50 protein-coding genes (1 of these 50 running past the window's edge) are annotated in these 57,671 nt (G+C 48.8%); 31 read left to right on the top strand and 19 right to left on the bottom strand.

The genetic code is table 11. The annotated features are described in order from the left end of the window. The 3 genes in view from BC349_RS07380 to BC349_RS07370 are tightly spaced (at most 42 nt apart) and all read right to left on the bottom strand, a layout consistent with a single transcriptional unit that may run on beyond the window. Nucleotides 1-1,069 carry the 5' portion of a hypothetical protein gene (locus BC349_RS07380; protein ID WP_246456849.1) on the bottom strand. 95 nt of this gene lie to the left of the window's left edge, so 1,069 of the gene's 1,164 nt are visible here — the first part of the coding sequence; its start codon is at nucleotides 1,067-1,069; the stop codon falls past the left edge of the window. 42 nt (nucleotides 1,070-1,111) lie between these two features. Further along, on the bottom strand, nucleotides 1,112-2,284 hold the full coding sequence (locus BC349_RS07375; protein WP_187256117.1) for a hypothetical protein: 1,173 nt from the start codon (nucleotides 2,282-2,284) through the stop codon (nucleotides 1,112-1,114). Continuing rightward, a complete protein-coding gene (locus BC349_RS07370; protein ID WP_187256116.1) occupies nucleotides 2,284-3,372 on the bottom strand; it encodes an AI-2E family transporter in 1,089 nt (362 codons plus the stop codon). The genes BC349_RS07375 and BC349_RS07370 overlap by 1 nt, the downstream gene beginning before the upstream one ends. Nucleotides 3,373-3,444: 72 nt before the next feature. On the opposite strand from BC349_RS07370, the gene BC349_RS07365 reads away from it, so the two are divergent. Genes BC349_RS07365 through BC349_RS07355 form a run of 3 tightly spaced genes read left to right on the top strand, consistent with a single transcriptional unit; the run spans nucleotide 3,445 to nucleotide 4,510 of the window. After that, on the top strand, nucleotides 3,445-3,693 hold the full coding sequence (locus BC349_RS07365) for a YtxH domain-containing protein (protein ID WP_187256115.1): 249 nt from the start codon (nucleotides 3,445-3,447) through the stop codon (nucleotides 3,691-3,693). 12 nt (nucleotides 3,694-3,705) lie between these two features. After that, on the top strand, nucleotides 3,706-4,137 hold the full coding sequence (locus BC349_RS07360; RefSeq protein ID WP_187256114.1) for a phage holin family protein: 432 nt from the start codon (nucleotides 3,706-3,708) through the stop codon (nucleotides 4,135-4,137). Next, nucleotides 4,106-4,510: a hypothetical protein gene (locus BC349_RS07355; protein WP_187256113.1), complete on the top strand. Its 405-nt coding sequence runs from the start codon at nucleotides 4,106-4,108 to the stop codon at nucleotides 4,508-4,510. Before BC349_RS07360 ends, BC349_RS07355 begins: the two co-directional genes overlap by 32 nt. Before the next feature lie 31 nt (nucleotides 4,511-4,541). Here the strand turns inward: BC349_RS07355 and BC349_RS07350 are convergent, their stop codons facing one another. Continuing rightward, on the bottom strand, nucleotides 4,542-6,146 hold the full coding sequence (locus BC349_RS07350) for a L,D-transpeptidase family protein (protein WP_187256112.1): 1,605 nt from the start codon (nucleotides 6,144-6,146) through the stop codon (nucleotides 4,542-4,544). 141 nt (nucleotides 6,147-6,287) lie between these two features. On the opposite strand from BC349_RS07350, the gene atpD reads away from it, so the two are divergent. From atpD to BC349_RS07335, 3 genes are all read left to right on the top strand, one after another. Then, nucleotides 6,288-7,787, top strand: a complete 1,500-nt coding sequence (gene atpD, locus BC349_RS07345; RefSeq protein WP_187256111.1) for a F0F1 ATP synthase subunit beta — start codon at nucleotides 6,288-6,290, stop codon at nucleotides 7,785-7,787. A gap of 24 nt (nucleotides 7,788-7,811) precedes the next feature. After that, nucleotides 7,812-8,075, top strand: a complete 264-nt coding sequence (gene atpC, locus BC349_RS07340; protein ID WP_187256110.1) for an ATP synthase F1 subunit epsilon — start codon at nucleotides 7,812-7,814, stop codon at nucleotides 8,073-8,075. Nucleotides 8,076-8,206: 131 nt separating this feature from the next. Next, the gene (locus BC349_RS07335) at nucleotides 8,207-10,153 is read left to right on the top strand and encodes a DUF4139 domain-containing protein (RefSeq protein ID WP_187256109.1); all 1,947 of its coding nucleotides are present in this window, start codon (nucleotides 8,207-8,209) and stop codon (nucleotides 10,151-10,153) included. A gap of 265 nt (nucleotides 10,154-10,418) precedes the next feature. Here the strand turns inward: BC349_RS07335 and BC349_RS07330 are convergent, their stop codons facing one another. Further along, nucleotides 10,419-10,976 (bottom strand): YqgE/AlgH family protein, encoded by a 558-nt coding sequence (locus tag BC349_RS07330; RefSeq protein ID WP_187256108.1) that lies wholly within the window; start codon nucleotides 10,974-10,976, stop codon nucleotides 10,419-10,421. Nucleotides 10,977-11,128: 152 nt separating this feature from the next. On the opposite strand from BC349_RS07330, the gene BC349_RS07325 reads away from it, so the two are divergent. Beyond that, the gene (locus BC349_RS07325; protein ID WP_187256107.1) at nucleotides 11,129-12,469 is read left to right on the top strand and encodes a sensor histidine kinase; all 1,341 of its coding nucleotides are present in this window, start codon (nucleotides 11,129-11,131) and stop codon (nucleotides 12,467-12,469) included. Next, nucleotides 12,459-13,469, top strand: coding sequence for an LLM class flavin-dependent oxidoreductase (locus tag BC349_RS07320; protein ID WP_187256106.1), 1,011 nt, complete (start codon nucleotides 12,459-12,461; stop codon nucleotides 13,467-13,469). Before BC349_RS07325 ends, BC349_RS07320 begins: the two co-directional genes overlap by 11 nt. On the opposite strand, the gene BC349_RS07315 is transcribed toward BC349_RS07320, so the two are convergent. Then, the gene (locus BC349_RS07315; RefSeq protein ID WP_187256105.1) at nucleotides 13,421-14,674 is read right to left on the bottom strand and encodes an S-adenosylmethionine:tRNA ribosyltransferase-isomerase; all 1,254 of its coding nucleotides are present in this window, start codon (nucleotides 14,672-14,674) and stop codon (nucleotides 13,421-13,423) included. The genes BC349_RS07320 and BC349_RS07315 overlap by 49 nt on opposite strands. Before the next feature lie 271 nt (nucleotides 14,675-14,945). Here BC349_RS07315 and mraZ point away from each other — a divergent pair, with 271 nt between their 5' ends. The 14 genes from mraZ (at nucleotide 14,946) to BC349_RS07245 (ending at nucleotide 32,315) form a co-directional block, all read left to right on the top strand. Continuing rightward, nucleotides 14,946-15,407: a division/cell wall cluster transcriptional repressor MraZ gene (gene mraZ, locus BC349_RS07310; protein WP_187256104.1), complete on the top strand. Its 462-nt coding sequence runs from the start codon at nucleotides 14,946-14,948 to the stop codon at nucleotides 15,405-15,407. Nucleotides 15,408-15,409: 2 nt separating this feature from the next. Next, the gene (gene rsmH / locus BC349_RS07305; protein ID WP_187256103.1) at nucleotides 15,410-16,357 is read left to right on the top strand and encodes a 16S rRNA (cytosine(1402)-N(4))-methyltransferase RsmH; all 948 of its coding nucleotides are present in this window, start codon (nucleotides 15,410-15,412) and stop codon (nucleotides 16,355-16,357) included. A 51-nt stretch (nucleotides 16,358-16,408) separates the two neighbouring features. Then, nucleotides 16,409-16,729, top strand: a complete 321-nt coding sequence (locus tag BC349_RS07300) for an FtsL-like putative cell division protein (protein WP_187256102.1) — start codon at nucleotides 16,409-16,411, stop codon at nucleotides 16,727-16,729. A gap of 25 nt (nucleotides 16,730-16,754) precedes the next feature. After that, a complete protein-coding gene (locus BC349_RS07295) occupies nucleotides 16,755-18,860 on the top strand; it encodes a penicillin-binding protein (protein ID WP_187256101.1) in 2,106 nt (701 codons plus the stop codon). Next, nucleotides 18,860-20,326 carry a UDP-N-acetylmuramoyl-L-alanyl-D-glutamate--2,6-diaminopimelate ligase gene (locus BC349_RS07290; RefSeq protein WP_187256100.1) on the top strand — a complete coding sequence of 489 codons (1,467 nt, stop codon included), beginning with the start codon at nucleotides 18,860-18,862 and terminating at the stop codon, nucleotides 20,324-20,326. The genes BC349_RS07295 and BC349_RS07290 overlap by 1 nt, the downstream gene beginning before the upstream one ends. 126 nt (nucleotides 20,327-20,452) lie before the next feature. After that, the gene (gene mraY / locus BC349_RS07285) at nucleotides 20,453-21,727 is read left to right on the top strand and encodes a phospho-N-acetylmuramoyl-pentapeptide-transferase (RefSeq protein WP_187256099.1); all 1,275 of its coding nucleotides are present in this window, start codon (nucleotides 20,453-20,455) and stop codon (nucleotides 21,725-21,727) included. Between the two features lie 102 nt (nucleotides 21,728-21,829). Continuing rightward, nucleotides 21,830-23,170 carry a UDP-N-acetylmuramoyl-L-alanine--D-glutamate ligase gene (gene murD / locus BC349_RS07280; protein ID WP_187256098.1) on the top strand — a complete coding sequence of 447 codons (1,341 nt, stop codon included), beginning with the start codon at nucleotides 21,830-21,832 and terminating at the stop codon, nucleotides 23,168-23,170. A 32-nt stretch (nucleotides 23,171-23,202) separates the two neighbouring features. Then, entirely contained in the window at nucleotides 23,203-24,432 is a 1,230-nt protein-coding gene (locus BC349_RS07275; protein WP_187256097.1) for an FtsW/RodA/SpoVE family cell cycle protein, read from the top strand. Next, nucleotides 24,425-25,504, top strand: a complete 1,080-nt coding sequence (murG, locus tag BC349_RS07270; RefSeq protein WP_187256096.1) for an undecaprenyldiphospho-muramoylpentapeptide beta-N-acetylglucosaminyltransferase — start codon at nucleotides 24,425-24,427, stop codon at nucleotides 25,502-25,504. The genes BC349_RS07275 and murG overlap by 8 nt, the downstream gene beginning before the upstream one ends. A gap of 9 nt (nucleotides 25,505-25,513) precedes the next feature. Then, a complete protein-coding gene (murC, locus tag BC349_RS07265) occupies nucleotides 25,514-26,899 on the top strand; it encodes a UDP-N-acetylmuramate--L-alanine ligase (protein WP_187256095.1) in 1,386 nt (461 codons plus the stop codon). Between the two features lie 2 nt (nucleotides 26,900-26,901). After that, nucleotides 26,902-27,858 carry a cell division protein FtsQ/DivIB gene (locus tag BC349_RS07260; RefSeq protein WP_187256094.1) on the top strand — a complete coding sequence of 319 codons (957 nt, stop codon included), beginning with the start codon at nucleotides 26,902-26,904 and terminating at the stop codon, nucleotides 27,856-27,858. Nucleotides 27,859-27,867: 9 nt separating this feature from the next. After that, complete coding sequence (gene ftsA, locus BC349_RS07255) at nucleotides 27,868-29,250, top strand: cell division protein FtsA (protein ID WP_187256093.1); 1,383 nt, start codon at nucleotides 27,868-27,870, stop codon at nucleotides 29,248-29,250. A gap of 68 nt (nucleotides 29,251-29,318) precedes the next feature. Continuing rightward, complete coding sequence (ftsZ, locus tag BC349_RS07250; RefSeq protein WP_187256092.1) at nucleotides 29,319-31,277, top strand: cell division protein FtsZ; 1,959 nt, start codon at nucleotides 29,319-29,321, stop codon at nucleotides 31,275-31,277. A 114-nt stretch (nucleotides 31,278-31,391) separates the two neighbouring features. Continuing rightward, nucleotides 31,392-32,315: a TIGR01777 family oxidoreductase gene (locus BC349_RS07245; protein ID WP_187256091.1), complete on the top strand. Its 924-nt coding sequence runs from the start codon at nucleotides 31,392-31,394 to the stop codon at nucleotides 32,313-32,315. A 2-nt stretch (nucleotides 32,316-32,317) separates the two neighbouring features. Here the strand turns inward: BC349_RS07245 and BC349_RS07240 are convergent, their stop codons facing one another. The 4 genes from BC349_RS07240 to BC349_RS07225 all read right to left on the bottom strand — a co-directional run bounded on the left by BC349_RS07240 (nucleotide 32,318) and on the right by BC349_RS07225 (nucleotide 37,161). Further along, nucleotides 32,318-32,791: an RDD family protein gene (locus BC349_RS07240; protein WP_187256090.1), complete on the bottom strand. Its 474-nt coding sequence runs from the start codon at nucleotides 32,789-32,791 to the stop codon at nucleotides 32,318-32,320. Between the two features lie 41 nt (nucleotides 32,792-32,832). Beyond that, the gene (locus BC349_RS07235; RefSeq protein WP_187256089.1) at nucleotides 32,833-33,666 is read right to left on the bottom strand and encodes an ABC transporter permease; all 834 of its coding nucleotides are present in this window, start codon (nucleotides 33,664-33,666) and stop codon (nucleotides 32,833-32,835) included. A 5-nt stretch (nucleotides 33,667-33,671) separates the two neighbouring features. Continuing rightward, nucleotides 33,672-34,565, bottom strand: a complete 894-nt coding sequence (locus BC349_RS07230) for an ABC transporter ATP-binding protein (protein ID WP_187256088.1) — start codon at nucleotides 34,563-34,565, stop codon at nucleotides 33,672-33,674. A gap of 217 nt (nucleotides 34,566-34,782) precedes the next feature. Then, nucleotides 34,783-37,161 carry a 3-hydroxyacyl-CoA dehydrogenase/enoyl-CoA hydratase family protein gene (locus BC349_RS07225; RefSeq protein ID WP_187256087.1) on the bottom strand — a complete coding sequence of 793 codons (2,379 nt, stop codon included), beginning with the start codon at nucleotides 37,159-37,161 and terminating at the stop codon, nucleotides 34,783-34,785. Nucleotides 37,162-37,309: 148 nt separating this feature from the next. Here BC349_RS07225 and BC349_RS07220 point away from each other — a divergent pair, with 148 nt between their 5' ends. Next, complete coding sequence (locus BC349_RS07220) at nucleotides 37,310-38,647, top strand: glycerate kinase type-2 family protein (protein WP_187256086.1); 1,338 nt, start codon at nucleotides 37,310-37,312, stop codon at nucleotides 38,645-38,647. Here BC349_RS07220 and BC349_RS07215 read toward each other — a convergent pair. The 3 genes from BC349_RS07215 to metG all read right to left on the bottom strand — a co-directional run bounded on the left by BC349_RS07215 (nucleotide 38,632) and on the right by metG (nucleotide 45,899). Next, nucleotides 38,632-39,906 (bottom strand): GntP family permease, encoded by a 1,275-nt coding sequence (locus BC349_RS07215; protein ID WP_187256085.1) that lies wholly within the window; start codon nucleotides 39,904-39,906, stop codon nucleotides 38,632-38,634. The genes BC349_RS07220 and BC349_RS07215 overlap by 16 nt on opposite strands. Then, nucleotides 39,903-43,655: an AsmA family protein gene (locus tag BC349_RS07210; protein WP_187256084.1), complete on the bottom strand. Its 3,753-nt coding sequence runs from the start codon at nucleotides 43,653-43,655 to the stop codon at nucleotides 39,903-39,905. The genes BC349_RS07215 and BC349_RS07210 overlap by 4 nt, the downstream gene beginning before the upstream one ends. A gap of 81 nt (nucleotides 43,656-43,736) precedes the next feature. After that, entirely contained in the window at nucleotides 43,737-45,899 is a 2,163-nt protein-coding gene (gene metG / locus BC349_RS07205) for a methionine--tRNA ligase (RefSeq protein ID WP_187256083.1), read from the bottom strand. 147 nt (nucleotides 45,900-46,046) lie between these two features. On the opposite strand from metG, the gene BC349_RS07200 reads away from it, so the two are divergent. From BC349_RS07200 to map, 5 genes are all read left to right on the top strand, one after another. Beyond that, nucleotides 46,047-46,820, top strand: coding sequence for an NUDIX hydrolase (locus BC349_RS07200; protein ID WP_187256082.1), 774 nt, complete (start codon nucleotides 46,047-46,049; stop codon nucleotides 46,818-46,820). A 21-nt stretch (nucleotides 46,821-46,841) separates the two neighbouring features. After that, the gene (locus BC349_RS07195) at nucleotides 46,842-47,885 is read left to right on the top strand and encodes a S66 peptidase family protein (RefSeq protein ID WP_187256081.1); all 1,044 of its coding nucleotides are present in this window, start codon (nucleotides 46,842-46,844) and stop codon (nucleotides 47,883-47,885) included. 21 nt (nucleotides 47,886-47,906) lie between these two features. Continuing rightward, nucleotides 47,907-48,098, top strand: a complete 192-nt coding sequence (locus BC349_RS07190; RefSeq protein ID WP_187256080.1) for a hypothetical protein — start codon at nucleotides 47,907-47,909, stop codon at nucleotides 48,096-48,098. Nucleotides 48,099-48,168: 70 nt separating this feature from the next. Next, a complete protein-coding gene (locus BC349_RS07185) occupies nucleotides 48,169-49,071 on the top strand; it encodes a DUF2167 domain-containing protein (RefSeq protein WP_187256079.1) in 903 nt (300 codons plus the stop codon). 22 nt (nucleotides 49,072-49,093) lie between these two features. Further along, nucleotides 49,094-49,858: a type I methionyl aminopeptidase gene (map, locus tag BC349_RS07180; RefSeq protein WP_187256078.1), complete on the top strand. Its 765-nt coding sequence runs from the start codon at nucleotides 49,094-49,096 to the stop codon at nucleotides 49,856-49,858. 2 nt (nucleotides 49,859-49,860) lie between these two features. Here map and BC349_RS07175 read toward each other — a convergent pair whose 3' ends face one another. From BC349_RS07175 to BC349_RS07160, 4 genes are read right to left on the bottom strand one after another with little or no spacing between them, the layout of a single operon-like run. After that, entirely contained in the window at nucleotides 49,861-50,331 is a 471-nt protein-coding gene (locus BC349_RS07175; protein ID WP_187256077.1) for a Spy/CpxP family protein refolding chaperone, read from the bottom strand. Continuing rightward, a complete protein-coding gene (locus BC349_RS07170; protein ID WP_187256076.1) occupies nucleotides 50,328-50,660 on the bottom strand; it encodes a hypothetical protein in 333 nt (110 codons plus the stop codon). The genes BC349_RS07175 and BC349_RS07170 overlap by 4 nt, the downstream gene beginning before the upstream one ends. Continuing rightward, complete coding sequence (locus BC349_RS07165) at nucleotides 50,657-51,235, bottom strand: sigma-70 family RNA polymerase sigma factor (protein WP_187256075.1); 579 nt, start codon at nucleotides 51,233-51,235, stop codon at nucleotides 50,657-50,659. Before BC349_RS07165 ends, BC349_RS07170 begins: the two co-directional genes overlap by 4 nt. Nucleotides 51,236-51,290: 55 nt before the next feature. Next, a complete protein-coding gene (locus BC349_RS07160; RefSeq protein WP_187256074.1) occupies nucleotides 51,291-54,179 on the bottom strand; it encodes a TonB-dependent receptor in 2,889 nt (962 codons plus the stop codon). Between the two features lie 134 nt (nucleotides 54,180-54,313). Here BC349_RS07160 and BC349_RS07155 point away from each other — a divergent pair, with 134 nt between their 5' ends. After that, entirely contained in the window at nucleotides 54,314-55,588 is a 1,275-nt protein-coding gene (locus BC349_RS07155) for a hypothetical protein (protein WP_187256073.1), read from the top strand. 84 nt (nucleotides 55,589-55,672) lie between these two features. Further along, nucleotides 55,673-55,984 (top strand): hypothetical protein, encoded by a 312-nt coding sequence (locus BC349_RS07150; RefSeq protein WP_187256072.1) that lies wholly within the window; start codon nucleotides 55,673-55,675, stop codon nucleotides 55,982-55,984. 620 nt (nucleotides 55,985-56,604) lie between these two features. On the opposite strand, the gene BC349_RS07145 is transcribed toward BC349_RS07150, so the two are convergent. Together BC349_RS07145 and BC349_RS07140 are read right to left on the bottom strand one after the other, a co-directional pair. Continuing rightward, the gene (locus BC349_RS07145; protein WP_187256005.1) at nucleotides 56,605-56,997 is read right to left on the bottom strand and encodes a type II toxin-antitoxin system VapC family toxin; all 393 of its coding nucleotides are present in this window, start codon (nucleotides 56,995-56,997) and stop codon (nucleotides 56,605-56,607) included. A gap of 27 nt (nucleotides 56,998-57,024) precedes the next feature. Beyond that, a complete protein-coding gene (locus BC349_RS07140) occupies nucleotides 57,025-57,231 on the bottom strand; it encodes a hypothetical protein (protein WP_187256004.1) in 207 nt (68 codons plus the stop codon). Nucleotides 57,232-57,412: 181 nt separating this feature from the next. On the opposite strand from BC349_RS07140, the gene BC349_RS07135 reads away from it, so the two are divergent. Further along, nucleotides 57,413-57,671 (top strand): hypothetical protein (locus BC349_RS07135; RefSeq protein WP_187256003.1); only part of this gene is annotated, 259 nt, incomplete at its 3' end.

The raw sequence follows: 57,671 nt of genomic DNA, 5'->3' as shown, positions 1-57,671 counted from the left end.
CCACAGCAATCATTTTGGGATTGAAATCACCGATCCACTGCATCTCATATTCTTCATAATGCAGTTTGTGCTGGATTACCCTGGCTGATTCCACGATCAGGTAGCTGTCCACCCCCTTGCCCTGCCATTCGGGTACCACTCCGAAAACCAGGCCCACAAATCGTTTATTGGTTTTGGTTGCCTTGACCCACAGAAACAGTAATTTCTGCAACCACCCGAATTTACCGTTGAGGTATTTGAACCACTGGTTCAGGTCGGGCAGGTTGATGAATATAGCGATGGGTTCTTCGTTGTAATAGGCGAACCAGACAATCCGCTCATCCATCACCGGCTTCATCTGGGTGAAAATGCGTTTGCACTGACCCAGGCTCAGTTCCTTATTGCCGGCATGCCCGGCCCAGGCTTTGTTGTAAACGGTATGGAAATCCCGGGCGAATTTATCCAGCTGGTTTTTCCGGATATGCCGGGCAGTAAAAGCCGGATCCGCTGATACCGCCTTGTGCCGTTCAAAAAACTTTGGCTGCAGCGTTTCATTGGGGTGCATCCCGAAGCAGATCTGGTTGAAAAATAACCGGAAACCATAGTTTACAAAAAGTTCCCTGTAATAGGGCAGGTTATAATTCATGCAATACAGGGGCGATTGAAACCCTTCCGTTACAAGTCCCCACCACTTGTCACGTTCCCCGAAATTGATGGGGCCATCCATGGCTTCCATACCCTGTTCGCTTAGCCATTGCCGTGAAGTATCGAAAAGCAGGTTGGCCGCGGCCTGGTCGTTGATGCATTCAAAAAAACCGATTCCGCCCACCGGCAGGTCATCCCCCTTGTTCCGGTACTTTTCGTTCACAAATGCGGCAATCCTTCCGATGGCCTGGCGCTTGTCGTTGAAGAGTATCCAGCGGATAGCTTTTCCATGGCGGAATGCCTTGTTTTTTTCAGGATTAAACACATCTTCAATATCCTTGTCAAGGGGACGGATCCATTCAGGATTGTTTTTATAAATGTCAACCGGCGTTGTAAGGAAAATGGCTGCCTGTGCCGGAGTCTGTACTGCTTCAATTGTCATCATCGGAATAACAGGGGATCTGTGGTGTTGAAATAGGTTGGAGGTTTAATCTATAAACGGGTGTCGTTTAAATGGTTTGCTTTGGTCAAACTGGTACCTCCAGGTCGCCAGGCGCCTGCTTTCCGTAGCGCCGAGATTGCGGGAGATGTTCAGCATTTTCTTGTTGAAATCCCCCTGCCACATCAGTTCCAGCTCCTTATAAATGCCTCTTTTTTTGATCACTTTTTCCGCTTCCACGATCATGAAATAATCGATTCCGGTTCCCTGGAATTCGGGAACGATGCCGTAAATAATGCCTATGAACCGATTGCATACACCACGGCGGAGAAGCCAGAGGAACCGGAGCTTTTCCATCCATCCGAAACGGCCTTTAAAATACCGGAAGATCTGGTTGAGGTCGGGAATATTGATCCACATGGCAACAGGTTCGTTGTTGTGATAGGTGATCCACGCGAGTGATTCATCCAGTACCGGTTTCATGCTGCGGAAAAGTTTGATGGCCTGCTGCCCGCTCATCTCCTTATTGCCTTCATGTTTGGCCCAGGCCTTGTTATAAACCGTACAGAAATCAATGGCGTATTTATCGAGGTCTTTATTTCTTACCATGCGCGCCTCAAAGGAAGGGTTACCCGCGAACTTCCTGTGGGCTTCGTAAAATTTCGGTTGCAGCTGGTTGGCGTCACCCGCCACATCCATCCGCCAGCATATCTGGTAATAGAATACATCGAACCCATAATTTCTGAAGAGTTCTTTATAGTAAGGCGGATTGTAATTCATGCCATAGGGCGGCGGCTGGAAACCTTCCACCAGCAGTCCCCACCATTTATCGCGCTCCCCGAAATTGATGGGCCCGTCCATTGCCACCATGCCTTTTTCGGCCAGCCAGTTGCGGGCGGTATCGAAAAGCAGGTTGGCGGCTTCCTGCTGATTGATGCAGTCGAAAAAGCCGATCCCGCCGACAGGGCCTTCGTCTCCCTTCGACCTGTATTTTTTATGGGTGAAAGCAGCGATGCGGCCAATAAACCGGCCACTGTTATCCTGCAGTAGCCAGCGCCGGCATTCGCCGAAGCGGAATGATTTGTTTTTTTCGCGATCGAAGACTTCGTTGATATCCTTTTCGAGCGGCCTGATAAAATCTGGGTTGCCCTGGTTCATTTCCACCTGTACCCGGAGGAAATGCCGGGCGTCTTGCTCATTGGCTACCGGAATTACCTGCATTATGCCTTGTTTTGTTCCTGTCCTAAAAACGGCAAGTTAAACCGAACCGGTCTATTTTTCTTTCTTTTTACCACGGGAGAGGTGGTTTGGAACTCCCAATAGTAGATTTTTAATAATATGATGAACCAGGATATCAGCAGCGGACCAAATATCAGTCCCGGCAACTGGAAAAACTTCAATCCCATAATCACACCCAGTACGGTTACCACAGGATGGGTGTCGGCCATTCTTTTGGCCAGCAGGAAGCGAACCACGTTATCGGCGGAACCCAGTATGATGGCACCCCAGCCAACCAGGAATACTCCCTGCCAGAGATGACTGGTAGCCATCAGGTAGATGGAAGCCGGCAACCACACCAAGGCGCAACCGACGATGGGAATGATGGAGGCGAAACCGGTAATGATGGCCCAGAAACCGGCTTCCGGAAGGTTTACTACTTTATAGGCAGCATAGGCCGTGAGCCCCTGCACGATTGCAATCAGGGGAACACCCACTGCATTGCTGAAGGTCTGTGCGACCAGTTCCCTGCCGAAGAGTTCGATCCTGGCCCTTGGAAAGGGAAGATAGAACACCGTAGCGGCTTCCATCCGGTTAACATTCATCAGCATGAAATAGAGGAAAAAATACATCATGGTGATGGTGCTGAATAAATTCAGGCTGTTGTTTAGCACCAGGGTCATTATATTGGTGGCCTGCTCCTGGATCTTTTCCATATTGCCGGGCGAGAGTACGCGAAAGCTGAACCTGGTGCTGATTTGCTGGTCGAAGCTTTGAAGTGTGTTCAGCACCAGCTCGGGCCTTTCCACAAAGCCGCCTATTTTATTGTAGACCATGGTGATGAAAAGTGTCGAGGGCGCCAGTATAATCAGGAAACTCAGGGCAATGATGAATACGGCTGCCACCGACTTCCCCCAGTTTTTCTTTTTGATCAGGAATTCCATCAGGGGCTTGCTGATCACATAGAACATGATGGCTGCAAGGAATGCCGTGAAAAATTCAATCAGGCTGTACAGTAGAAAGAGGGCGAACAGCACGATGATACCCAGAAAGAAGTATTTGTTGATTTTGTGGTCGCTTTTTATTTCCATGGTTCAGGTTACTTATTTCCGGTGGGATGGTGTAATTTTATTAAACAAGTTACTCTCTAAAAAAATCATGCCATGAACGATCAGTCAAAATTTTTAGCCGGTCTTTTACTGGGGGCCGCTGCCGGTGCAGCCATTGCCTACCTGATGACCACTGATAAAGGAAAGGAAATGATGGAAGATTTTAAAACGGCTGCATCAGAAGCAGGAGATGACCTGAAGGATACGGTGAAGAAGTTTGAAACCGAAATCGAGTCGGCAGTGGAGAAAGGGAAAAAATGGGCGAGTGATTTCCAGGACAAGGCAACTGATTTAACCACCTGATAAATGATCGGTATGAGCGAGCAAAGCTATGCCAGGACCAGACAAGAGGAAGGCACGGAGAAAGAACAGGAACCTGGATATTTTGAGAAAACAGAACATTTGCTGCAGCAGTATGTGAACAACCGGATCACCCTGCTGAAACTGAAGGGCGCGGAAAAAGGGTCAAGGCTCATGTCCCTGGCCGTGATGTTTGTGCTGGTGCTGTTGCTGGTGTTCTTTGTATTGGTGTTCATCAGCATTATGGGCGGATATTATTTTGCAGAACTTACCGGAAGCCTTTTTAAAGGCTTTGGAATAATTACCGGCATATACCTTGTTTTGCTCATTTTGGTGCTGGTGTTTCGCAAACGCTACCTCGAGCCGTTTGTAGCCAATAAAGTCATTAGTATATTTTTTGAAAAAACTGCAGCAGATGAAGAACCGGAAATCGGCCAACAAGACTGATCTCTCCTTTATCCGGAATACGGAGGATCTGCGGGCTGAAGCCCGTCGGCTAAAACTTGAAATCCGATTGCAGGAGATTGAACTCCGGCGGTCATTAAAGTCATTGCCGGGAGAAGCCGTTAAAGCGGGTGTCGGAAAAATATTGCCTTCCAGGCTAACCGGCTCCCTGGCAGGCCCACTGGCTGGTGTAGCCATTACTGCGGGTTCGGCTATACTTGGGGGTTATCTCACCAAAAAAGCAGGTGCAGTCCTTGCCGGCAAGGCTGGTGCTTCGCTTGCAAAGACCGGTATCCTGGCTGCTGTTCCGGCTTTGTTGCAATTATTTTTAAAAAAGAGAAAAGCGGGCAGTTCCGATAAACCGGACAAGTCCTGATGTCCTTCCGGGGGCAGTGTCCAGGTTGCCTTCAGGGAGTAGCTGACCTGAACATTTTTGCTGCCATCTTTTTATCGTGCCCATACAGGTCATCCCGGAAATTCAGGTTCCCCTGCTGGTCCACCCAGGCAGTGAAATAACCAATGAATACAGGGATGTCCTTCTTCACATTTACAAACCTTTCCTTTCCGGCATACATCGCCGCGATGATATTGTCGGTGGTCCAGGAATTTTCTCCACTCAGAATCCATTCCGCCAGTTTCAGCGGTTCTTCCACCCTGATGCAGCCATGGCTGAATGCCCTTTTACTTTCATTGAACAGGCTTTTCGAAGGGGTGTCATGCAGGTAAATGTTATAGTTGTTCGGAAACAGGAATTTGACCAGTCCAAGTGAATTCTTGGGTCCGGGCCTCTGGCGTACCTGGCCGTTACCGAACCATTCCATGTCGTGGCGTTCCAGGTAATTCGGATTGCGCCTGATGGCGGGCAGGATCTCTTTTTTCAGGATTCCGGGTGGCACATTCCAGTAGGGACTGAACACTACATATTTCAGTTTGCCGGTAAAGATCACGGTATTGTTCTGGGAGGTTCCCACGACCACATTCATGCTGAAGGCCTGTTTGCCATTTTCTATTACATGCAGCCTGAATTCCGGGATGTTGACCAGCAGGAAATTACCTGAAGGTTCAGCCGGAACCCAGCGGATCCTTTCCATGTTTACCAGGATCTGGTGAATGCGCTGGCGGATGGGAGTACTCATTTCCCGCAGGGTGGCGCCTCCGATCACGCCATCCTCTTTTAGTCCATACCGAAACTGGAAATGTTTGACCGCGGCTTCCAGTTCCGGTGTAAACAGGTTGGAACTGTCGGCTAGGGGCAGGTCACCGGTCAGGGCCAGGCGTTTTTTGACCTGAAGGATCACCATTCCGGTATCGCCGGTTACCAGTTTTTTCTTTTTGGCGACCAGCGGGTCCCAGGCTCCCTGGCGTTCGATCTCGTAATAGCGCTTTAACTGCTCCCGCAATAGTCCGTATTGCTTATTTACCGGTTCATACCGGTCAATATCCTTTCCCTTAACCCTTACCAGGGTGTCGAGCATGCTGAGCAGGTCCACCCTTTTACGGGGTATGAACCATTCCAGGTCGCGGGCATTCAGACGCCGGTCGCCCATATAAGCTTTGTTGGCATACCGGAAGAATTGCCCGGTCAGGCCCCATTCCACCAGCAGGCGGGCGGAGTCGGGAATGGCTTTCGGGCCATAGGAATTCACTGAATCGGCCCAGCGTTGCAGGTAGGGGTTGAAAATACTGCTGTCGCCGCTGTAGGCAAGGTAGTTTTGCTGGAGGTTCCAGAAATGTCCGGCCTGTTCTGCTATGCCGGTAGAATCGAACCAGGCATACTGGTAGTTTCTCTGGTTATAGAAATTGCGGAAAAGGGCTTTGGCGGTATCGGGCATGGAACGTCCGGCCAGCCAGGTTTCCAGGGAAGTACTGTCGAAAAACAGGGTGGAAAAGGAATTGGTGTCGGAAATAGCCGTATCCCGGGCTATCTTTGCCATCTTGTGGCCGTTGGAACTGGACTGTTTACAGGCAGCGAAAGCAAGGCAAAGGGCAAGGAAAAAGGACAATGGTTTCATGTAAAATGATTCGGTTGTCAAAAATATCAAATCTGTGCGGCAAGATTCCATTCAAAATCCTTTTGGAATTGATGGATATTAGCAGGCAACCCTTACCTTTGCGGCAAAATTCGAAAACCTCACCTAAAAAGGTCTTCATATATGTCAACGAAAGGAAAGATCAAACAAATTATCGGCGCCGTACTGGACGTGCAGTTCGATGGCAAACTGCCTGAAATTCTCAACGCCCTTGAAATCAGGCGCCCCAATGGCGATTCCCTGGTTCTGGAGGTACAACAACACCTGGGTGAAGACAGTGTCCGCTGTATCGCCATGGATGGTACTGAAGGCCTGGTTCGCGGAATGGAAGTAGTTGACACCGGTAAGCCCATCGCCATGCCGATCGGAGATGGCATCTATGGCCGTCTGTTCAACGTAACCGGAGACCCGATCGACGGATTGCCTGCTATCGATAAGAGCAATGGCCGTCCCATCCACAATAAACCACCATTATTTGAAAACCTGAGTACTTCAACTGAAATCCTTTTCACCGGTATCAAGGTTATTGACCTGATCGAACCTTATGCAAAAGGTGGAAAGATCGGTCTGTTCGGTGGTGCGGGTGTTGGTAAAACCGTATTGATCCAGGAGCTGATCAACAATATCGCCAAAGGCCACGGTGGTCTGTCGGTATTCGCCGGTGTGGGTGAGCGTACCCGTGAAGGAAATGACCTGATGCGTGAAATGATCGAAGCAGGTATCATGAAATATGGCGATGCCTTCAAACACAGCATGGAAGAAGGCGGATGGGACCTTGAAAAAGTGAACATGGAAGACCTGAAGGATTCCAAAGCAACTTTTGTATTCGGACAGATGAACGAACCCCCCGGAGCCCGTGCCCGTGTGGCCCTGAGTGGTCTGACCATTGCGGAATATTTCCGCGACGGCGACGGTACCGGAAAAGGTAAGGACATCCTGTTCTTCGTGGATAATATCTTCCGTTTCACCCAGGCTGGTTCCGAAGTATCGGCCCTGCTGGGACGAATGCCCTCAGCGGTGGGTTACCAGCCTACCCTGGCAACAGAAATGGGTCTGATGCAGGAAAGGATCACGTCTACCAAAAACGGTTCCATTACTTCCGTACAGGCGGTATATGTACCGGCGGATGACCTGACCGACCCCGCACCGGCTACCACCTTCGCCCACCTTGATGCCACTACGGTATTGAGCCGTAAAATCGCTGACCTTGGTATCTACCCCGCGGTGGATCCACTGGATTCAACCTCCAGGATCCTGACCCCGCAGGTAGTTGGTGACGCGCATTACGATACTGCCAACCGCGTAAAACTGATCCTCCAGCGTTATAAGGAACTGCAGGATATCATCGCGATCCTCGGTATGGACGAATTGAGTGATGAAGACAAGATGACCGTACAGCGCGCCCGTAAAGTGCAGCGTTTCCTGAGCCAGCCTTTCTTTGTGGCTGAACAGTTCACCGGCCTGAAAGGTGTGTTTGTAAGCATTGAAGATACCATCCGCGGATTCAACATGATCATGGACGGCGAAGTGGATGACTATCCTGAAGCGGCATTCAACCTGGTAGGAACCATTGAAGACGCAATCGAAAAGGGTAAGAAACTGCTGGCACAGGCGCAGGGATAATATTTGTCATTTCAAAACGATTTCATGAATCTCGAAATACTGACTCCCGAACGTAAGCTTTACAGCGGTGATGTATATGGTGTACAATTGCCAGGTGTGGATGGCCTGTTTGAAGTGCTGGAAAAACACGCCCCGATGGTAAGCGCCCTGAAGGCCGGCCGGCTGAAAGTGCTGAAAGGAAAAAACCAGAACGAATCAGACCTTTATAATATCCAGGGCGGATTTGTAGAAGTGTTCCACAATAAAGTAACCGTTTTGGTGGAAGGTGCTGTCCCTGTGAACGATTAAAACTCCAGTCTTTGAAAATAACTATCCCGCAGTTTGTAAGTCTGCGGGATTTTTTTTGCCCTGACCGTAAGATTTCGGGTATCCATTGCAGCTATATGCCGTATTTTTCTCTCTAAAGAAAAATGGCTCCCATGAAAAAATGGATGATAACCCATGCCCGGGTTCAGGTTGTGTTTGTTGCCGGTATATTGATGATGTTGGCCTGGCGTCCGGTAATGGCGCAGACACCGCCATCAGCCCGGGTTTCAGCCACCCAGGCGAAAAGAGTTCAGGTGGAAACAAAAATCTCCTCAGTAACCGTATTTATGAGTGGTGCGGAACTGAAGCGGACCGGAAATGCATCGATCCCGGCAGGCCGATCGGAACTGGTAATGGCGGGCGTTTCAACGGATATTGAACAGCAGAGCGTACAGGTGGGCCTGGAAGGAGACCTGACCATTTTGTCGGTGGGCGTACGCAAGAATTTTCTGAACGAGGAGGAGGTGAAAGAAGACATCAAAGCCCTTAATAAACAAATGGAAGGGATAGACGAAAAGCTTGGCCGCCAGAAGAAAAGCCTCGAAATATACAGACAGGAAGAAGCCATGCTGGTGCGCAACCAGGAACTTAAAACCGGTAATCTTGCCCTCAAACCAGCCGACCTGAAAGCGGCGCTGGACTTCCAGAAATCCAGGCTGGAAGAGACTTATGCGCGACAACTGGAAATTGAAAAATCGATGAAGGAACTGGAACTGGAGAAGACAAAGATCCGGCTGCACCTGGGCGAACTGAACGACCGGAAGAACCTGTCCGTGAATGAGATCTATGCACTTGTTGAGGCAGATAAACCGGTTCAGTCGCGCGTGGAAGCCAGCTACCTGGTAAACAAGGCGGGCTGGTTCCCCACCTATAATGTAAGTGTGAAGGATATCTCGTCGCCGATGCAGATGCAGTTCAATGCCAATGTTTTTCAGTCTTCGGGTGAGGTCTGGAAGGAGGTGAAGATATCCCTGTCATCCGGCAACCCCCGCGAAAACAATGCAAGGCCGGAACTGGAACCCTGGTACCTGCGGTATGTGGACCGGAGCATATCTTACTCGCAGCTGCCCAGCTTCACCGGTGGAAATATGATTATGGGCAGGGTGGTGGATGAGAAAGGCGTACCTGTATCCAACGCCAGTATCCAGGTCAAAGGCACTTCCCAGGGTGTGGTAACTGACGCGAACGGTGTGTACCGGCTGAATAACGCGGCTCCGGGAGCAGTACTTGTTGCTTCTTTTATAGGGTACCAGTCTAAAGAGTTTGCTGCATTGAAAGGCTTTACCACCGTTGAACTGTTGGAATCCTCCGGGAATCTGCAGGAAGTGGTGGTTGCCGGATATGGCCTGAGTGGAAGGGTGGCAGGTGTTGCCGTGGAGGACGACCGGAAACAGCGAAAAGTGACATTGAATACAACCACCAAGCCCATAGGTGTTTCTACCGTTTACCAGCCGATCAGTACCCGCTATGATATTAAGGAAATATATACCATCAGCAACGACGGCAAAGTGAATATGATCGATATCAAACGGATAAGCATAAACGCAGATTATGAATATTATACAGCACCGAAACTGGATCCTTCCGCATATCTGACAGCCAGGATTTTAGACTGGCAATCGCTGGACCTGCTGGCAGGTGAAGTGAATCTTTTTTTTGAAGGAACCTTTCTTGGTAAGTCATTTATTGACCCGGCAACAGCTGGTGACACCATGAGTCTTTCACTCGGAAAAGATAAGGGCGTGGTGGTGAAACGTACGATGGTAAAGGATTTCAGCTCACGCCGGTTCATTGGTGCCAATAAGACGGAGACCCGTGATTTTGAAATCTCCATCCGCAATAACAAAACGCAGGCGGTGAAAATCATTGTGGAAGACCAGTTCCCGATTTCTACCATGAAGGAGATCGAGGTGGATCGCAGGGAACATGACGGGGGAAGGCTGAATGAAGAAACACAGGTAGTAACCTGGGAAGTGAATATTGTTCCAAAAGAGGAAAAAAAGCATAGGATAAAATACACGGTGAAATATCCGAAAGACAAGATCCTGCAGCTGGATTAGACAGGTTCGCCTCCTGTTATGCAGGGGCGTGATTTAACGACAATATTTACCGTTAAAACACGCTGGCAGGCGTTGGCCACAGTTGTTATCATTGTGGTAGAAATCGCGGGTGACAGTACGGTTGGTGAGATTGGTAGCAGGGTAGGGAACCGATAACTGTCATCGCTGCGATTCGCTCAGGGTAGTAAGTGGAACAAAAGACCGGGCTCCGGATGGATGCACCGGTTTTTTGTTTTACCTCCTATGGGGTAAGTGAGTTACATGGTTAATTGAGCTGCGGATCGATGGGGTAATTGATCAGTTGGCCATATTCGCCGCCCAGGTCAATCAGGGCGTCTTTCCAGATGGCGTTCATGTCCTTGTGGAAGATCAGTTTACGGTTACCTTTTGACGTGATCCAGGATTTTTCTTTCAGTTCGCCCTGGAGCTGGCCTTCTGACCAGCCTGAATATCCGATGAAAAACCTGATATTGGCGGCTTCAATCTCACCCGCCTTCAACAGCGCAACGGCTGTTTCGAAATCCCCGCCCCAGAATATACCGTCGATTACCTCAAACCCTCCCGGGATCTTTTCCGGGTAACGATGCAGGAAATGAATGGTATCCACCTGTACGGGGCCTCCATAATAGACGGGCAGGGGCATGCCTTCTGCACTGGCCATCAATTGATCAAGTGTATATTCATACTGCCTGTTAAGCACAAATCCAAAACTCCCTTCATCCTGGTGTTCACAAAGAAGTACAACTGTTCGCATGAAATTAGGGTCCTTGAGGAAGGGGTCAGCGATCAGCAATACGCCTGGTGCAGGTATTATTTGCGTCATAGCATTAATTTATAGAATATTGGGGAAAATGACAAGAATTGTTTACCCGGCGGTTACGAGGCGGCAGCTGCCGGTGATAAACTCCTGTTAATTTGGGTGTAAGGCGCCGGGCAGGGTATTTTTAAACGATAACCAAAGCTATTTTTGCTCTGATGAAGCGGATATTTCCACTTATTATTTTACTGGTAACATTGTCTCTGGTTGGTATCATCGTGATCCAGGTTTCCTGGTTCCGTAGCATGCTGCTGGTGAAGGAAGAACAGCTGGCGGACAGGATTATCAAGGCAATGGGTATGACAGGGGAGGAACTGATGGCCCAGAAAGGAACATTGCCCTCGCTTAAGAATAAGCGCGCACGTCCCAATCTTACCTGGCCTTCAGACCAACTGATGATGGAGTTGATGAAGCCATCCACCATTTCCGAAAAGTTTACCACGTTTGAGGTGCAGGAAAAGCTTCGCAAGAACTTTAACGCCCACGGCCTGAAAGACACGCCCTTTGAATTTGTGATCACATCTGATGCCGGTTTTCTTGCTTATGATGAACTTCGGTCAAAAGGTTTTGACTCGGTGGTGGAAGATACCGTCCGCAACCGCAGTTACGTGTATCTGCTGCAGGTTCCCGGTGGCAGTAATCTTGAAGGGCTGGTACCTGAAGAAGCGATGGTGGTAGTGGTTCCCAATGTGAAACATATTGTGTTTCGTGAATTACGCTGGATGCTTGGCGGTGCAATCCTCTTCACACTTATCTTACTGGCAGCGTTTTATGTTACCGTCAGTGCATTGCTCCGGCAAAAGAAACTGAGTGAAATCAAGAATGATTTCATCAATAACATGACGCACGAATTCAAAACGCCGCTGGCCACCATTTCGCTGGCGGTGGATGCCTTGCGCACAGAAAAAGTTTCCGCCGACAAAGAGAAGATGCAGTATTTCACCGGGATCATCAAAGAGGAAAACAAACGGATGAACAAGCAGGTGGAAACCATTCTGCAGGCCGCATTGATGGACAGGCAGGAGATTCAGCTGAATAAACGACCGGTGCATGTACATGCCATCATTGAACAGGTGCTGGAAAATTTTGAACTTCAATTACAGAGCCGCAACGGTCATGCCGATGTGCAGTTCAATGCCAAGGACGATGAGATCATGGCAGATGAAGTTCACTTTACCAACCTGATCAATAACCTGGTCGATAATGCGGTGAAATATTCCAAAGACAATCTGCAGTTGAAAATCTGCACCAACTCCACCGGTAAAGGCTTACAAATCAAAATTGAGGACAACGGCATCGGTATGACCAAGGAAAGCGTTAAACGCATTTTTGAAAAATTCTACCGCGTGCATACCGGTAATCTCCATAATGTAAAAGGTTTTGGTCTCGGGCTGAGCTACGTGAAAACCATTGTAGACGCCCACCATGGTAAAATCAAGGTGGACAGTACGCTGGGTAAGGGCACTTCCTTTACCATAGAAATGCCCTATGCAAAATAGCGTTCCATTTTCCATTCTCGACCTGGCACCCGTACTGCGGGGAAAATCCATTGCGGAAACTTACCAGAACAGCCTGGAACTGGCGCTGCATGCCGAAAAGTGGGGGTATCAACGGTATTGGTTAGCCGAACATCACAATATGGAAAGTGTGGCCAGTGCGGCCACATCTGTTTTGATAGGATTTATTGCAGGCGGTACCCGTTCCATCAGGGTTGGCTCCGGGGGCATCATGCTGCCCAATCACGCTCCCCTGGTGGTGGCGGAGCAATTCGGCACCCTGGCCACCTTATATCCGGGTAGAATTGACCTGGGACTTGGCCGGGCACCTGGTACCGACCAGGTGACGGCGGCTGCCCTGCGGCGTGACCGCTTCGGTGCCGGTATGGATTTTCCGGAAAACCTGCATGAACTGCAAACCTACCTGTCGGCTGATAATAAATCGGGGCGTGTGCGGGCGCTGCCGGGTGAAGGGCTTGAAATCCCGCTCTGGATACTCGGCTCCAGCACCGACAGCGCTGTACTGGCCGCCCGGCTGGGTTTGCCATATGCATTTGCCAGTCATTTCGCACCCGCTTACCTGCTGCCCGCCATCCGGATCTATCGTGATAATTTCCGACCCTCAGCGCAGTTACGTGAACCCTATGTAATGGCAGGAGTAAATGTGATTGCGGCGGATGAATCTGCTGAAGCCAGCCGGCTGGCCACCAGTTTTTATCAGCTGGCGCTGGGCATCATAAGAGGACAAACCGGTCCTGTAAGTCCGCCGGTGGACAGTATGTCCGGCCTCTGGACTCCACAGGAGGAAGCTGCGGTTAAACACATGATGCATTATTCGTTTATTGGTAACCGTGAGCAGGTGGAAAAAGGCCTGGATGGTTTCCTGGCTGAGACCCGGGCCGATGAATTGATGGTGGTCACTTACGTGTATGATCAGTCTGCCCGTTTGCGTTCCTATGAAATATTATCCTCCCTTAGCCAGAGCAGGGATCCATCTCCATAGCTCAGGAAGCGGAACCCGTTATGCATCGCATATTCATATACGTTCTTCCAGTCATCTCCAATCATCGCAGCCACCAGCAGTAACAAGGTCGATTGCGGCTGATGGAAATTGGTGACCAGGGCTTTAACCATTTTGATGGGATAACCCGGGGCAATCAGGATCTGCGTTTTACAGATGATTCTATTTGCCTGCCTGTTTTCCATCCAGTCTGAAAGGTGTTTCAAAGCTGTTTCAACGGGAATGTCTAACCGAAGAAGACTGTCGTACACTTCCCACTGGCGGATTTCCAGTTCCTGCAGGCTGGCGGAAGGATTCAGTGAAGCTTTAACGCCCATCCAGTAGAGAGTTTCCAGTGTGCGCAGGGAAGTTGTTCCCACTGCGATGATGCGGTTTTGGTGCCGGATCAGTTGCCTGATGGTGGCCTGGTCCACATCAATAAATTCCGCGTGCATGTCGTGTCCTTCTATGCGTTCCGATTTAACCGGTTTGAAAGTGCCGGCGCCGACATGCAGGGTAACAAATGCCGTTTCAATATTTTTTAGCTTCAGGTCTTCGAAAATGGCCGGCGTGAAATGGAGTCCCGCAGTGGGTGCAGCAACCGATCCTTCCTGTTCGGCGTAGATGGTCTGGTAGCGCTGGGTGTCGGTTTCGTCGGCTTCCCTTTTTATGTAGGGCGGGATGGGAATCCTGCCGGCGAGCTGCAATATTTCCGCGAAACTTTTTTGTGCAGGACTCCACTCGAAGCGGATGGTAAAGCCGTCGGTGTGGCGGCTTTCCATGGCCGCTGTCAACAGGATTTTCTCTGTGCCCGCATCCAGTTGTTTTTCCAGTATCAGTCCGGGTTTCCACTTGCCGGCACCGCCCACCAGGCAGGTCCAGCTCACGCCCCCGGCTTGTCCCATAGCGGTGGTGATATCCGGGTAGCGGGTATCAGGTTCCAGGCAGAATATTTCTATGGCGCCACCGGTAGGTTTGGTGAACAGGAGCCTGGCCTGCACTACGCGGGTATTATTGAAAACCAGCAGTGCTCCGGGCGGCAGTTGATCGGCGATATGTTTATAGGTCGATTCACTGATGGCCCCTCCCTTATAAACCAGCAGTCTGGAATCATCACGCTGTTCGAGGGGGTGGGCGGCGATCCGCTCTTCAGGGAGGTCATAGGTAAAATCGGCAATTGCTATTGAACGGGGATTATTGATAGCCATAAGTCGGCAAATTTACTACATGCGTCTGACGTGCGTCTGACATACGTCAGACGCACGTCAGACGCGAAAAAGGGTTATCCACAGTAATTCACATCTAATTCACAGTTGATTCAGAATGTTATGCACATTTTCGGCTCAAACGTAGATCCACTATGGGTTTGAACGTAGTTCTCCCATGTGGAAAAAATAAAGCTTCCAAAATCTTTATCGAAAGTGGGAAAAAGTGTTATTTTGTGGTAATAAATGTCAATCAGGGGTCAGAATAGGGAAAATGAAAGGTTTTTTAGGCGAATACGAAGCAACGCTGGACGCCAAAGGGCGATTCCTGCTCCCGGCCGGGCTGAAAAAACAGCTGCCTGAAGGGGATATGCAATTCGTCATCAACAGGGGCTTTGAGAAATGTCTCACCCTGTACCCGATGAAAAGCTGGGAACCCATATATGCGGAAATCAGCAAACTGAATGATTTTGACCCCAAAGTACGTGAATTCAGGAGGTATTTCATGAACGGAGCCACGGAAGTGGAACCAGATACAGCTGGACGGGTACTGCTGCCACCCAACCTGAAGGAATATGCCGGACTGACAAAAGATATCGTTCTGGTGTCCGCATTTGATAAGATAGAGATCTGGGATGTGGCGCAGTATAAAAAGCTCTTTGATTCTTTCTCATCTGACAGTTTCAGCAACCTGGCACAACAGGTGATGGCTAAAGTCAATGAAACCGGCAGTTGATCATGGCGGCAGAGAAACATATAAGTGACGCAGGGAAGGCAGCCGATGGTGGAAATGATTATCATGTTCCGGTCTTGCTGAAGGAGTGCCTGGATGGACTGGCGATCAGGCCGGATGGAATATATGTGGATTGCACATTCGGGGGAGGAGGGCATTCAAGGGCTATCCTCCAGCAATTGGGTCCGGCCGGTAAACTGGTGGCTTTTGACCAGGACGCAGATGCGAAGCGAAACCTTCCCGATGACAAACGGGTATTGTTCGTGCCGCATAATTTCAGACACCTGCAGCGGTTCCTGCGCCTGCACCGGATTGAAAAGGTGGATGGGGTACTGGCCGACCTGGGGGTAAGCAGTCACCAGTTTGATGAAGCGGACAGAGGATTTTCGATTCGCTTCGACGCAGACCTGGATATGCGGATGGACCAGCGTGGCGAACTGAAAGCTTCGGATATACTAGCCAGTTATACTGAATCGAAACTGCACAAATTGTTTGAGCAGTACGGGGAAGTGACCAATGCGAAAACACTGGCAAGGACAATAGTTGAGCAGAGAGGGAAAGTGGCGATGAATACGATCAGTCAGTTTAAGGCTGCTGTTCAGGGGGTGGTAAAAGGAAATCCCAATAAATATTTCGCCCAGGTTTTCCAGGCCTTGAGGATAGAAGTGAATGATGAACTGGGCGCACTGAAAGAAATGCTGCAGCAATTGCCACAGGTATTGCAACCAGGAGGAAGGGCAGTGATCATTACCTTCCATTCACTGGAAGACAGGCTGGTGAAAAATTTTTTTAAGAACGGAACATTTGAACAGGAGGAAGAGCATCCGTTTGAAAACAGGAAAACCGTTTCAGAGCTGAAAGTGATAACGAAGAAGCCGGTGCTGCCGTCAAATGCTGAAATGAAAAGGAACCCGAGGGCGCGGAGCGCAAAGCTGAGAATAGCAGAGAGATGAATCTCAATATAGGTGAAATGTTAATGTCCTGATGAATTACCACTGAATTGTATGGAGCAGGTAAATGCCAAAAAAGAAAAACGTTTCAGGATCAACTACCAGCTGATCGTAAAGAACCTGCCTTTCTTTTTATTCCTCAGTGTGCTGGCCGTGGTTTATATCTATAATGGACATTATTCTGATAAGATCATAAAATCTATCAGCAGAACAAATAAAGAATTACGTGAGCTGCAGTTTGAATATAAAACGATGAAGAGTGAGGTGATGTTTCGCAGCAAGCAGACCGAACTGGCGAAGGCGGTTGAACCAATGGGGTTGAAGGAACTGGTGACCCCGCCGGTGGTGCTGAAAGACAGTACCAGAAATAATTAATCACAGAACCTAATATCCGGCTGACTTGGAAGTTAAACGCGACATACTGTGGAGAGTGTACCTGTGTTTTATTGGTATCGTTGTGTTGTCCGTAATGGTATTGGGAAAAGCTCTTTACATACAGAATGCGGAAGGTGAGTATTGGCGTAGCAAAAGCGACAGCCTGCATACAAAAATTATCAACCTGGATGCAGATCGTGGTACCATCTTCAGTGAAGACGGCAGCATGCTCAGCACTTCAATTCCTTTCTTCAATATCTATATTGATTTTGGCGCAGAGGGACTGAGGGATAAGAATGGCAAACGCTTCCGGGAAAACCTGGATTCACTTAGTTATTCGCTGGCAAAACTGTTTGGTGACAGGTCTGCCTACGAGTATAAAAAAATACTCCAGGCAGGCTTCAGGAAAAAGGACCGTTATTTCCAGCTGAAGAAAAACATCGACTTCCAGCAGTACAAGCAGCTTCGCGAGTTTCCATTGGTCAGGCTCGGCAGGAATAAAAGCGGCTTTATCGCCGAAGTGAAAAGCAAACGCCTGAATCCATTCGGCCTCCTGGCTAACAGGACAATCGGACTGGCCCGCGAAAACTCACAGAATGTAGGACTCGAGAGAACCTACGACAGCCTGCTAAAAGGAGAAACGGGAAAAAGACTGGTTCGTTTTATTGCAGGAGGTGTGGCGGTTCCGGTTGAAGGTTACGAAGTGGAACCTGAAAACGGGAAAGACTTAATTACCACCCTGGACGTAAATATCCAGGATATCGCTGAGAATGCCTTGCTGAAGATGATGATTGAAAATGAGGCGGCGAACGGCACCTGCATCGTGATGGAAGTGGCTACCGGAAAGATTAAAGCGATAGCCAACCTTGGAAAGAGATCAGATGGCGAATATTGGGAAGACCTGAATTATGCCATACGTGCCTCAGAGCCCGGGTCCACCTTCAAACTGGCTACCATGCTGGCAGTGCTGGAAGATCAGAAAGCCCATATCGGTAATCATGTGAACCTGGAAAATGGTGTCTGGAAAGTGAACGGCAGGACGGTGTACGACAGTGAAAGGCATAAGCGGACGGATGTAACACTGCAGCAGGCTTTCGAACTGAGCAGTAATGTGGGGATGGCCAAACTGGCAATGACTTATTACGCAAAGAACCCGATGCAATATATTGATCACCTCAAACGGTTACGCTTACACGAAATATCAGGAATTGACCTGGTAGGCGAAACCAACCCGGTGATCAAGACCCCCAAATCAAAGACCTGGAGTGCAACCTCCCTGCCATGGATGTCGTTCGGATATGAAGTGCTGGTTAGTCCATTGCAGACACTGATGTTGTACAATGCAGTGGCTAATAACGGGAAGATGATGCGTCCTTACCTGGTAGAGGAAATAAGGCAGGATGGCATCACGCAGACAACCCGCCAGCCTGAAGTGATGGTGGAAAATATCTGCAGTGAAGCGACTTTGAAACAACTGAAAACCTGTCTGGAAGGTGTGGTGACCAACGGTACCGGCAAGAGCCTGCAATCACCCTTTTATCGCATTGCAGGTAAAACAGGCACAGCGCTGGTCGCAAATGGTAACAGGGGATATTCTGATCATATTTACCAGTCTTCCTTCGCCGGATATTTTCCGGCCGATAATCCGAAATACAGCCTGATTGTGGTGATCAAGAACAAACCATTCGCTGCAAAGTATTATGGTGGTGTGGTTGCCGGACCTGTTTTCAGGGAAATCGCGGATAAGCTCTTTGCCTTGCATGCCCAGGAAGTGCCCGCTCAAACGGTTTCACTTCCGGCAAAGGATAGTACACCCTTCCACTATGCAGGCGAATCCAGGGACCTGAAGACTGTATTTGATTTTGTGAATTGGAGCTATCGCGATAGTTCCACTGAGAGCCGGTGGGCAGGCATGGCTAGTGATACAGATTATAAAGCGGTACTGAAAGAGAAACCGACAGGTAAGCAACTGATGCCGGACCTCTCCGGAATGGGACTTAAAGATGCTTTGTTCCTGCTGGAAGACATGAATATGAAAGTGATGGTGAAAGGAAAGGGAAAGGTGAAGTTCCAGTCGGTTGAACCCGGTAAACAGATAACGAACCGTTCAATAGTAATTGAGTTGAATTGATGTTGATACTACAGGACATACTCTACCAGGTGAAGATCCGTTCGGTGAACGGTAACATTCAGGCGCCGGTTAATGACCTGCAGATTGATTCGAGGAAAATTGGGAAAAGTTCCTGTTTTATTGCGATCAGGGGTGTGCAGGCTGATGGACATGCATTCATTGGGAAAGCGATTGAATCAGGTGCTGCCACAATCATTTGCGAAGAATTGCCCGATGTCCTGGCCGATGGAATTTGTTATGTGCAGGTGGAGAACAGCGCGGAAGCTGCAGGTACGATGGCAGCCAATTTTTATGGCCAGCCTTCAATGAAACTGAAATTGATCGGTGTTACAGGTACCAATGGTAAAACGACCGTTGCTACATTATTATACAAGCTCTTTACAGCGTTGGGATATGATTGCGGATTGCTGAGCACGGTTCAGAACATGATTGCCGGCCGGCAGATAGAAGCAACACATACCACACCGGATGCGATCAGCATCAATGCCCTGCTCAGGAATATGGTGGACGCCGGCTGCAGTTATGCCTTCATGGAGGTTAGCTCACATGCTGTGCACCAGCACCGGATCGCCGGCCTGCATTTCGCCGGAGGTATATTCACCAATATCTCGCATGATCACCTTGATTACCACAAAACATTTGATGAGTATATCAGGGTCAAGAAAGCGTTTTTTGACGGATTGGCCGCATCGGCCTTTGCCATCAGCAATCTTGATGATAAACGCGGATCTGTTATGCTGCAAAATACTGCAGCAGTGAAATATTTCTACAGCCTTCGCTCGCTTGCAGAATTCAAAGGCAAGATCCTGGAAAATGGACTGACCGGACTGGTAATGACTGTTAATGACCAGGAGGTTCATTTCAGGCTGATTGGCGAATTCAATGCCTATAACCTGCTGGCAGTTTACGGCGCGGCCACCTGCCTGGGGGAAGACAGGCACGAAGTGCTGAGATGCCTGAGTGTGCTGAGCGGAGCCGAAGGCAGGTTCGAATACCTGGTATCTCCAGTAGATAAGATCATTGGTATTGTGGATTATGCGCACACGCCTGATGCTTTGGAAAATGTTTTAAAAACCATCCATCAGTTGCGCAAGGGAGATGAGCGGGTGATAACGGTGGTGGGTTGCGGCGGAGACCGCGACAAAACAAAAAGACCGGTGATGGGACAGGCAGCGTGCGACCTCAGTGATAAGGCCATTTTTACTTCGGATAACCCCCGCAGCGAGGACCCGCAGGAGATACTGAAGGACATGGAAGCCGGGCTGACCACCGCTGCTAGAAGAAAGTATATTTCGGTTGTTGATCGCCGTGAAGCAATAAAGACCGCTTTCAGTCTGGCTAATCCGGGTGATATTATCCTGATCGCAGGAAAGGGCCATGAGAAATACCAGGAAATAAAAGGGGTGAAACACCACTTTGATGATAAAGAGGAGATGGAAAGGATAATGGAGGAACAAGGCAGGTAAGAAATAAATAAATGAAAATATTGGAGTCAGAGTTATATCCGGCTCCTGCATTCTTAGGACGGTTACATTTAAACAAAGGCTGCCCGGCTGGACACCGGGTGGCAAGTCAGTAACAAAAAAACCATCATGCTGTACCACTTAATTGATTGGTTAAAGGAAATGGACATCCGAATCCCGGGAAGTGCTCTGTTGCAATTCATCACTTCCCGGGTGTTACTGGCCGTGATCCTGTCACTGGTTATTACCACCGTATTTGGAAAAAAACTGATCAATTACCTGCGTAACAGACAGGTAGGAGAAAGTGTACGCGACCTGGGTTTACAGGGTGAACAACAGAAGAAGGGAACACCGACAATGGGCGGGCTCATCATCATCCTGGCCATCCTGTTGCCTACCTTGTTGCTGGCAGATCTTACAAAAGCATACGTACGACTGATGATACTCAGTACCATCTGGCTTGGTATCATTGGTTTCATTGATGACTACCTGAAACTCAGGGCTAAAAAAATAGCCCAGAAACAGGGAACGACTTATAAAAAAGGAGATAAGGACGGACTGGCAGGATGGTTCAAGATCCTGGGGCAGGTTGGATTGGGGCTGATCATCGGATTGACACTTCTGTTCAATGAGAATACCAAGGCCTGGCGCGAATATGTAGGAACTCCCGACAAAAAAGAGGGCGTTAAGGTTGTTAAGTTCCAGGAAAAGGAACGCTATTTTGTGGAAGCCAATGAACCCGTTACAACGATCCCATTCGTGCGAACACATGAATTCAACTACTCAAAATTATTGCCGGAGGCACTGAGAGGATTTACATCAGTTCTTTACATAATGATCGTGATTTTCATCGTTACCGCCGTGTCAAATGGCGCCAATATAACTGATGGACTGGATGGCCTGGCAACAGGTGTGAGTGCGGTGATTGGTGTTTGTCTGGGTGTATTTGCCTATGCCAGCGGTAACCTGCTGCTGGCTGATTACCTGAATATCATGTATATCCCTAACCTGGGTGAACTGTCGGTTTTCATTGGGGCCATGATCGGGGCCTGCGTTGGATTTCTGTGGTACAATGCTTACCCGGCACAGGTATTCATGGGTGATACCGGCAGCCTTACGCTGGGCGGAATCATCGCTGCACTTGCAATCATTGTCAGGAAAGAATTGCTGATACCGATTTTCTGCGGTGTCTTCCTGGTGGAAAACCTCAGTGTGATGCTGCAGGTAAGTTATTTCAAGTATACCAAAAAGAAATATGGTGAGGGTAGAAGGATATTCCTGATGAGTCCCCTTCATCACCACTACCAGAAACTTGGATACCATGAAAGTAAGATAGTGACGAGGTTCTGGATCGTAACCATACTGTGCGTGATCTTCGCCATCGTGACCCTGAAGATCCGTTGATTATTAAGTACCGAAAAACCAACCGACGGAGTATCGAATTTGTGGTGCAGTGAATCCAATACTAATGAAGAACCCCCAATCCGTGGAAAACCTTTTATTAAGATGAAAGACCTGGTGATCATATTAGGGGCCGGCGAAAGCGGCGTTGGTGCAGCAATTCTCGCGAAACAAAAAGGGTTTTCCTGTTTTGTAAGTGATGCAGGCTCCATCAAGCCGGTGCATCGGGAAGAATTGAACGCCCTGGGTATTGATTGGGAAGAGGGGAAGCACGACGAAGTGAAAATCCTGTCAGCTTCACTGGTGATCAAGAGTCCGGGCATTCCTGAGAAGAATGAACTGGTAAGGAAAATCAGGGGAAAAGGCATCCCGGTAATCAGCGAAATTGAATGGGCTTACAGGTTCACCGGAGACAGTAAAGTGATTGCCATTACAGGTAGCAATGGTAAAACCACCACCACAGCACTTACGTATCATATATGTAAACAGGCGGGATTGGATTGTGCGCTGGTGGGAAATATAGGTTACAGTTTTGCCAGGCAGGTGGCTATTGATCCAAAACCCTGGTATGTGGCCGAGATCAGCAGTTTTCAGTTGGATGATATCGTGCAATTCAGGCCGCATGTGGCCATCCTTACCAATATCACGGAGGACCACCTTGACAGGTACGACTACCAGTTCCGGAATTATATCAACAGCAAGTTCCGGATTGCAATGAACCAGCAGGCATCGGATTATTTCATTTACTGTGCAGATGATGAAGTAACCGTTCAGTATATAAATGAATTTAACATTCTATCTAACCCATTACCATTCAGTATGAGAAAAGAATTGCTCCAGGGCGCGTTTATCAAAGACCAGGAAATGAACGTGGTAACAGCCGATGAAAAATTTCAGATGAGCATCTATGATTTTGCGCTCAAGGGGAAACATAACCAGTATAATACTATGGCAGCAGGGTTGGCAGCATCCGTTATCGGATTAAGGAAAGATAAGATAAGGGATGCGATCCAGTCTTTTGAAGCGCTGGAACACCGCATGGAACATGTGGCCAATGTAAGAGGTGTTGAATTCATCAACGACAGCAAGGCAACTAACGTGAACAGTACCTGGTATGCGCTGGAAAGCATGACCCGCCCTGTAATCCTGATCCTGGGAGGTGTTGATAAAGGCAATGATTATTCCCTCCTGCTCGACCTGGTAAAGGAAAAAGTAAAAGCGATTGTCTGCATGGGAACTGACAATCTGAAGATCCATGAAGCTTTTGGTAAGGATGTTGCTGTAATGGTTAATACAGGAAGCGCGGCCGAAGCAGTTCATTCCGCTTTCAAACTGGCAGATAAGGGAGATGTGGTTTTGCTGAGTCCGGCATGCGCCAGTTTTGATCTGTTCAAGAATTATGAAGACAGGGGAAAACAATTTAAAGATGCCGTAAAAGCATTATAACCTGTCATTGACCCATTGACCCATTGACTCTCATGAATCAGTTACTTAACAAAACCCGCGGCGACAAAGTGATCTGGACACTCGTAGTGATCCTGGCCCTGATGTCATTGCTGGTGGTGTACAGTTCTACCGGTTCACTGGCATATAAAATGTATAAAGGAAATACAGAAGTGTACCTGTTCAAACAGGTGGCCTTCATCAGCATCGGTATCATGCTGATCTATTTCTTCCACATGGTCAATTACACGATCTATTCAAAAGTGTCACAGGTTTTGTTCTGGCTGGTAATTCCCCTGCTCCTCTACACCCTGTTTTTCGGGGTGAAACTGAACGAGGGAAGTCGCTGGATCAGGCTGCCGATCATCAACCTTACCTTCCAGACCTCCGACCTGGCGAAACTGGCATTGTTCATGTACATCAGCAGGCTGCTCAGTAAAAAGCAGGATACCATAAAAGATTTCAGGAAAGGTTTTGTTCCGGTTATCGTGCCCGTGGCCGTTACCTGCGCGCTGATTGCGCCAGCCAATCTTTCCACCGCACTGCTGGTGGGCGCCACCAGCATGCTGCTGCTCTTTATCGGCCGGGTGAGCGGAAAACACCTGGTGCTGACCGGACTGGTAGCCATGATTCCGGTAGTGATGCTGGTACTGGCAGCAGTTTACCAGCACAGTAACGGAAACGGCATCAAATCCAAATCAGAGAACCGTTCTCGCTTAACCGCACGCGTTAGTACCTGGGTGAACCGCGTGGAAACTTTCATGTATGGTGGTGCCGGCGAAGACAATGATGATAACTACCAGGTGAACCAGGCCAAGATCGCCATTGCGAAAGGCGGACTGATGGGCCTTGGTCCGGGTAATAGTGAACAAAGGAATTTTCTGCCGCACCCGTATTCGGATTTTATCTATGCCATCATCATTGAAGAGTATGGAATTGTAGGAGGTGCTGTGGTGATGTTTGTTTATCTCATTTTTCTTTTCCGAAGTATTCAGTTGTTCAGGAAATGTCCCTATGCATTCGGTGCATTCCTGGCACTGGCACTGAGTTTTACGCTGGTGATACAAGCCATGGCCAATATGGCGGTAAACGTAAACCTCTTTCCGGTTACAGGCGTTACGCTTCCGCTGGTGAGTATGGGAGGTAGTTCTTTCCTGTTCACCTGTATTGCCATCGGGATCATTTTGAGTGTATCAAGATATGTAGAAAAGAATGCGAATGATGGCGAGGAAGAACCGGTAAATGTGGAGGCTGCAAATGGGTAAAAGAATTGTCATAGCAGGAGGTGGTACGGGAGGACATATCTTTCCCGCCATCGCTATTGCCAACGCTTTAAAAAAGCTGGATCCCACAGTTGAGATATTGTTCATTGGAGCCAGGGGGAAGATGGAAATGGAAAAAGTGCCCCAGGCAGGATACCAGATTGAAGGACTTGATATTGCAGGATTCAACCGCAGTTCTTTGATTAAAAATATTTCACTGCCTTTTAAGCTGGTGAAAAGTTTTTTCCAGGTGCGAAGCATTTTCAAACGCTTTCGCCCCGATGCGGCCATTGGTGTGGGCGGGTATTCCAGTTTTCCGGTCCTGCGCCTGGCACAGCAGAAAGGAATTCCTACTTACCTGCATGAGTCAAATTCCTTTGCGGGTAAGAGTAATCAGTTGCTTGGAAAGAACGCCACCAGAATCTTCGTGGCCACCGATGGCATGGAGAAATTTTTCCCGGCAGAAAAGATCCTGGTGACAGGTAATCCGGTGCGTGCCAATATCGTGAACAGTACGGTCAGCCGCGAAGAAGCTATAAGTTTTTTTGGACTGGACCCTGCAAAAACCACCATCCTTTCGATAGGCGGAAGCCTGGGTGCCAAAAGTATCAACGAGGCGGTGGAAGCCGGTTTGCCGATGCTGGAGCAAAACGGATTACAGCTGGTATGGCAGACAGGAAAGCCATTTGCGGAAAGAGGTAAACAGGCCGCCCGGGGAAAGACGGGGTTTTGGGTAGATGAATTTATCTCACAGATGGACTATGCCTATGCTGCCGCAGATATCATTATTTCAAGGGCAGGCGCCATGGCCATCGCTGAAATATGTGTGGTGAAAAAGCCTGCCGTGCTGGTGCCATATCCTTTTGCGGCAGAGGATCACCAAACCATCAATGCCGGCAGGCTGGTGGAGAAAGGCGCAGCCCTGATGGTGAAAGACGCCGCAGCAAAAACTGACCTGGTCAATACAGTGGTGGCACTGGCAAAAAATGAAGCGCAGCAGCAGGAACTGAAAAATAAAATTGCATCACTTGCCGTAACCAATGCGGATGAAGTGATTGCGAAAAACATTATATAAACAGAAGAATTGTTATCAGTAAAAGACATACAAACAGTTTATTTCATCGGAATAGGTGGAATCGGGATGAGTGCCCTGGCGCGCTATTTCCATTCACTTGGAAAGCATGTAAGCGGTTATGATAAAACACCCACACCGCTGACGCGCCAGCTGGAGGAGGAGGGGATATCCATCCATTACGAAGAGAACCTGGAACTGATTCCCCGCCAGGCAGAACTGGTGGTTTTTACACCCGCGGTTCCTGCCACACATGCAGAACTGGTGTTTTACCGGGAAGGTGGTTATACTGTAATGAAACGGAGTGAGGTGCTGGGTGTCATCAGCAATAGTTCTTTTAACATCTGCATAGGTGGTACGCACGGAAAAACTACCACCACAAGCATGACAGCCCATTTGCTGAGACATTCGGGTTATGGCTGTAATGCTTTCCTGGGTGGTATCGCGGTGAATTACCAGACAAATTTCTGGAGCGATTCGCGCAATGTGGCCGTGATAGAGGCCGATGAGTATGATCGCAGCTTTTTAAGGTTGTATCCCGACATTGCCGTGATTACCTCCATGGATCCGGATCACCTTGATATCTATGGAACCGAAGAAGCCTTGCAGGAAGCTTTTGTTGATTTCAGCAAAAGACTGAAGCCGGGCGGAACACTTTTCAGTAAACACGGGTTGCCAAAAGCTATGGCCCTGAAAGCTGACCATCATTTTACCTACAGTCTTCAGAACGACGCGGCAGATGTGTATGCCACAGATATTACCATGCACGATGGCAGTTATCATTTTTCAGTGGTAGTTGCAGGTGAACGACTCGATGGCTTTGTGTTACATATGGGTGGCATGCATAATGTGGAGAATGCTGTAGTATCCATTGCCATTGCAAACCAGCTGGGCATAAGCCTGGAAAAAATCAGGGCTGCAGTAGAAGCATTCAGAGGGGTGAAGCGCCGGTTTGAATATGTGATAAAAAACCGCGAAATGGTTTTTGTAGATGATTATGCGCACCATCCGGAAGAACTGCGTGCCCTGATCAATGGCGCAAAGACATTGTTCCCCGGCAGGAAGTGCACCGTGATTTTCCAGCCACACCTTTATTCGCGAACCCGCGACCTTGCTGCCGGGTTTTCAGAAAGCCTTAACCTGGCAGATGAAGTAATCCTGCTGCCCGTTTATCCGGCGCGTGAACTTCCGATAGAGGGCGTAAGCAGTGAGCTGATCAGTGCTGCAATGGAACCGGGCAAAGTGGTTGTGGTGGAAAAGGATCACCTGCTGAATTATCTGCGTGAAAATTATATTCCCGCTGTCAACCAGGAGTTTGGGGCTTTGCTGATAACCGCTGGTGCAGGCGATATAGATACCCTTGTGAATCCGGTTAAAATGTTGCTGGAATCAAAATGAGTATGAGAAAGATCAGTACCAGGAAAGTTGTTGCAGCCTTTATTTGGCTGATGGCGGGCGCGGGTTTGCTCGTGGTGCTGATCGCTGCCATCAATCGTTCGGATGATGCAAATTGTAAAGGAGTGGAGATTGAGATCAGCGGTACGAAAGATTATATGTTCATTGATAAGTCAGATGTGCTGGAGGCGATCGGGGCTAAAGGAAAAAACCCTTTCAGGGGTAAGCCGGTGGCTTCTTTCAATCTCAGAAGTATGGAGACAAAGCTGGCAAAGAACAGCTGGGTGCAGGACGCGGAGCTGTTTTTCGATAAAGACAGGGTGTTACAGGTGCGTATCCGGGAGCGGGAACCAATGGTGCGAATTTTTACCGTTAGCGGAAATTCATGGTACCTCGATAGCGCAGGAAAATACCTGCCGCTGTCTCCGGGTAAAGCGGCGGTTAAACTGCCTGTTTTTACCGGTATGCCGGAAAGATTAAAGCCCTCCGGTAAAAGCGACAGCGCCCTGCTGGCACAGATCAGGGGAATTGCAGATTTTTTGCAGGAAGATCCTTTCTGGAATGCCCAGGTTTCGCAGGTGGTGGTGGGGGCAGACAGGCAGTTCGAACTGGTGCCGCTGGTTGGCAATCATTCCATCGTTTTCGGAGATGGTAATGACTATGAAAAAAAGTTCAGGAGACTGGCTGTTTTTTACCGTGAAGTGCTTGCCAGGACAGGCTTTGATTATTATGACACCATCAATGTGCAATACGATAAACAGGTGGTGGCGGTGAAGGGTTCGGCAATATCCACATCGGTGGATAAAAAAATAGTGACGGGCAATCCGACTGCGGCATCTTTACCGGTTATTAGTAAGGAGCAAATTCCTGCATCAGCTCCATCCGTCCGATCCCAACCCGAAAGAAAGACTGCGCTGGTACCTAAGGCATTGATGAAGAAACCAAATAAGGGAAACAACTAAAAACAATATATGAATAACGAACAACCCATTATTGTTGGGCTCGATATTGGCACAACGAAGATCGCTGCCATTGCGGGTCGCAAAAATGAGTTTGGAAAACTGGAGATCCTGGGGTTTGGTCGTGCCAACAGCAACGGCGTAAAACATGGCCAGGTGCTGAACATCGATGAAACCATCAAGGCAATAGCCTGTGCCCTGGAGAACTGTTATGCATCCAATCCGGACATAGAAATCAGCGAAGTATATGTTGGTATTGCCGGGCATCATATCAAGAGTCTTCAGACCAGGGGTGATATCGTGCGTCAGTCCAATGATGAAGAAATTTCACAGCGTGAAATTGACCAGTTGATCGCTGACCAGTACAAAACCTATATACCTGCAGGTGACCAGATCATTGATGTGATCCCGCAGGAATTTACTGTAGATAATTTCCAGAACATTCCTAATCCCATCGGTTACGGCGGGGTGAAAGTGGGCGCCAATTTCCATATTATCACCGGTGATAAGAATGCCATCCGCAACATCAACCGGGCTGTGGAGAAAAGCGGACTGCATACCAAGGACCTGGTGTTGCAGCCACTCGCATCAGCTGCAGCGGTAATGGGGCAGGAAGATATTGAAGCGGGGGTGGCCATTGTGGACATCGGTGGTGGTACAACCGACCTGGCCGTCTTTTATGAAGGCATCCTGAAACATACGGCTGTTATTCCTTTTGGGGGCGAGAATATCACCAATGATATTAAAACCGGCCTTGGAGTATTGAAGACACAGGCGGAGCAGATGAAAGTGCAGTTTGGCTCTGCCCTGGCAAATGAAGCCAAGGCAAATGCTTTCATAACTATCCCGGGTATGCGCGGATTACCTCCCAAGGAGATCAGCGTGAAGAACCTGGCCAATATCATCCAGGCCCGCATGAGCGAGATCATGGATTTTGTTACCTATCATCTCAAACAGGTGGGAATGGACAGTCGCATGCTCAATGGTGGTATCGTGCTGACCGGTGGTGGTTCACAGTTGAAGCACCTCATCCAGCTGACTGAATATGTTACCGGACTGAATGCAAGGATTGGTTACCCGAATGAGCACCTGGCTTCAGGTCATATTGATGAACTGACCAAGCCCATGTACTCTACCTGCATCGGTTTAATCCTGAAAGGATATGACGATTATGAGCGTAACCGCAAACAGTTTGAAAAGAAATTCAGGGCTGTTGAAATTCCGACAGAGCTGAAAAAGGGAGCCGTGGAAGAGAAGCCTGCCGTGGTTTCCGTTCCTGAGGAATCAGTACAGGTTGAAAGCCGTAAAACGGAACTCGGCATCAACCGTTTCTGGAGCAAGTTCAAGGACAACCTGATCGACCTGTTCAAGGAAGAGGAAGACAAGCATTTATAGGAGACGACTACTAACCCATTATTCTTTATCTAACCAGCTGGCAACAGCAATTCGAAAACAATTGTGATATGATACACTTTGATTTACCGAAGGAGAAATCATCCATCATTAAGGTGATTGGTGTAGGTGGTGGTGGCAGCAATGCTGTTAACCACATGTTCAGTCAAAGTATTGACGGGGTGAACTTTATTATTTGTAATACAGATGCACAGGCCATTGCATTGAGCCAGGTGCCGAATAAAATACAGCTTGGTCCGCATCTTACCCAGGGACTTGGTGCGGGTGCAAATCCCGAGATCGGAAAGCAGGCAACTGAAGAGAGCCTGGAAGAAATTAAACGCATTCTCGAAGTGAATACCAAGATGGCATTCATCACTGCAGGTATGGGTGGCGGAACCGGAACCGGTGGGGCACCGATCATTTCCAAAATATGCAAGGAACTGGGAATCCTCACTGTGGGAATCGTTACCACTCCCTTTAGCTATGAAGGAAGAAAACGCCAGTTGCAGGCGGAAGAAGGTATCATGCAACTGAAATCCTATGTGGATACCTTGCTGGTGATCAGCAATGATAAACTGCGGCACCAGTATGGTAACCTGAAAATGAAGGAAGCTTTTGCAAAGGCAGATAACGTGCTGGCAACTGCTGCCAAATGTATCACGGATGTGATCAGCAGCACAGGCCAGATCAACGTTGACTTTGCAGATGTATGCACGGTAATGCGTAATGGAGGTGTGGCGATCCTTGGTAATGCTGCAGCTTCGGGTGAAAACCGCGCCCAGCAGGCGATTGAAGATGCGCTTAACAGCCCGCTGCTGAACGATAATGATATCCGCGGTGCTCGCTGGATCCTCATCAATATCAACTCCGCAGAAGGTCAGCATGAATTCACTATGGATGAAGTTGATATTATCCAGAATTACCTCTTGAGCCAGGCCGGCGAGGAAACCGATGTGATCCTTGGACTTGGTTATGACAATACCCTTGAAGACAAGATCGGCATCACACTTATTGCCACGGGATTTGAATACAAGGACCCGTTCAACAAGCGACAGGCACAAAAACCGGAGGCGAAGAAAGATGAAAAGATTGTGATGACCCTGGGTGGCAGGAATGAAGAGGCGCGGATTTATGACCAGTCGGTTTTGCCTTTCCTGGTGGATGACCAGCGGCCTTCACAGCCAACGGCTGCGGCCCCTGTTCAGGTACAGGCTGCCGCGCAAAAGGTTGCAGGCCCAACCATGACAGTAGTGCCACCGACTGCAGCATCCGCTGCTGCCAATACCGAACTCCCTGCAGAGATGCAGCCAAGGCTTGTGGAAGAAACACCTGCAATTACTTATGATCATCCGGTTGTGACATTTACGGATGAGTATGACCGTAATATTACTGTTGATAACTCGAATTCATCTGATCAGGGGCAACCCTTAGCTTCGCAAAGCTTACCTGCAGAACAGAAAGAAGAAAGGATTGAATTGAAACTTACAGAAACGAATTCTCCGGTGTCTGCAGCATCCGGGGGGTACTTGGCCAAGCCATCCAATATTTATGCAGAACCGGCAAAAGGGCCGGAGAACAAATCCAGCCAGGAAAACAGGACTCCTGTGAACGAACCCATCAATCAGCAGTTGCCGGCAATGCCACAGAAAGAAGAATCTTCTTTCGATATGCAATTGGTGATCAAAGATGCAAATCCTGCGGCGGATCAGCCTGGGGCACCATCAACTCAACCTTCGTATTATTCTCCTGCTGAGGAACCGGCGATGCTGGACGAAGTAGAAGAACAAAAAAGGAAAGCAGCTGAGAGAATTCAGAAATTACGTAATCTGTCTTTCAACATCAATGCAGCCGACCCCAACAATGAGTTCGACACTGTGCCGGCCTATATCCGCCGCAACCTTGAACTTTACAACACTGTTTCACCTGCTGAGAATTTCTACAGCAATTACACGGTGAAAACAGATGAACACAACAATACCCAGATCAGTACGATCAACACCTTCCTCGATGGTAAAAAGCCTGACTAGGAAACTGTATTCACGTTCTGTGAAAACGATTTTGTTTTTAGTTGTTTATCCTGCTAAGGATAGTCGGCCCTTCGTATTTGCGAGGGGCCTTTTTTAAAGTTTTGTAATATAGTTATGCAAACAGTACTCATCTCCGGTGGAACCGGAACGGTTGGTAAGGCTTTGACCAGTTACCTATTGGACAAAGGTTATAAGGTTATTGTGCTTACACGCGATCCGTCACGCTTTCAGGCTATGGGTCATCTCAGTTATGCTGCCTGGGATGTGAAGAAGCAATCAATAGATAGTAGTGCCATTACTGATACGGACCATATCATTCACCTGGCCGGGGCAGGCGTGGCAGATAAGCGTTGGTCCGCTGCGCGAAAAAAAGAAATCCGCGACAGCCGGGTAATGGGCGGGGAATTGATTTGCAAGGCCTTGAGGGAAATTCCCAACAAAGTTCAAACCGTGGTCAGTTCTTCGGCAATCGGCTGGTATGGTCCTGACCCACAGGTTCCTAATAGCAATCCCTTTACCGAGGTGGATCCGGCACACGAGAGTTTCCTTGGGTCAACCTGTCGTGAATGGGAACAGGGCATTATACCGGTGCAGGAACTTGGTAAACGACTGGTGATTCTTCGCACAGGAATTGTATTGTCTGCAGAAGGGGGCGCATTGGCGGAATTTATGAAACCATTGAAATTCGGAATTGCTGCCATCCTCAGTACCGGAAACCAGGTCGTCAGCTGGATCCATATCAATGACCTGGTGAGGATGTATGTTTCAGCTTTTGAAAAGGCAGCCTGGTCAGGTGTGTACAACGCAGTTGCTCCACATCCCGTCAATAATAAAACACTTACCCTTACACTGGCTAAACAATTGAAGGGAAAGGCTTTCATGCCCGTGCATGTGCCTGCTTTCGTCCTGAAGATTGTGTTGGGCGAGATGAGTATCGAAGTGTTGAAAAGCGCTACGGTCAGTTCATCAAAAATCCAGCGGGCGGGTTTCCAGTTCGCATATCCTACCATCGAAAGCGCCCTTGAACAATTGGTCTGAAATTATTTCCGGATCTTTACCACCTTGGTATTGGTCCAGGTGTCGTGCCATGGCGTACCTCCCAGTGCGCTGAATGCTTCAAATGGCACCAGGCGTGAAAGGCTTCTCATTAAAGCATCCTTAAAACTGATGCGGCTTCCGTCTTCCCGGATAACCCTGGTGCCTGTTACATATTTGCCCGGGCTGCGGCCCCTGGTCAGGCCCTCAGCAATCGAATAGAATAATGCGTAAAGTAAAAAACCGCTAAAAAAATCAATTAGCTGTGACATCCCGCTGTCCCTAACAAGAAAACTTGTATCATGATTGCCTGCCATCAACACTATCCCCAATAATATTCCGAGAATATAGGAACTGGCATACAGCGCAATCGTATCAATAATGAAATTGGTGAAACGCTGGCCTGTGCCGGCCGGTTCCTGTTCAAGTTCCAGTTCAACATCATTGAGAAGATCAGTTGCAGGGGTATTTGATTCCATTGGAGAAATTTTGTTTTGTTATATTAAGATATGCTTTCCGTTCATTGCAAGCATTCAAAGATCCCGTCTTTATATATAAGGTAATTGATTCCCCAGGTCAGGAGCACCAGTATTATTGTGTATATGATATGCGGCTGAACTGCGTCCAGGGATGCCTGGTAGGCCTTCTCATCGAAACGGCCCATGAATGCCGGCGGCGGTATCATGCGATCTGATAATTCCAATGGCAGGAAGCGGCCAAGATCATTTTTCAGGAATTTATATTTAAGCAGGTTGACAGCTATCGGCTCTGCAATCATTGAATAAAACAGGAATATTGCAAGGGCGATAAAAGACTTTCGCACCAGTAGCCCGACCAGGAAGGCAATTGACAACTGGGCAAATGTCTGCAGGGCGAAAAGCGGAATATAATAGGCAAGGGACCAACGATCGGTTACATCGGCTTCCGTATTGGTGTAGCCGATGATATAAGCTACGATGGCATAAAGGGCGGTTACCATCAATACCACCAGCAATACATCGATCAGCTTTGCCAGCATGAAATCCTGCCTGCTCCAGCCATCAATAATGTTCTGGCGGCTGGTTTTGTAGGTGTACTCATTGGTGATCAGCATGATAACCAGTACTGCCGGGATGAACACAAACAGGGATGTCAGGTATGCACTGCTTCGCCACACTTCAGGAAAGGAAAAAGGGTTGCCCAGGAACATGGTTACAATCTTACCGGTGGCGTCCTCTTTTTTTGAAAGGGAATCATAGGTATTCAGAAATATGTAGTTGATGCCCGGATAAGAGAGCAGGCATAATCCGGTCAGCAGCCAGAATGCAGGATACTTTCGCAGCTTGAGCCATTCTGTTTTAAGGAGTGATATCATGTGTATTAATTACTGGTCAGTTCAAAAAATCTGGTTTCCAATCTTTTCTTTCTAAGGGCAATATGCTGCAGGGTGAGCCCATGTTCAAAGCAATAGCGATTAATTCCGCCGGGGTCCGCCGTACCTTTTTCGCAGTGCAGGACAAGTAACTTACCCTCTGGCCTGTAGCTTATCACACCCGGGTAAGATTGTAAAAGCGTTTGTAGGTCAGCGTTGTTGTCAGCGCTTAATTCCACGAGTTCCTCGTCTGCCAGGACCTCGTCCACCGGGCCGGTTGTTATGATTTTGCCGGTTTTAAGTATGGCTACATGGGTGCAGATTTTCTCCACTTCATCCAGCAGGTGACTGGCCATAATGATGGTATGCCCCTGTTTGTTCAGTGTTTTGATCAGTTCCCTGATCTCTGCAATTCCTACGGGGTCAAGTCCATTGGTGGGCTCATCCAGAACCAGTACCCGCGGCGCTCCCAGGAGGGCGGCGGCAATGGCAAGGCGTTGTTTCATGCCCAGGCTGTAAGTGCTGAAGCGGCTGTTGCGGCGTTCGTAGAGGTTTACCGAACGAAGTGTGTGTGCTATATCCTGAACATCTCCCCGTCCACTGATGCTACTGGTGATCTTTAAGTTGTTTACTGCCGAGAGGTAATGGTAGAAATTGGGTGTTTCGAGCAGTGATCCGATCCTCTTTCGCTGCTCTTTCGAGGGTGGTTGTCCGAACCATAGGTACCGGCCGCTGTCTGCTGCCAGTACATCCAGGATGATACTGAGCAGGGTGGTTTTGCCACTGCCGTTAGGTCCAAGAATTCCAAAGACCGTACCTTCAGGCACTGTTAAACTCACCCCCTGAAGGGCTTTTACCTTACCATAAGATTTGGAGATATTGTCCAGCCTGAGTACATCCATGACAGTCAATTTTTGGATAAGATAATCCAAGCCTCACTATTCCGGAAATTATTTGCTGGAATACCATTAACTCTTGCCGGGAAAGAAAGAAAAAGGCCGGCCCCAGGTGGGACCGGCCGGCTCATGTGTGGTTATATAAAGTTTTTAGGTGTCTGACATGTTCCAGGTGTCTGACACTTTGGAAGTGTCAGACACCTGGAACATGTCAGACACCTAATTAATTCCTTACGGGTTTGCCTGATTTCAATACGCTCTGGATGCGTTCCAGGGTTTTCTTTTCGCCGGTGAGCGAAAGGAATGCTTCTCTTTCAAGGTCCAGCAGGTATTGTTCACTTACCAGGGTGGGTTCGCTGAGATCGCCGCCGCACATGACATAAGCGAGTTTGCGGGCTACCAGCGCATCGTGATCGGTGGCATAATTGGCCCTCCACATTCCGTTAATTCCGGTCAGCAGGGTGCCCAGGCCTGAACGGCCCAGTACCTTTACATCGGTTCTTGGTACGGGAGTGACATAACCACTGTCGTAGATTTCGATCACCGATTTTTTGGCCTCGCTGATCCTGCGGCCCTGGTTCATCACCACTTCGTCTAACCCTTTACGTAAGATGCCCAACTCATAGGCTTCCTGCGCGGATGTAGCAACTTTCGCCGTGGCGATGGTAAGGAATCGGTTTTTCAGGGTAATATTTTCGGGTTCGTCTTCATGCATTTCATCGGCCGCCCGCATCGCGAATTCCTTGGTGCCGCCGCCGCCGGGAATCAGCCCCACACCCAGTTCCACCAGCCCGATATAGGTTTCCGCCGCAGCACATACCTTGTCGGCATGTAAACTCAACTCACAGGCTCCGCCCAATGTCAGCGCATGCGGCGCCACCACCACAGGAACGGATGAGTAACGAGCCCGCATCATGGTCTGCTGGAATTGCCTGATGGCCATATCAAGCTCATCAAATTCCTGGTCCACCGCATACATAAAGATCATGCCCACATTGGCCCCCGCACTGAAATTAGGGGTGTCATTGGCAATCACCAGTCCCTTGTATTTTTCTTCGGCAAGTGATATTGATTTTTGAATGGCTTCCAGCACTTCACCGCCAATACTTCCCATTTTCGTATTCCATTCCAGTCCCAGTACATCATCTCCCAGGTGATAAGCCCTGCAGGCACTGTTCTTCCAGACGGTCTGTCCCGCGAAATTCTTCATCACAATAAAGGCATCACCACCGGGAATTGCCTTATAGGATTTCGTACTCACGTCATAGTATAAACGCTTTCCGTTTTCCACCTTGTAAAAACTTTTTGCACCGGATGCGATCATCTCATCCACCCAGGGGGCAACGGCATAACCGGCTTCCTTCATTTTGGACAGGGTCTTTTCCACACCCAGTACATCCCAGCTTTCAAAGGCTCCTATCTCCCAGCCGAAACCCGCCATCATGGCGTCATCCACGCGATAGATCTCATCCGAAATTTCCGGAATGCGGTGGGAGATATAGGAGAACAATCCATAGTGGAACAGCCTGTAAAACTCACCGGCTTTGTCGGTTCCCTGCACCAGCATGCTCAGCCGGGTGCGCAGGTCATCAACAGGTTTGGCCGCCTCCAGGGTGGCGAATTTTGGTCGCTGCCGCGGTCCGTATTCCATGGTCGACAGGTTCAGGGTGAGTATCTCTTTCTCACCTCCGGTACCTTTTGTTTTCTTAAAAAATCCCTGGCCTGTTTTATCGCCCAGCCAGTTTCCTTCCACCATTTTTCCCAGCCAGGCCGGAATGGCAAATGCGGCGCGCTGTTCGTCAGCGGGACAATTATCCGCTACGCCATTGGCTACTTTTACCAGGGTATCAATGCCCACTACGTCCGCAGTGCGGAAGGTGGCTGATTTCGGACGGCCAATGACCGGTCCGGTCAGCGCATCCACTTCGTCTATGGTGAGTCCCAGTTTTTCTACCAGTCCGAATATGGCCATAATGCCGTACACCCCAATCCTGTTGGCAATAAACGCCGGCGTGTCTTTACAAAGCACGGTCGTTTTACCCAATTGCAGGCTGCCGAAATCCATCAGGAAATCAACCACTTCACTACTGGTCTCCGGGGTAGGGATGATTTCCAGCAAACGCAGGTAGCGCGGCGGATTGAAGAAGTGTGTTCCGCAGAAATGTTTTTTAAAATCCTCACTGCGTCCTTCCGCCATCAGGTGGATCGGAATGCCCGAAGTATTGGAAGTGATCAGGGTTCCGGGCTTGCGGTACTGCTCTACCTGGTCGAATATGATTTTCTTGATATCGAGTCTTTCCACCACCACTTCAATGATCCAGTCGTATCCCGCAATCTCCTTCATGTTGTCGGTGAAATTGCCGGTGCGAATCCTTTTTGCCACATCCTTTGTATATACGGGAGATGGATTGCTTTTGAGCGCGGCCTGCAGCGCATCGTTCACCAGTTTGTTGCGGGCGCCGGCATCCGTACTGTCCGCTGCCTCCTTAGGTACCATGTCAAGCAGTAAAACCGGCAGCCCGGCTCCGGCAATGTGACAGGCAATCCTTGAACCCATTACACCACTTCCAAGTACGGCAACTTTTTTGATCGTTCTTTTCATATAACAAGTCTGTTTGTGTGGTTAGCCTAAGGCAAGAAAAAATAGTTAGCTAAACAACTAATTAGGTCGAAGTTATGATTTTCACCGGAATCTTGTTTTAAATTTTAAATTAATTCAGGCTAAAATTTTGATCCCTTAATTTGGACTTATGTCAGCGGAAGATGCCAGGAAAATATTCGAAGCAGGCTGCGATGCAGTGAAGCCCGGCCGCTTTATGCCCCGGTTTATCCGGCGTTCCGGCACCGGATTCCGGTTGGGCGAACAGGTGTACGAACGAAGTGTTTTTCATAAAATCTACCTGCTGTCCATGGGCAAGGCCTCGGTAGCCATGGCCCTGGAATTACAGGCGGTGATGGGCGACCTGGTTGATGAGGGAATTGTGGTGACGAAGGCCGGACATGTATTACCCGGACTGCAATGGCCGGTGATCGAAGCGGGGCATCCCGTGCCGGATGGAGAAAGCATCCGGGCGGGAAAAGCAATAACGGAAATGGTTTCGAAAGCGGGGGAGAAGGACCTGCTGATAGTGCTGGTTTCCGGAGGGGCTTCAGCCCTGGTGGCGGATCTGCCGGAAAAGAGCAGCCTGGATATGCTGCAGGACTTGTTCAAAAGCCTGCTACACTGTGGTGCTTCTATTGAAGAGATGAATACCGTGCGGAAACATTTTTCACGCATCAAGGGCGGACAACTTGCCAGGCTGGCATTTCCGGCAAGGATCCACCAGTTCGTCTTAAGTGATGTGCCGGGCGATGACCTGTCTGTGATTGCAAGCGGCCCATTTTATCCCGATGGTACCGGTTTTGCGGATTGCAATCGCATTCTTCAGAAGTATGCCCTTGCGGAACAACTTGCACTGCCCCTGAAACAATCGCTGGAAGCGGGTTTGCAAAACAAGATCCCCGATACACCCAAACCGGGTGATCCGATATTTGAAAATATCTTTCATCACCTGGTGGCCACCAATGCCATTGCTATGCAGGCCGCTGCAGCGCAGGCATCAGCATTGGGCTATCACGTAGAACAGATCGGAAAACAATTATCCGGTGAAATCTCGCAAACTGCGGTTAGCCTTCTCCGTGATATCATGATTAAAGAACACTCCGCACCCACCTGTTATATTGCCGGTGGGGAAACAACCGTTACGATAAAAAATGATACCGCCGGAAAAGGTGGCCGCAACCAGGAGTTTGTGCTGAGCGCGCTTCAGTTTTTACTCCGGGAGGAATATGAGGGCCGTCTGGTTGGATGGCCTGTTGTGTTAAGTGGTGGGACTGATGGCAGCGATGGTCCCACGGATGCAACAGGTGCAGTCCTGGATGGCAACCTTGTCAAAACAATGAAATCCCTGCAACTTGATCCGGCACCCTTCCTCGCAGCGCACGATGCCTGGCATTTTTTTCACGCCACCGGCGGATTGATCGTTACCGGTCCCACGCAAACCAACGTGATGGACCTGGTTGTCATACTCATTCACACCACCAGGTAAAGCAGCATGGAACTGAGCAGTACAGTTAATCCCATCAGCCCGGTGGTGATGCTGTAGTAGCGGAATAAATCGTGCACGGGAATTCTGGCATACTGGTGGATGACCCAGAAATAACTGTCGTTGGCATGGCTTACGGTCATCGCGCCACCGCCAATAGAAAGTAATACCAGTGCGGTTTGTGGCGGATCCAGGTGGAATGGCCCGAGCAGGGGAAACAACATGGATGAACTGATGATCAATGCCGCAGTGGAGGAGCCCTGTGCTGATTTCAGCAGGGCCGCCAGCGCAAATGAAAAAGGGAAAATGATCAGGGTGCTGATCTGCTGGTCCCGCACAAATTCTTCCATCATCTGTTGCAGGCTGGTGGCTTTCAATATAGCACCAAATGCGCCGCCGGCTGTGGTGATCAGTATGATGGGCCCCGATTGTACCAGTGACTGGTTGATCCATCCCGTCCATTCGGCGCGCCGCTTTATTGCGGTTAAAAGCAATGCCAGCATCGAGCTGATGAACAAGGCAAATACTGGATGACCTCCGGCCGTAATCAGTAACAAGGGAAGCAGTAAAGGGATGATTGCGCGCCAGATATTTATGGTGCCTTTTGCCGTCGGTTCCGGCCGGGTGGCGGGTTCGCCGGTAAGAATTTCTCCCTTATATTTTCCAACCATCCACCAGGCGATGAATAATGCGGGGATCACCGCAATGAGTCCGAATAAAATAACCCAGCCCAGGTGTTCCGCCAGTCCGAGGTTTCCAGCCGCTGCCATAGGGCCGGGAGTAGGAGGTACCAGTACATGCGAAGAGTAAAGTCCGGATGCCAGGGCCAGTTGCATGCTGCCCGGAGCAAGGGCCGCTTCGGCAGACATATTGCTTACCAGCCTGGTGAGAATGATAAAACCTGCATCGCAAAATACCGGGATACCCACCAGCATGCCGATGATACCGGTGGCCTGTAATAAATAGCGCTTATGCAGTTTTTTGACGGCGATATTGGCCAGTGCCTGGGCCGCTCCCGATTTTTCCAGTGTTTCGCCCAATAACGTACCGAACACGATCAGAAATCCGATGCTGCTGAAAACCGCGCCGGCGCCACTTAAGAGGGTATCCAGAGTTTTGCGTACAGGCATTCCCGTTATTAGCCCGCAGGCGGCACCAGCCACCAGCAGCACGATCATCGGGTGCCATTTAAGAACAGCGCAGCCTATGATGATGAATAGGAGCGATGCAAGTATGACCAGCAGCAATGCTATCCCTGTCATTTGGTTTTTTTCTTTTTGGGTGGTTTCTCGATGCCCAGGTTGGTGAACAATCCGCTCAGGGCGATTTTACCCCAATAGTTGAAAATGGATTTGTTGCGCAGGCGCTCCCGATACAGTTCGCTGCTTCTTTTCTTCTTATTGGGAACAACGGTATTGGCCAGGAAACTCATGAAGCCCCGTTTTTGCCCATCTTCTTGCAGCAGGTGTATTTTGAGGTCGCGGTATTCTGAACTGATCCTTCCGGATGCCGATAAATCATTGGCAGATACTTTCATCCAAACGGTGTCTGCCTGTCCGGATTTGATCCTGACGTTCACCAATGGCTGCAGCAGGGGCGACAGGGCATCCAGGTTCATCCTGCCAACAGTGGACAATATTTCAAATCCCTGGAGGCTGTCGCTGTACGACTGGCTGAATAAAAATTTCATCGGACCGGCACCCATGAGTTTCGTATTTAAACTGATCCTAAGACTGTCGCCGGCGCCAATGGCGGCATTGCCCGCATGCAGGATATTACCATTCATTTCTGTAAACCATATCCTGCTTTCCGCGCCATTTTTTTCGTTGATTTCATGATAGCGAATCCTGGCATGGGAGAGATCAATTTCTTCCAGCATGAAAGAAAAAGGCAGTTGCTGCAAACTTTTAATCAGCATCGGCCGGTAGGTAACGGTGTCATCTGTTATTCTTTTATCCCTTTCTACCAGCAGGTCCATGTCCGACAGGTTTAACCGGCCGGCATGCCAGTAAGACCGGGGACCCGATGACCGGTATTCAAACTCCCGCAACCTTCCCGCACCTGTGCCCAGGGTGATATAATCTTTTTCAAAAGCCAGGGACCTGAAGAAGCTGTCACGTGATAATCTGGCAGTCCAGCTGAGGCTGTCGAACTGAAGTGATTTGTCCGCCGCATCCATGCTGATCCGGTACAGGTTGAATTGCCGGGTATCATTTTCCTGCTCAATTTTTTCTGCCTGGAAATTTACCTGGGGAAGGATCGTAAACAGCTTTGCCATGGAATCTTTCGAACTGTTCAGTTGGAAGGGTTTTTGCAGGCGGGCATTGACCCCCAGCAGTGAGACCCGCCTCCCCGAATCAATATAATGTATGTGGGCACTCCTGGTTTCCAATGCCAGTACACTGGTTTCAAAAGCCTCTCCAAGGCCATATTCAATCTTTCCTGTATGCAGGGTGAGAGAGGGCAGGTGAAGTTTCAGTTTGGCGGTTTTCCTTTCTATGGTCACCTGGTCGAGGCGGATGGCATCGGTTATAAAGCGGTCATCCTTTATTTCAATGGCTGCTGTTGATATCTTTCCTCCGCGGGCGCTGAACAGGGACTCGCGGCCTTCCAGGCTTTCGCGGCTGACCATCACCGTTGGATCAACCAGGTTGATGGCGGGCAGCAGGGTGCTTGTCTCTTCGCCCGTGTCTTCTTCAGGTGCATCGGATCGCTTCAGCAACACATCTATAATTGGTTGTTGCAAATCTATCTGCCGGATCATTGAAAACTTTATGCCCGGTCCACTGATGCGATGGTCCATCCGTATCCCTTCCATCCTTGCTTTTAGCTGGAATCTTTTATCGTTGATTTCCCAGTCTCCCCTGCCCAGGACCAGCTGCTGGTCGCCGGTGATCCGGAAACTTTCTGCAGACCCATTGACCTCAGCATGCTTTACCCTGATTTGTCCGCCATTTGCCATCAGGCCACTCCATGACCAGTTGTCGTTTTCATTTTTTAAACCATCGACCGACAGGGTGTCGATACTGGTACTCATCAGCCAGTTGTTCCCGCCAATCCTGAGTTGAAGCGGGCCGGAGCGGATATTCTTCACGATGGTCGGTGGCAAGTCTGTGGCTCCGGAACCCGTGCCGGATGAGGTTCCCGGACCATTGGTAATATTTATTTCAAGTGATCCGCTGCCGACCTCCAATGTGTTCATCCAGTCATTTTTTCTGCCGGTGAAAATACTGGCGAGATTAATATCCCCGGCCTTGAGCTGCCTGAGGTCGAACCGGATCCTGCCGTCTTCACTGAAGCCTCCGGTTGAATCCGCAGAGAAGGTTTGGTTGCTGAAGGAAACATTGCTGCAATCTATCCACCAGCCGGGAATGCGTAATGCCAGGCGGGGCAGCATAAAGGAATTCTCGCCCCTGAAAAGGGAATCCAGGTCCCTTGCCCTGAGCAGGTAACGGCTTGGGATAACCGCAAAAAATGAATCCGTCTGAACCAGCGGAACCTGTTGCCCGGATTGTGTAACGGAAACATCCGCATCCAGTATTCGGATGGTGCCGATATCAAGCTTGCGAGCGATGTTGCGTTGTATCCTTTGCCAGGGGAAACGCCGGGCACTCTTCCTTTTCGGCGGCAGATTGAGACGTATCACCGGTGCGCCAAGTACCAGCTCTTCCGCCTTCAGCCGCCCGTTCAGCAGGGCCGGTATGGACAGGTTTACCAGTACCAGTTGTTTTACATCAATACTGTTTTCACCATACCAGCTTCCTTTCGGTGAGTGCAGGAAATAATCGGTGAGTATGAGATTGTTTTTATTGATATTGATCTCCCCGAAACCCACCTGGAAATTCTTTGTTCCGCCCGATTCCACATAGGCCCTCACTTTCAGTTCGAGCTCCTGCAGTTCTATTTTGTTGGGAAGGTCCTTGTCTACCAGCAGTTCGCTTACATTGAAATTTTCACCTTCAATGCGAAGGTTCTCCCGGCCTCTTCGGGTATGCGTTACCGTTGTAAACTCGATTTCTTTGATAGCCAGGTTTTTTACCAGGATGGGACCGATAATATCCAGCAAATTGCCTTCATTCCTTAACCTCAGGCTGTCCATGGTTTTACGGAACCTGAAATCATTGCTGGAGAAATAGCCTTTCGATGCCTTGAGCTCGCCCAGTTCGACCACTCCTTCCGTGAGTAATTTGTTCCAGTTCAGGGAGTCCAGTTCAATGTTTTCCAGCCTGAGACCCGATTGGTCTCCCTGTTCAGTAAGGGACTTGTGAAATCCGAAACCTGCCAGCTCAAATTTCCGGGTACGGGTATCCCATAAAAGTTTGTCGAGGTTAACCCTGATGGTGGTGTCGGGGTATTCGATTACCGGCTGGCGAAGCTGGAAACGGAGGGCAACCTGGTTGTCCCTGTTCCAGTTGCTGATTTTTTTGAGCAGGTGCAGGTCATCGATGGCAAGGTCTATGTTGTTGAGGAAGTAACGGTTCCGGTTATTGCCCATTTCGGGATAATAGGCAACGGAGCCGTCCCTGATCAGGCACTTTTTTACTTCCAGGGATTGCAGCACTTCAAAAAATATGGACTGGACCCTGGCAACCTGCTGGTGAAGGGGCACCAGCTCTCTCGGTTTGAGGCTGTCTTTTTTGTACACATGCAGCGCCAGTGCCGGCTTCACGATGGTAAAGCTTTTTACCCTCAGCTGATTCAGAAAGAGCAATCTTAAAACATCTTCCAGGTTAAGCACCAGGGAGTCGGCCCTGAGCTCAAAATCGGTATCGTCCACACCCGGCTTCCTGGGATAGATATGAATATGACGGGCCCTTACCACCATTTGGGTGGGATCTACCCGGATGGTACTGGCATTGAAGCCATAGGTGCCATTGGAAAGGGTTTCAACCAGCTGCTTTACTGCCGCCACTGAACGCAGCCGGACAAACAGTCCGACTGAGAGGATAAGTGCCAGGAATATCGCACCGATCGTTATGAGCACCCACTGTTTCCGCGAAGGCCTGGTCATGGTGTACAAAATAATCAAAAAAAAGGAGGTTGCCGAACCACTGGTCAACAACCTCCTTGTGTATGCGAAAAAATCTGTGTATTAACTTACCCCCGATCCGGCATTGATCATGCTTTCCGGACGCACAAAGTGCAGCTTGCCCGCCGCGTCTTCGGCCATCAGGATCATGCCATTGCTTTCAATGCCCCGCATCTTTCTCGGGGCAAGGTTGGTTACCACTACTACCTGTTTGCCCACAATTTCATCGGGACTGAAGTGAAGGGCTATGCCGCTGACGATGGTGCGGGTTTCAAAACCCATATCCACCGAAAGTTTCAGCAGCTTATCTGCTTTCTCCACTTTTTCTGCTGCCAGTATGGTACCCACACGGAGGTCTATTTTTGCGAAATCATCAAACTGGATGGTGGGCTTGATGGCTGTGTGGCCGGGTGCGTCTGTTACCGGCGCAATTGCTGGTTCTGCCGTTGTTGCAGCGGCCTCGCCGGGCACTGGCAGGCTGTTGTTCTTTAATTTGTCGATTTGTTCCTGTATTTCCATGTCTTCAATTTTTCTGAATAATAATTCCGGCGCACGAAGGCTGTAACCCACACTCAGCAGTTTCATGCTGCCTGCATTTTCCCAGTCGAGCATTTTTTCCACCACCTTCATCAGGTAAATCATCTTCCGGGCGGCATTCGGCAGAAACGGATTGATCAGTATGGCCAGGTTGGCACAGAGCTGCAGGCAGATGTGCATACAGTTGTCAATCTCCCGCTGGAAAGCTGCAGATTGTTCCGGCGTGGCATCTGCCGCGTCCTTCTTTTTCGCCTTGATCCAGGGTTCCTTTTCCTGCATGTATTTATTGCCCTTCCTGGCCAGGTCGATCACTTCAAACTGCGCCTCACGGAACTTGTATCCTTCCAGCAGGTTCTCAATCCTGGCTTTGGCCTTTTTGATCTCATCCATCATCTCGTGGTCTTTTTCATCCAGGAGCTCATTGTGCAATGGTGGCACTTTTCCGTGGGTCAGTTTGTGCATCAGTACAAAAGCACGGTTCACAAAATTTCCGAAAATGGCTACCAGCTCATTGTTCACTGCATCCTGAAAGCCTTTCCAGGTAAACTCGCTGTCCTTGGTTTCGGGTGCGATCTGGGTCAGGTAATACCGGAGCGCGTCAACCAGTTGCGGACCGCCGTTTTCCCTGTTCACGAAATCGTCAATAAAGTCCTGCATATCGAGTTTCCAGTTGCGGCTGGTACTCATCTTGTCGCCTTCGAGATTCAGGAACTCGTTGCTGGGCACATTGTCGGGCAGGATATTGCCATGCAGTTTCAGCATCACCGGGAAGATGATGGCATGAAAAACTATATTGTCCTTGCCGATAAAATGTACCAGTTTGGTTTCCTTGTCGTACCAGTAAGGTTCCCAGTCTTTCCCGTTGTTGATGGCCCATTGTTTGGTGGCGCTGATATAACCGATGGGGGCATCGAACCATACATACAGTACTTTCCCTTCCGCTTCGGGCAGGGGCACTTTAATGCCCCAGTCGAGGTCGCGCGTTACGGCACGGGCCTGCAGGCCGCCGTCAATCCAGCTCTTGCACTGTCCCACCACATTGGCACGCCAGTCGTCTTTGTGATCTTCGAGTATCCATTGGCGTAAGAATTCCTCGTGGCGGTTCAACGGCAGGTACCAGTGGGTGGTTTTTTTCTTCACCGGCGGATGGCCGCTGAGGGTGCTTACGGGGTTGATGAGTTCATCGGGACTCAGACTGGTTCCGCATTTTTCGCACTGGTCGCCGTAGGCGCTGTCATACCCGCAATTGGGACAGGTTCCCTTGATATAACGGTCTGCAAGAAAGGTTTTGGCCTGCTCGTCAAAATATTGCTCGGTCTCCTTTGTTTCCAGCTCCCCTGCATCGTTCAGCATGGTAAAGAATTCCCGCGATGTTTCGTGGTGCACCGGAGAACTGGTGCGGTCGTATATGTCAAATGAAATGCTGAGGTCGGCAAAATTCTGTTTGATGATCCCGTGGTATTTGTCAATGATGGCCTGCGGGGTGGTGCCTTCCTTCATGGCCTGGATGGGAATGGCAGTGCCGTGCTCGTCACTGCCGCAAACGAACACCACGTCGCGTTTCTGCGCACGCAGGTAACGGACATAGATATCTGCCGGCAGGTACGCACCTGCCAGGTGGCCGATATGTTTCAATCCGTTCGCATAGGGCAGGGCAGCGGTGATCAGGTATCTTTTGGGTAAATGCATGCTTGTTTTGTTTAATATGTCCGGACAAACCGGCTGGTGGAGGGCAAAAATACGGAAAGGAATACCGCGCAGGGCCGGCAACAGGTCCATTTTTTTGCAGCGCCAAATGAAAAATTATTTTATGTTAGCGCAGGGAGTTAAAAAATCATGGCGTTTAAGGAAGAAATAAGGGACTTGTTTGCCAGGGGCCATGAACGGTACCTGAGAAATGTTTCGGTTGACTGTATCATTTTCGGGTTCCACGACAGCGCGCTGAAAGTATTGCTGCTGAAAGCCAATTATGCCGATGGCTGGGCCCTTCCCGGGGGATTTATCGGCAGGGAGGAAGGGATGGACGAAGCTGCCATCCGGGTACTGCAACAGCGGACGCATCTGGGTGATATTTACCTGCAGCAGTTCAGGGTTTTTGGCCAGTCCGGCAGGCCTACGCAAAAGATGAACCATGAAAAACTGAAGACCCTGGGTATAAAATCCGAGGGTAGCTGGATGTTCGACCGATTCATTACCATCGGGTATTATGCCCTGGTGGATTTTAACAAGGTGAACCCCACTCCTGATGAATTTTCCATCGCATGCGAATGGTTTAATGTGTACGAGCTGCCACCAATGATGATGGACCATGCCGATCTGATAGCTGATGCCTTGTCTTTTTTACGTCACCAGTTGAATTACCGGCCAATCGGCAATAACCTGCTGCCTGAAAAATTCACCATGCCCGAATTACAGAAATTATATGAAACCATCCTGGGACGAAAACTTGACCGCAGGAATTTCCAGCGAAAGATACTGGGGGTGGGCATTCTGAAAAGGCTGGAAGAAAGAAAACCCGGAGTGGCCCATAAGGCGCCATATTATTATAAGTTTGATTTGCGCAAATACCAGAAGGCACTCGAGGCAGGGATGGGATTCCAGATTCAATAATTTTAAGGGTCAACCATATATATGCAGCGGAAGGATTTCATAAAACAGGGGCTGGCTGTTTCTCTTGGCCTGCCGCTTGCGGGTGCAGTACCTGCAACAGGAAACCGGCTGCCTGCGGAAGAGGAGAGCCTGCTCATTAAAATTCCGCCCTGCCTGAACCCCGGCGATACCATTGGGATCACTTCGCCAGCCGGTTATATCACTGCGGAAGAGATCCGCCCAGCAGTGGAACAGATGGAGTCCTGGGGACTTCGCATAAGGATCGGCGATACCATCGGTAAGCGCGACGGCACTTTTGGCGGAACCGATGCCGAGCGGGCTGCTGACCTGCAGAAAATGCTGGATGACAGGACCATAAAAGCAGTCATGTGCGCAAGGGGAGGGTATGGCATGGTGCGCATCATCGACCAGGTGGACTTCGGTCATTTCCGGCGCCATCCCAAATGGCTGATAGGGTTCAGCGATGTGACCGTGTTGCACGCCCACCTCAGCCGGCATGCCAGGGTGGCATCCATCCATTCCAAAATGTGCAACAGTTTTCCCGATGACTGGACAAAGGCCGACGCCCTCCAACAGGAAACCATACTGTCTATCCGCAATATGTTGTTCGGCGAAAAAATGCGGTTTGAAATTCCATCACATGCTGAAAATCGGTCAGGCCTTGCCGTTGGGGAACTGATCGGCGGTAACTGCAAAACAATTGAATCCATAACCGGCTCGGCTTCCGATATAAAAACCGGCGGAAAGATCCTTTTCCTGGAAGATACCGGCGAATACCTGTACAGCATTGACCGCATGTTCTGGAACCTGAAACGGAGCGGGAAACTGGAGAACCTTGCCGGACTGGTAATAGGTGGTTTCAAGATAAAGCCGGCCGAAAATCCGGAAGAAGAATTCAATAAAAACCTTTACCAGATTGTGCTGGAGAAAATCAGCGATTGTAATTATCCTGTCTGTTTTGACTTCCCGGTGGGTCACCAGAAAAATAATTACGCGCTTAAATGCGGTGCCAATGTAAGGCTCTCTGTCAGCGGGGCAACCACTGTGCTGGAAGAGATCCATTGATATTTTTCTTAACTTACCATCATGTTAAGTTTTCTTATCTGGATCATTGTTTTCATATTGTGCTGGCCACTTGCCATCCTGGCCCTGATCCTTTATCCCGTCTTCTGGCTGCTATTGTTGCCTTTCCGCCTCCTGGGCATTGCGGTGGATGGAGTGTTTGAACTTGTCAAGGCAATTATCATGCTGCCTTCCCGCATATTAAAAAAGATCTGAACGGTTTTTTCCACAGGGTATTTGAAAATCCGGATGAGGGTATTATTTTGTCGGTCTTATTTACCGTATCATGAAAAACACCCTTCTCGCCCTTTTTACTTTTTTGACATGCATCAGCGCACTTCACGCACAGGAAAAAGACAGTTTACAAATTAAGATTGACTCCATTGAAAACTCTTTTGTGTACAAGACAGGGAGTATTGAACTGGAAAGCGGCAATGCCAAACTGGATGTGCCGGCAGGTTTCCGTTTCCTGGATAAAGAACAAAGCAATTATGTGCTCACCAACCTCTGGGGTAACCCCGAAGATGCCAACATACTTGGCATGCTGGTTCCCGAGAACAGGGGCGTGTTGCAGGAAAACAGCTGGGCCTTTACCATCAGTTATGACAATATGGGCTTTGTGAAAGATGAGGATGCAAAAGATATTAATTACGATGACTTGTTGAAGGAGCAGCAAAAGGATGTGAAGGAAAGCAATCCTGACAGAATCAAAGAGGGATATGAATCCATCCAGCTGATTAATTGGGCATCTGCACCGTATTACGATGAAAATAAAAAGATACTGCACTGGGCCAAGGAACTGCAATTCGGTGAAGACAGTCTGCATACACTCAATTACAATCTCCGGATTCTTGGACGTAAAGGCATATTCCTGTTGAATGCCGTGGCAACCATGGACGAGCTGCCTGCAGTGAAACAGCATTTAGACAAGGTGATCAACAGTGTCAGTTTTCATGACGGACATAAATATGCCGATTTTAATCCCGATGGGGATGAGGTGGCTGCCTGGACTGTGGGTGGACTGGTGGCTGGGAAAGTGCTGGCAAAAGCCGGATTTTTTGCCATCCTGCTGAAATTCTGGAAACTCATCGCTTTGGGCATTGCCGGTGGTGGAGCTGCCATCTGGAAGCGTTTTAAGGGGCGTAAAAAAGAAGAGAACCCGTTCGTCAATCAACATACAGAGGCGTAAAAAACCTTTGTATTTTTGCAATATGTCAATCAGTTCCTTAAAAGATATGGAGGCGATGAAGGCTGTCAGTACGGCTGTAGCCATTACGCTCAGGAAAATGCGTGAGTATGCGAGACCTGGTATGAATTGTTTTGAACTTGATGAGTATGGCGGCGAACTGCTGCGGAGTTTCGGGGCAGGGCCGGCACCCAAAATTACCTATGGTTTCCCTGGTAATACCTGCATCAGCCTGAACCATGAAATAGCGCATGGTATTCCTTCAAAGGATAAACTGCTCAGGGCCGGTGACCTGGTCAATATTGATGTGTCTGCGGAACTGAATGGTTACTGGTCAGATAATGGAGGCTCTTTTGTGCTGGGCGATGACCTGCACGGGCACGAGCCACTGGTAAACGCTTCTAAGGATATTTTAAGGAAAGCTTTGATGGCGATAAGGCCGGACATGCGTATCGCCGAACTGGGAAGGATCATTGAGTTTTCCGCCAGGCAGCAGGGTTTCAGGGTGATACGAAACCTTACCGGGCATGGCATCGGTAAAAGCCTGCATGAATATCCCGGTTCCATCGCGAATTATTATGATCGGTATAACCGGGGAAGGTTCCGCAGGAATATGGTGGTGGCCATCGAAACATTCATCTCCACCGGCGCATCCAATGCGAAGGAAACCAATGATGGCTGGACCCTGGTAACAGGCGACGACAGTTTTGTGGCCCAGCATGAGCACACTATTGTGGTAATGGATGGCGGTCCGGTAATCCTGACCTCGGCCAATGAAATCTGGAATTAAGCCTACCTTCTTCTTTGCATCCTTTTTCCCATGCGCTGGATCAGGGTGTCGAGTCTAACCTGCTGGCTGCTGTCACAAAAGCTCCGGAGTTGCCTGAAATGCTCATAGTTGTTGAGCGATAACTGCTGTTCGTACCCGGCCATTTTCATTGTGGTGGCGCGAATGGATGAATCGGGTTGCGGCTCCATCCGCAGGTAGCTGTATAACTGTTCCCTGCTTACTTTAATGGAGTCGTACAGGGGGCGGTTTTTTTCGCGGGTGCTTTCCCAGAGCAGCTTGAAAGCGGCAGCCTGTTTTTCATCCAGCTTTAACTCGCGTGCCATGAAATCCACCGGTGATCGCTCTGTGCGTGAAGCACCTGAACTTTTTGCCTGTTTTTTTCCTCCGGTCATATAGAGCGCCAGTAATGCCAGGTTGCTTACGAGCAATACCCCGATGATGATCAGTAAGGTTTTATTGTTGATGCGGTTCATGGAAGGGTAGCGTTTTGTTCCAGCATGGATGTTTTATCAAATCTGTATTCCTGTGCCAGTGCTGTCAGTTGATCGGAATTGTCTTCGGCAGCCGGAGCGGGATTTCTCAGCACGATCAGCGCATTGGCTGCCAGCAGCAGCAGTACCAGGCTGAAGGCAACTGCAGGGCGTGATAAAAATGCTGCGATGCCTGCCCATACACTGCGGTCTTCTTCGAGCCTGGCGCGGATCCTTGTATACAGGTGCGGCCCGGCGCTCGCGCGGGTGATGCCGTCGAGACTGTTGATTATTTCATCAGCAGGGTTGCTCATGTGATCTGTTTGTTTCATGTTCCTTTATTTTCTTCATGGTGTGTGGTCAATATTTTTCGCAGATTGGCCTTGCCCCGGTGAAGGAGCGATTCAACTGCACTGGCCGACAACTCCATCACTACTGCGATCTCTGCAATCGTGAGTCCCTCCAGCTTTTGCAAACTGAAAGCCACCTGCTGGCTGTCGGGCAGTTGCCGAATGGCCCTGAACAGCCGGGCGGCCTCCTGTTTTTTTTCCAGTTGTACGCCCGGGTGGTGAAAATCGGGTGCGTCTGATTCGAGGCTGCCATCCTGCCCCCAGATAGAGCGCACAAAAGCGAACCGCTTTTTCCTTTTCCTGCTTCGCAGCAGGTCGAGTGATTTGTTCACCGCAATCCGGTACAACCAGGTGGTTAAACCCGCTTCCGACCGATATCCGTCCAAAGAGCGCCAGGCCGTTACAAATACTTCCTGGGTGATGTCTTCTGCGTCTTCTGCCTGCTGTAATAATCCCAGTGCCGTATTGTATATCCGGTCTTTCCAGCCCTCCACCAACTGGCGGAAAGCGGCTTCTTCTCTCTGTTGCAGTCTTTCAATTAGTTCTGATTCATTCACCGAATGCCTGTTATGGGTAGATGCCGCTAATTTACCGGATTAACCGGTTCTTTTTCTACTCAATGCCAGGTTCGCCTGAACCCATGGGCATGAAGCCCTGTCCACCTGGTCCGCCTGGTCCACCCGGTCCGCCTGGCCTGCCACCCCCCGGTCCCCATGGACCCTGCATTCTTCTCTCCTGTGGTGCCGGAGCCTTGCCGAAATTCTTGATCTTGTAGGTGAAGGTCAGCATGAAAAACTGGGTCAGCACCTGGGTCTGGTTGTCTTCAATATAGTTGGCCGCAATGGTTCTGCTGATGCTGCGGTTCTGCTTTAAGAGGTCAAACACAGAGAGGCGTAGTTCTCCTTTCTGGTCTTTCAGGAATTTTTTCCCGATAGCCATATTCCATAACCAGAAGTTTTGGTTGAAGGCCGCGGTCAGTCCCCGGTACAACTGGTTGTTGACGTCGGTCTGGTACATCCAGCCGTTCTTGCTGAGCAGGTTTAAACCGAGTCCTGCACTCTGGCTGAAATAGTTGTTATTGAGAGATTGCTGGAAGCTGTTTTTCACCGTACTGTAGTTGGCGTTGTAGTTGATATTGAAGTCAACGTACTCGCTGATATTACTGGCCAGGTTCATGCCGCCGCTCCAGGTGGTGCTGTTGGCCACATTGGTCACATTGTTGATGATACCAGGTGTGCGGCTTAAAGTGTTGCCCGCATTCAGGGTAAGGTTCGACTTGATGGGTTTGATGGTCATTGAATAAGTTAGCATCAGGTTGGTGTTCCAGTAACCGTTCAGGTTTACGGGTTTGGACAGTTGTGCTCCTTTATAAAGGGTCACCGTTGAGGTAAGCGCCGAATCCTGACGGGGGGTGAAAGTGGCGTTGGTAATGAAATTATCGGTCTGGGTGGCAAAGATGTTGATGAAGAAGCTGTGGCCTTTTCGGCTATTGGTGTACGTGAAACGACCGCCCAGCCGGTTGGATACCGACTGGTCCAGTTCAGGGTTTCCTGTAGTCAGGTATAGCGGGTTGGTGTTGTTGATAACATTCTGTAACTGGTTTACGGAAGGGTTGCCGGTACTGCTGCGGTAGAACAGGCGAACATTGCTCATGGCATTGAATTTCCACCAGATCATTGCATTGGGCAGGAGGTTGCTGAAGGTCTTTTTCAGGGTTCCGGTCTTTGGATAGGTCTGGTCGTTTTTCAGGGTGGCCTGCTGCCCGTCCACCCCAAAGGAAATGTTCTTGTCGCGGTCGCCTAAACGATAGGAGATGCCCGCCCGCTGGGTGGTGGTCTGGTTGCGGAATACATTCGAAAGACTGGTGTCCAGCAGGCTGTATTTGCCGGTATTGCCCTCAAATTTCCAGGTACGCTGGTCTGCATCGTTATTGCTGTAGGATGGATTGTAGCTGAACTGCAACATGCCTTTTTTACCTACCGGTTCCGTATAGTTGATATTGGCTGAGAGATTATATCCCCTTGTTTCTGATAACTGCTGCTGCAGGGTTGAATCTATGACCGGTACACCTGTCTTGAAAAAAGTGGTGATGGCGCTTACGTCCTGCGTGGAATTTCGGTTATTGATGCCTGTTGTAAGCCCGATTGAATAGGATCTTCTCCTGTTGGCTTTGAATGCGTGCCTGAACAGCAGGGTATTGTTGAAATTATATCCGTCGCCTTTGGTACGGTTAAAGTTTTCGGTAGCGCTTGTCGGACTGCCATCTTCCAGTGACTGGCGACCTGAAGTACTGCTGATATTATTATTCTGCTGGTAATTGAAACTGGGAATGATCATCAGCGTGTTGAGGGAATCGATCTTGTATTCCATCCTCATATTTACCCGGTGGCTGGTGTTCTTGCGATTGCTTTCTGACAGTTCCCGGTAAAAAGTACTGGAATCGGGGGTGATCAGTTGTTCGCGGTTGGAACTGGAATTGTTATCGTTATTACTGTTGTTGAAAAAATAACTGCCGCTGACATTGAAATTTTTTCCCCAGAGGTCGCTGAAGTTAATGCCCAGTGCATTGGTCTTTGAAATACCACTCTGGTTTTGCACCTGGAAGTTTCCGCCGCCGCCACGGCCTGCGCCACCGCCCCTGCCGCTGCCACCGGAAGACAATCCCAGTATATCGGATCCCGCAAAATTCTGCTGGTTGATATTGTTGAACAGTCCCACTACGGAAATGCGCCTGTTTTTATTGAAAAAGTTTACCGAGCCGCCGCCCTGGTACCGGTCGTCGGTTCCGTAACCGCCATACACCCGGCCGAACTGGCCATTCCGGCGGTCTTCCCTTGTAACGATATTGATGGCTTTATAACCCTGTCCGTCGTCCACGCCGGTCAGTTGCGCCTGGTCGCTGAGGCGGTCGAATACCTGGATCTTATCCACTACTTCGGCAGGCAGGTTGCGAAGGGCGGCCGTGGCATCGTCGCCAAAAAATTCCCGGCCATCCACTGTCACTTTTTTCACCTGTTCGCCCTGGGCTTTCACCTGGCCGTTTTCAATGGCTACTCCCGGCATCTTTTTAACCAGGTCTTCCACATTGGCATCGGGATTCACTTTGAAGGCACTGGCATTAAATTGAACCGTATCGCCCTTTTGCTGGGCCGGGGGAGTGGTGGCTTTCACGATCACTTCTTCCAGGGTGCCGCCTTTTTTCATGGCAAATGCGCCCAGGTTGGTGGTGCCGCCGGAGAGGGTAAGGGTTTTTTCGATGGCTTCATATCCTACGAAGGAAATGGAGATTTTATAGGAGCCGTCGGGGATATCGTTAAAGGTGAATTCGCCCATTTTTCCGGAAACGGCATTTCTGCTGAAGTCGCTGTTTTTCAATGAAACCGTAGCGCCGGCGAGGCTGGTATTGGCGGAACTGTCTTTGATGCGTCCCTTCACAATGTTCTGTGATAAGGCGGTGAAACTTAATAAAATACCGGTCACTAGGAAAGTCAGAATCTTCATAAAATATACTTGTCTGACATCTTAGACGCCAGGCCGGCGGTAATCCTTCGGTGGGTGAAAAAGAAGTTTAGGGGGTGCGGCTGATAATGGATCTGGAAGTTCCCATGCAGGCTGGTTGAATACATATTACATTTATGATGACCTGGGTTTTTGCGATGTGTTATTCAACCCGCTGGGGTCGAATTGGTAAGTGCTATGAATATACAGGCACTGAGTTTACTAATATGTTAAGGACGGTGACTGATAATTTTTCTTCAACGGATCAGGGTAAGTTCGCTGATTTTAAGGATGGTAACAACGGAACATCTGACGATTATACTTATGATAATAATGGGAATATGATTTCTGATTTAAACAAACAAATTTCCACTATTACATACAATCAATTCAATTTGCCAACACTAATAACTTTAACTGGGAAAGGGACAATAGCATATGAATATGATGGTAATGGGAATAAAATATCTAAAACAGTTACTGATAATACGGTTTCACCTGCCAAGGTAACTACAACTTTATATTCTTCGGGATTCGTTTACGAAAATAATATTTTGCAGTTTATTGCTCATGAGGAAGGTAGAATTAGATATACGCCGACTGAAGGGTCTGTTGCTGCAAAATTTGATTACGATTATTTTATCAAGGATCATTTGGGAAATGTTCGTATGGTACTTACGGACGAAAGTTCAATCAAGTACTATCCAGCATCTACACTTGAAGGAACCTATACTGCACCTGGTGTTACTCCGGTAGCTAATAGTATGATTAATCAGGAATTGAAGTTTTACAATATTGATTATTCAAAGGTGGTTTCGGAAAGCAGCATTCCTTCATGGGGTACCGAATCAACTGCAAACACTAAACTATATTATAATAATAATGGTAATCCGCCTCAGAATACCAGTTATCCAACTGGTACGGCACCAACACAGACAGATGGCAGTAATAAGTTGTACAAATTGAATGCAAACAGTAATAAGACGGGCCTTCAATTTATGATTAAAGTGATGGCAGGTGATAAGGTCGATATTTTTGGAAAGTCCTATTATTTGAATACTACCGAAGTAAACAACTCTAATAGCACCGCCTTGGATATTACGACCTTACTTGCAGGTCTTTTGGCCGCACCAGGAAGTGTTGCGGGCGGCAAGGGAATAACGAGTACACAACTAAATACTTTAAATACCGGTCTAATACCTCAAAGCTTTATTAGGGGTGCAAACAATGAATCTGGTGCATCTGTGCCCAAGGCTTACATTAATTACATTTTTTTTGACGATCAGTTTAAATTCGTATCCGGTAATTTCAGCAGGGTAGGGTCTAGTGGCCAGGTGAAAAGGCATTGGGACACAGATGGGCAGCTTCAGATGGAAATTCCACGGAAGCTGACCAGCTTATTCCGGGTCTGAATGACCACTATTAATCAGGTACAAATTTCGAATCAATTCTTTTATGGCAGCGATTTTGTCTGAATTGATTTCTGTGATCAATTATTGACGGAAAATAGTGATTATACAGAGCGGAATTTCCAATTGTTTAGGGGAACTACAGGAAAAGAAGTTGGTTCAACCGTACTATTTTTAACTGACGATGCTGCTGTTGCAGCAACATATGTAAAAAGTGGAGGGCAGGTAATGCAATACGAGATGTCACAATTTTCCTTGAAAGCACTCCAAGCAACTTCTGAGTTAGAGTTAAAGACAGGGATTCATGGCATGGAGGGTAAAGTGAGTACAGAGTTTATGTTTAAGGGGAAAGAACTTATCGAAGCAGTTAATTCCCTTGCCACGCCACTAAAAAAATAGACAATGAAAAAATTTTGCTGCGATACATTTAGATTTAGATACGAAGGGGCCAAGGAGATGGGGTTGAATTTTAGGATAATTAAGCTAAGTCAGCCTTTCATTGAACGTTCGAAGTATAAAGGGAATATTTATCGTTATCTAATAACCGAAGGTTATCAGGTTTTAGACAGCAACATAAAAATTATATTTATTGAATATTGCCCTCACTGTGGCAGAGAGTTGCGAAAGCTGTATAATTCTGATCTGTATGTGAATGAACTAGATCATGAATTTTAATGATTATAGATGCTCCAAATAATAGCGACAAAATTTAGCTGTAATAAAAAAGCTGCTGGATATATCCAGCAGCTTTTTTATTGTGCGTAAGCTTTTCTGGCTTTTGCGTCGCGCAGGAAACTGTCGATGATATTGTAGATAACGGACCTGGTAAAGGTGTCAAGCGCTTCGATGTCTTCAAGTCGTTTAACGGTGTCTTTATCCTAGGTGGCGCGGTTTCCTTCTCCGAGTAAATAATCGACGGGCACATCAAAGACCTGGGCAATTTTAAAGGTCATCTCAACTGACCTCCTCCCATATTTAGGACGGATATAAACTTGTGTTTTTAGGAGACAATTCCTTTTCTATGTTCCAAACAAAGCAATACTCTCTACTTCTGCAAAATGCTTGTCCGTTGTAAAAAGCTGAAGATTGTATTGCTGTGCAATGGCTGCTATCCAGATATCATTTTCAGGTATGGGTTTCCCCTTTTTCATCAACGCCGCTTTTATACTACCATAAATATCCGCTGTCTTTGAGTCCGGCTGCAAAACAATACAGTTATTTATAAAAAGCTGCATCCGGTTGATATGCTTCACAGGTTCAGCAGACCTATACGCACCATAAAATAATTCCCCGATTACAGTCAATGGTACATACACTTCTGAGACAGCATCCAATTGTGCCGATACAACATTGTTTTCTCTAAACGTATGGATAATTACGCTGGTATCCGGCAGGCATTTACTTCCAGTCATCAGGATGAATTTGTTCGCAGCCTTCTTCTATTGTTTTTCCAATTCATCTGCTTCTTCCTTAGTCCACATGCCGGCAAATGAAGTGAAGCTCTTACGGCCAATAACATGCAATTTGCTTTTGGCTATCACCGTTTCCACCGCTGCCAGTACAGCATCATTTTCGATCTTTAATATCTCCTCTATGAGATGTAGTTTTTTCGCTTCACCAAACATAGCCAATTGTTTAATACTCAAATTTACTCGATTTTACCATTCTTCCGCCCCTTTCTGTAATACCCATCCCATGATCTCTCAATTCCCGCTGTAACTGTTCCCCACTTCTGCGCAAATTTACCCCTGCTAATGGCCATTTAAATATTGGGCGGTAACCGAAACATTTACCGACTCCAGCGCCGTAAAAGAATATCATTTCACCTTGTACTACTATGACCAGGCGGGCAACCTGGTGAAGACCGTATCTCCGGCTGGGGTTCAGCCCATTTATCGAAACTCCTGGCTTGATAGCACCCGGAATTTCAGGAAGCTCGGCAACCCCCTGCCAATGGTTCATAAGCTGGTAACTAGGTACAGCTATAACAGCCTCAACCAGGTGGTGCTTCAAAAAACACCCGATGCCGGCATGAGTAAATTCTGGTATGATCGCCTGGGCAGGCTGGCCATCAGCCAAAATGCCC

It is taken from the genome of Flavihumibacter stibioxidans, assembly GCF_014332695.1.
GTDB classification, from domain to species: Bacteria; Bacteroidota; Bacteroidia; order Chitinophagales; family Chitinophagaceae; genus Flavihumibacter; species Flavihumibacter stibioxidans.
Note: the sequence above shows the minus strand (reverse complement) of the source record. Positions and strands in the feature narration are given on the sequence as shown.

Coding starts and splice junctions, on each gene's coding strand:
- BC349_RS07375 (WP_187256117.1), bottom strand. CDS start 2,284: ATGCAGGTAATTCCGGTAGCCAATGAGCAAGACGCCCGGCATTTCCTC.
- BC349_RS07370 (WP_187256116.1), bottom strand. CDS start 3,372: ATGGAAATAAAAAGCGACCACAAAATCAACAAATACTTCTTTCTGGGT.
- BC349_RS07365 (WP_187256115.1), top strand. CDS start 3,445: ATGAACGATCAGTCAAAATTTTTAGCCGGTCTTTTACTGGGGGCCGCT.
- BC349_RS07360 (WP_187256114.1), top strand. CDS start 3,706: ATGAGCGAGCAAAGCTATGCCAGGACCAGACAAGAGGAAGGCACGGAG.
- BC349_RS07355 (WP_187256113.1), top strand. CDS start 4,106: ATGAAGAACCGGAAATCGGCCAACAAGACTGATCTCTCCTTTATCCGG.
- BC349_RS07350 (WP_187256112.1), bottom strand. CDS start 6,146: ATGAAACCATTGTCCTTTTTCCTTGCCCTTTGCCTTGCTTTCGCTGCC.
- atpD (WP_187256111.1), top strand. CDS start 6,288: ATGTCAACGAAAGGAAAGATCAAACAAATTATCGGCGCCGTACTGGAC.
- atpC (WP_187256110.1), top strand. CDS start 7,812: ATGAATCTCGAAATACTGACTCCCGAACGTAAGCTTTACAGCGGTGAT.
- BC349_RS07335 (WP_187256109.1), top strand. CDS start 8,207: ATGAAAAAATGGATGATAACCCATGCCCGGGTTCAGGTTGTGTTTGTT.
- BC349_RS07330 (WP_187256108.1), bottom strand. CDS start 10,976: ATGACGCAAATAATACCTGCACCAGGCGTATTGCTGATCGCTGACCCC.
- BC349_RS07325 (WP_187256107.1), top strand. CDS start 11,129: ATGAAGCGGATATTTCCACTTATTATTTTACTGGTAACATTGTCTCTG.
- BC349_RS07320 (WP_187256106.1), top strand. CDS start 12,459: ATGCAAAATAGCGTTCCATTTTCCATTCTCGACCTGGCACCCGTACTG.
- BC349_RS07315 (WP_187256105.1), bottom strand. CDS start 14,674: ATGGCTATCAATAATCCCCGTTCAATAGCAATTGCCGATTTTACCTAT.
- mraZ (WP_187256104.1), top strand. CDS start 14,946: ATGAAAGGTTTTTTAGGCGAATACGAAGCAACGCTGGACGCCAAAGGG.
- rsmH (WP_187256103.1), top strand. CDS start 15,410: ATGGCGGCAGAGAAACATATAAGTGACGCAGGGAAGGCAGCCGATGGT.
- BC349_RS07300 (WP_187256102.1), top strand. CDS start 16,409: ATGGAGCAGGTAAATGCCAAAAAAGAAAAACGTTTCAGGATCAACTAC.
- BC349_RS07290 (WP_187256100.1), top strand. CDS start 18,860: ATGTTGATACTACAGGACATACTCTACCAGGTGAAGATCCGTTCGGTG.
- mraY (WP_187256099.1), top strand. CDS start 20,453: ATGCTGTACCACTTAATTGATTGGTTAAAGGAAATGGACATCCGAATC.
- murD (WP_187256098.1), top strand. CDS start 21,830: ATGAAAGACCTGGTGATCATATTAGGGGCCGGCGAAAGCGGCGTTGGT.
- BC349_RS07275 (WP_187256097.1), top strand. CDS start 23,203: ATGAATCAGTTACTTAACAAAACCCGCGGCGACAAAGTGATCTGGACA.
- murG (WP_187256096.1), top strand. CDS start 24,425: ATGGGTAAAAGAATTGTCATAGCAGGAGGTGGTACGGGAGGACATATC.
- BC349_RS07260 (WP_187256094.1), top strand. CDS start 26,902: ATGAGAAAGATCAGTACCAGGAAAGTTGTTGCAGCCTTTATTTGGCTG.
- ftsA (WP_187256093.1), top strand. CDS start 27,868: ATGAATAACGAACAACCCATTATTGTTGGGCTCGATATTGGCACAACG.
- ftsZ (WP_187256092.1), top strand. CDS start 29,319: ATGATACACTTTGATTTACCGAAGGAGAAATCATCCATCATTAAGGTG.
- BC349_RS07245 (WP_187256091.1), top strand. CDS start 31,392: ATGCAAACAGTACTCATCTCCGGTGGAACCGGAACGGTTGGTAAGGCT.
- BC349_RS07240 (WP_187256090.1), bottom strand. CDS start 32,791: ATGGAATCAAATACCCCTGCAACTGATCTTCTCAATGATGTTGAACTG.
- BC349_RS07235 (WP_187256089.1), bottom strand. CDS start 33,666: ATGATATCACTCCTTAAAACAGAATGGCTCAAGCTGCGAAAGTATCCT.
- BC349_RS07230 (WP_187256088.1), bottom strand. CDS start 34,565: ATGGATGTACTCAGGCTGGACAATATCTCCAAATCTTATGGTAAGGTA.
- BC349_RS07225 (WP_187256087.1), bottom strand. CDS start 37,161: ATGAAAAGAACGATCAAAAAAGTTGCCGTACTTGGAAGTGGTGTAATG.
- BC349_RS07220 (WP_187256086.1), top strand. CDS start 37,310: ATGTCAGCGGAAGATGCCAGGAAAATATTCGAAGCAGGCTGCGATGCA.
- BC349_RS07215 (WP_187256085.1), bottom strand. CDS start 39,906: ATGACAGGGATAGCATTGCTGCTGGTCATACTTGCATCGCTCCTATTC.
- BC349_RS07210 (WP_187256084.1), bottom strand. CDS start 43,655: ATGACCAGGCCTTCGCGGAAACAGTGGGTGCTCATAACGATCGGTGCG.
- metG (WP_187256083.1), bottom strand. CDS start 45,899: ATGCATTTACCCAAAAGATACCTGATCACCGCTGCCCTGCCCTATGCG.
- BC349_RS07200 (WP_187256082.1), top strand. CDS start 46,047: ATGGCGTTTAAGGAAGAAATAAGGGACTTGTTTGCCAGGGGCCATGAA.
- BC349_RS07195 (WP_187256081.1), top strand. CDS start 46,842: ATGCAGCGGAAGGATTTCATAAAACAGGGGCTGGCTGTTTCTCTTGGC.
- BC349_RS07190 (WP_187256080.1), top strand. CDS start 47,907: ATGTTAAGTTTTCTTATCTGGATCATTGTTTTCATATTGTGCTGGCCA.
- BC349_RS07185 (WP_187256079.1), top strand. CDS start 48,169: ATGAAAAACACCCTTCTCGCCCTTTTTACTTTTTTGACATGCATCAGC.
- map (WP_187256078.1), top strand. CDS start 49,094: ATGTCAATCAGTTCCTTAAAAGATATGGAGGCGATGAAGGCTGTCAGT.
- BC349_RS07175 (WP_187256077.1), bottom strand. CDS start 50,331: ATGAACCGCATCAACAATAAAACCTTACTGATCATCATCGGGGTATTG.
- BC349_RS07170 (WP_187256076.1), bottom strand. CDS start 50,660: ATGAAACAAACAGATCACATGAGCAACCCTGCTGATGAAATAATCAAC.
- BC349_RS07160 (WP_187256074.1), bottom strand. CDS start 54,179: ATGAAGATTCTGACTTTCCTAGTGACCGGTATTTTATTAAGTTTCACC.
- BC349_RS07155 (WP_187256073.1), top strand. CDS start 54,314: ATGATGACCTGGGTTTTTGCGATGTGTTATTCAACCCGCTGGGGTCGA.
- BC349_RS07145 (WP_187256005.1), bottom strand. CDS start 56,997: ATGACTGGAAGTAAATGCCTGCCGGATACCAGCGTAATTATCCATACG.